At 72.6% G+C, this 57671-nt stretch carries 47 protein-coding genes (2 of these 47 running past the window's edge); 26 read left to right on the top strand and 21 right to left on the bottom strand.

Annotated features, from left to right (window positions below; all coding sequences use genetic code 11):
• Together ACLQ2R_RS33250 and ACLQ2R_RS33245 are read left to right on the top strand one after the other, a co-directional pair.
• A protein-coding gene (locus ACLQ2R_RS33250; protein ID WP_425965363.1) for a thioesterase II family protein crosses the window boundary here: on the top strand, positions 1-284 show its end. The gene continues 511 nt to the left of window position 1, outside the view; only the last 284 of its 795 coding nucleotides appear in the window; its start codon lies off the left edge, out of view; the stop codon is at positions 282-284.
• 29 nt (positions 285-313) lie between these two features.
• The gene (locus tag ACLQ2R_RS33245) at positions 314-1006 is read left to right on the top strand and encodes a 4'-phosphopantetheinyl transferase family protein (protein WP_425965361.1); all 693 of its coding nucleotides are present in this window, start codon (positions 314-316) and stop codon (positions 1004-1006) included.
• 108 nt (positions 1007-1114) lie between these two features.
• Here the strand turns inward: ACLQ2R_RS33245 and ACLQ2R_RS33240 are convergent, their stop codons facing one another.
• From ACLQ2R_RS33240 to ACLQ2R_RS33220, 5 genes are all read right to left on the bottom strand, one after another.
• A complete protein-coding gene (locus ACLQ2R_RS33240; protein WP_425965359.1) occupies positions 1115-2275 on the bottom strand; it encodes an acyl-CoA dehydrogenase family protein in 1161 nt (386 codons plus the stop codon).
• Between the two features lie 7 nt (positions 2276-2282).
• The gene (locus ACLQ2R_RS33235; protein WP_425965357.1) at positions 2283-6173 is read right to left on the bottom strand and encodes an SDR family NAD(P)-dependent oxidoreductase; all 3891 of its coding nucleotides are present in this window, start codon (positions 6171-6173) and stop codon (positions 2283-2285) included.
• Positions 6170-10897 carry an SDR family NAD(P)-dependent oxidoreductase gene (locus ACLQ2R_RS33230; protein WP_425965355.1) on the bottom strand — a complete coding sequence of 1576 codons (4728 nt, stop codon included), beginning with the start codon at positions 10895-10897 and terminating at the stop codon, positions 6170-6172. The genes ACLQ2R_RS33235 and ACLQ2R_RS33230 overlap by 4 nt, the downstream gene beginning before the upstream one ends.
• 145 nt (positions 10898-11042) lie before the next feature.
• Entirely contained in the window at positions 11043-11828 is a 786-nt protein-coding gene (locus ACLQ2R_RS33225; protein ID WP_425965353.1) for an ABC transporter permease, read from the bottom strand.
• Positions 11818-12654, bottom strand: a complete 837-nt coding sequence (locus tag ACLQ2R_RS33220) for an ABC transporter ATP-binding protein (RefSeq protein ID WP_425965351.1) — start codon at positions 12652-12654, stop codon at positions 11818-11820. Before ACLQ2R_RS33220 ends, ACLQ2R_RS33225 begins: the two co-directional genes overlap by 11 nt.
• Before the next feature lie 170 nt (positions 12655-12824).
• On the opposite strand from ACLQ2R_RS33220, the gene ACLQ2R_RS33215 reads away from it, so the two are divergent.
• The 5 genes from ACLQ2R_RS33215 to ACLQ2R_RS33195 all read left to right on the top strand — a co-directional run bounded on the left by ACLQ2R_RS33215 (position 12825) and on the right by ACLQ2R_RS33195 (position 16972).
• The gene (locus ACLQ2R_RS33215) at positions 12825-13502 is read left to right on the top strand and encodes a phosphotransferase (RefSeq protein WP_425965350.1); all 678 of its coding nucleotides are present in this window, start codon (positions 12825-12827) and stop codon (positions 13500-13502) included.
• A gap of 19 nt (positions 13503-13521) precedes the next feature.
• A complete protein-coding gene (locus tag ACLQ2R_RS33210; protein WP_425965349.1) occupies positions 13522-13944 on the top strand; it encodes a DUF1707 SHOCT-like domain-containing protein in 423 nt (140 codons plus the stop codon).
• Between the two features lie 164 nt (positions 13945-14108).
• A complete protein-coding gene (locus tag ACLQ2R_RS33205) occupies positions 14109-15473 on the top strand; it encodes an acyltransferase family protein (protein WP_425965347.1) in 1365 nt (454 codons plus the stop codon).
• Positions 15474-15951: 478 nt separating this feature from the next.
• Entirely contained in the window at positions 15952-16497 is a 546-nt protein-coding gene (gene mug / locus ACLQ2R_RS33200) for a G/U mismatch-specific DNA glycosylase (protein WP_425965379.1), read from the top strand.
• Positions 16498-16543: 46 nt separating this feature from the next.
• Entirely contained in the window at positions 16544-16972 is a 429-nt protein-coding gene (locus ACLQ2R_RS33195) for an SRPBCC family protein (RefSeq protein ID WP_425965345.1), read from the top strand.
• Here ACLQ2R_RS33195 and ACLQ2R_RS33190 read toward each other — a convergent pair.
• The 3 genes from ACLQ2R_RS33190 to ACLQ2R_RS33180 form a co-directional block, all read right to left on the bottom strand.
• Entirely contained in the window at positions 16950-17549 is a 600-nt protein-coding gene (locus ACLQ2R_RS33190) for a DUF1707 SHOCT-like domain-containing protein (RefSeq protein ID WP_425965343.1), read from the bottom strand. The genes ACLQ2R_RS33195 and ACLQ2R_RS33190 overlap by 23 nt on opposite strands.
• A 6-nt stretch (positions 17550-17555) precedes the next feature.
• Positions 17556-18326 (bottom strand): PadR family transcriptional regulator, encoded by a 771-nt coding sequence (locus ACLQ2R_RS33185; protein ID WP_425965341.1) that lies wholly within the window; start codon positions 18324-18326, stop codon positions 17556-17558.
• A gap of 383 nt (positions 18327-18709) precedes the next feature.
• Positions 18710-19408 (bottom strand): SDR family NAD(P)-dependent oxidoreductase, encoded by a 699-nt coding sequence (locus ACLQ2R_RS33180; RefSeq protein ID WP_425965339.1) that lies wholly within the window; start codon positions 19406-19408, stop codon positions 18710-18712.
• Positions 19409-19521: 113 nt separating this feature from the next.
• On the opposite strand from ACLQ2R_RS33180, the gene ACLQ2R_RS33175 reads away from it, so the two are divergent.
• The 4 genes from ACLQ2R_RS33175 (at position 19522) to acnA (ending at position 26291) form a co-directional block, all read left to right on the top strand.
• Positions 19522-20430 carry a helix-turn-helix transcriptional regulator gene (locus tag ACLQ2R_RS33175; protein ID WP_425965337.1) on the top strand — a complete coding sequence of 303 codons (909 nt, stop codon included), beginning with the start codon at positions 19522-19524 and terminating at the stop codon, positions 20428-20430.
• 218 nt (positions 20431-20648) lie between these two features.
• Positions 20649-22022, top strand: a complete 1374-nt coding sequence (locus ACLQ2R_RS33170) for an MFS transporter (RefSeq protein WP_425965335.1) — start codon at positions 20649-20651, stop codon at positions 22020-22022.
• Positions 22023-22577: 555 nt separating this feature from the next.
• The gene (locus ACLQ2R_RS33165; RefSeq protein ID WP_425965334.1) at positions 22578-23306 is read left to right on the top strand and encodes a metal-dependent hydrolase; all 729 of its coding nucleotides are present in this window, start codon (positions 22578-22580) and stop codon (positions 23304-23306) included.
• A gap of 174 nt (positions 23307-23480) precedes the next feature.
• The gene (gene acnA, locus ACLQ2R_RS33160) at positions 23481-26291 is read left to right on the top strand and encodes an aconitate hydratase AcnA (protein WP_425965332.1); all 2811 of its coding nucleotides are present in this window, start codon (positions 23481-23483) and stop codon (positions 26289-26291) included.
• A gap of 193 nt (positions 26292-26484) precedes the next feature.
• Here the strand turns inward: acnA and ACLQ2R_RS33155 are convergent, their stop codons facing one another.
• The gene (locus ACLQ2R_RS33155; RefSeq protein ID WP_425965330.1) at positions 26485-27288 is read right to left on the bottom strand and encodes a hypothetical protein; all 804 of its coding nucleotides are present in this window, start codon (positions 27286-27288) and stop codon (positions 26485-26487) included.
• Between the two features lie 219 nt (positions 27289-27507).
• Between ACLQ2R_RS33155 and ACLQ2R_RS33150 the strand changes: the two genes are divergently transcribed.
• Positions 27508-28719 carry a histidine kinase gene (locus tag ACLQ2R_RS33150; RefSeq protein WP_425965328.1) on the top strand — a complete coding sequence of 404 codons (1212 nt, stop codon included), beginning with the start codon at positions 27508-27510 and terminating at the stop codon, positions 28717-28719.
• Complete coding sequence (locus ACLQ2R_RS33145; protein ID WP_425965326.1) at positions 28716-29441, top strand: response regulator; 726 nt, start codon at positions 28716-28718, stop codon at positions 29439-29441. The genes ACLQ2R_RS33150 and ACLQ2R_RS33145 overlap by 4 nt, the downstream gene beginning before the upstream one ends.
• Here ACLQ2R_RS33145 and ACLQ2R_RS33140 read toward each other — a convergent pair.
• Complete coding sequence (locus tag ACLQ2R_RS33140) at positions 29405-30331, bottom strand: LysR substrate-binding domain-containing protein (protein ID WP_425965324.1); 927 nt, start codon at positions 30329-30331, stop codon at positions 29405-29407. The two genes, ACLQ2R_RS33145 and ACLQ2R_RS33140, sit on opposite strands and share 37 nt — an antisense overlap.
• 72 nt (positions 30332-30403) lie before the next feature.
• On the opposite strand from ACLQ2R_RS33140, the gene ACLQ2R_RS33135 reads away from it, so the two are divergent.
• From ACLQ2R_RS33135 to ACLQ2R_RS33115, 5 genes are all read left to right on the top strand, one after another.
• Positions 30404-31318: a dihydrodipicolinate synthase family protein gene (locus ACLQ2R_RS33135; protein ID WP_425965322.1), complete on the top strand. Its 915-nt coding sequence runs from the start codon at positions 30404-30406 to the stop codon at positions 31316-31318.
• Positions 31319-31513: 195 nt separating this feature from the next.
• The gene (locus ACLQ2R_RS33130) at positions 31514-32632 is read left to right on the top strand and encodes a sugar ABC transporter substrate-binding protein (RefSeq protein ID WP_425965318.1); all 1119 of its coding nucleotides are present in this window, start codon (positions 31514-31516) and stop codon (positions 32630-32632) included.
• A gap of 190 nt (positions 32633-32822) precedes the next feature.
• Entirely contained in the window at positions 32823-33587 is a 765-nt protein-coding gene (locus ACLQ2R_RS33125; RefSeq protein ID WP_399195294.1) for an ATP-binding cassette domain-containing protein, read from the top strand.
• Positions 33584-34831, top strand: a complete 1248-nt coding sequence (locus ACLQ2R_RS33120; protein ID WP_425965316.1) for a sugar ABC transporter permease — start codon at positions 33584-33586, stop codon at positions 34829-34831. Before ACLQ2R_RS33125 ends, ACLQ2R_RS33120 begins: the two co-directional genes overlap by 4 nt.
• Before the next feature lie 35 nt (positions 34832-34866).
• The gene (locus tag ACLQ2R_RS33115; RefSeq protein WP_425965315.1) at positions 34867-36075 is read left to right on the top strand and encodes an ROK family transcriptional regulator; all 1209 of its coding nucleotides are present in this window, start codon (positions 34867-34869) and stop codon (positions 36073-36075) included.
• Between the two features lie 125 nt (positions 36076-36200).
• On the opposite strand, the gene ACLQ2R_RS33110 is transcribed toward ACLQ2R_RS33115, so the two are convergent.
• Positions 36201-36788: a hypothetical protein gene (locus ACLQ2R_RS33110; protein ID WP_425965313.1), complete on the bottom strand. Its 588-nt coding sequence runs from the start codon at positions 36786-36788 to the stop codon at positions 36201-36203.
• Positions 36789-37153: 365 nt separating this feature from the next.
• Positions 37154-37990 carry a neutral zinc metallopeptidase gene (locus ACLQ2R_RS33105; RefSeq protein ID WP_425965311.1) on the bottom strand — a complete coding sequence of 279 codons (837 nt, stop codon included), beginning with the start codon at positions 37988-37990 and terminating at the stop codon, positions 37154-37156.
• A 167-nt stretch (positions 37991-38157) separates the two neighbouring features.
• On the opposite strand from ACLQ2R_RS33105, the gene dxs reads away from it, so the two are divergent.
• Together dxs and ACLQ2R_RS33095 are read left to right on the top strand one after the other, a co-directional pair.
• On the top strand, positions 38158-40077 hold the full coding sequence (dxs, locus tag ACLQ2R_RS33100) for a 1-deoxy-D-xylulose-5-phosphate synthase (RefSeq protein WP_425965310.1): 1920 nt from the start codon (positions 38158-38160) through the stop codon (positions 40075-40077).
• A 275-nt stretch (positions 40078-40352) separates the two neighbouring features.
• Positions 40353-41819: an amino acid permease gene (locus ACLQ2R_RS33095; protein ID WP_425965309.1), complete on the top strand. Its 1467-nt coding sequence runs from the start codon at positions 40353-40355 to the stop codon at positions 41817-41819.
• A gap of 56 nt (positions 41820-41875) precedes the next feature.
• On the opposite strand, the gene ACLQ2R_RS33090 is transcribed toward ACLQ2R_RS33095, so the two are convergent.
• Entirely contained in the window at positions 41876-43954 is a 2079-nt protein-coding gene (locus ACLQ2R_RS33090; RefSeq protein ID WP_425965307.1) for a 3-hydroxyacyl-CoA dehydrogenase NAD-binding domain-containing protein, read from the bottom strand.
• Positions 43951-45150 carry a thiolase family protein gene (locus ACLQ2R_RS33085; RefSeq protein ID WP_425965305.1) on the bottom strand — a complete coding sequence of 400 codons (1200 nt, stop codon included), beginning with the start codon at positions 45148-45150 and terminating at the stop codon, positions 43951-43953. Before ACLQ2R_RS33085 ends, ACLQ2R_RS33090 begins: the two co-directional genes overlap by 4 nt.
• Positions 45151-45353: 203 nt before the next feature.
• On the opposite strand from ACLQ2R_RS33085, the gene ACLQ2R_RS33080 reads away from it, so the two are divergent.
• Entirely contained in the window at positions 45354-46346 is a 993-nt protein-coding gene (locus ACLQ2R_RS33080) for a LacI family DNA-binding transcriptional regulator (RefSeq protein WP_425965303.1), read from the top strand.
• Between the two features lie 210 nt (positions 46347-46556).
• Here the strand turns inward: ACLQ2R_RS33080 and ACLQ2R_RS33075 are convergent, their stop codons facing one another.
• From ACLQ2R_RS33075 to ACLQ2R_RS33060, 4 genes are all read right to left on the bottom strand, one after another.
• Positions 46557-47300 carry a hypothetical protein gene (locus ACLQ2R_RS33075; protein WP_425965301.1) on the bottom strand — a complete coding sequence of 248 codons (744 nt, stop codon included), beginning with the start codon at positions 47298-47300 and terminating at the stop codon, positions 46557-46559.
• Between the two features lie 159 nt (positions 47301-47459).
• Entirely contained in the window at positions 47460-48293 is an 834-nt protein-coding gene (locus ACLQ2R_RS33070; RefSeq protein WP_425965299.1) for a sugar phosphate isomerase/epimerase family protein, read from the bottom strand.
• A gap of 64 nt (positions 48294-48357) precedes the next feature.
• Entirely contained in the window at positions 48358-49497 is a 1140-nt protein-coding gene (locus ACLQ2R_RS33065; protein ID WP_425965297.1) for a dihydrodipicolinate synthase family protein, read from the bottom strand.
• Positions 49497-50639: a Gfo/Idh/MocA family protein gene (locus tag ACLQ2R_RS33060; RefSeq protein WP_425965295.1), complete on the bottom strand. Its 1143-nt coding sequence runs from the start codon at positions 50637-50639 to the stop codon at positions 49497-49499. The genes ACLQ2R_RS33065 and ACLQ2R_RS33060 overlap by 1 nt, the downstream gene beginning before the upstream one ends.
• A 468-nt stretch (positions 50640-51107) precedes the next feature.
• Here ACLQ2R_RS33060 and ACLQ2R_RS33055 point away from each other — a divergent pair, with 468 nt between their 5' ends.
• Positions 51108-51740, top strand: coding sequence for an HNH endonuclease family protein (locus ACLQ2R_RS33055; protein ID WP_386244913.1), 633 nt, complete (start codon positions 51108-51110; stop codon positions 51738-51740).
• Between the two features lie 306 nt (positions 51741-52046).
• On the top strand, positions 52047-52523 hold the full coding sequence (locus ACLQ2R_RS33050; protein WP_425965293.1) for an ATP-binding protein: 477 nt from the start codon (positions 52047-52049) through the stop codon (positions 52521-52523).
• 107 nt (positions 52524-52630) lie between these two features.
• Here ACLQ2R_RS33050 and ACLQ2R_RS33045 read toward each other — a convergent pair whose 3' ends face one another.
• Together ACLQ2R_RS33045 and ACLQ2R_RS33040 are read right to left on the bottom strand one after the other, a co-directional pair.
• Positions 52631-53857 (bottom strand): HRDC domain-containing protein, encoded by a 1227-nt coding sequence (locus ACLQ2R_RS33045; protein WP_425965291.1) that lies wholly within the window; start codon positions 53855-53857, stop codon positions 52631-52633.
• Positions 53854-54450, bottom strand: coding sequence for a DUF3000 domain-containing protein (locus tag ACLQ2R_RS33040; RefSeq protein ID WP_425965289.1), 597 nt, complete (start codon positions 54448-54450; stop codon positions 53854-53856). The genes ACLQ2R_RS33045 and ACLQ2R_RS33040 overlap by 4 nt, the downstream gene beginning before the upstream one ends.
• A 186-nt stretch (positions 54451-54636) precedes the next feature.
• On the opposite strand from ACLQ2R_RS33040, the gene ACLQ2R_RS33035 reads away from it, so the two are divergent.
• Positions 54637-54774, top strand: coding sequence for a hypothetical protein (locus ACLQ2R_RS33035; protein WP_425965287.1), 138 nt, complete (start codon positions 54637-54639; stop codon positions 54772-54774).
• 418 nt (positions 54775-55192) lie between these two features.
• Positions 55193-56230 carry a uroporphyrinogen decarboxylase gene (gene hemE, locus ACLQ2R_RS33030; RefSeq protein WP_425965285.1) on the top strand — a complete coding sequence of 346 codons (1038 nt, stop codon included), beginning with the start codon at positions 55193-55195 and terminating at the stop codon, positions 56228-56230.
• Positions 56231-56259: 29 nt separating this feature from the next.
• Here hemE and ACLQ2R_RS33025 read toward each other — a convergent pair whose 3' ends face one another.
• On the bottom strand, positions 56260-57447 hold the full coding sequence (locus ACLQ2R_RS33025; protein WP_425965283.1) for a DUF4349 domain-containing protein: 1188 nt from the start codon (positions 57445-57447) through the stop codon (positions 56260-56262).
• A gap of 128 nt (positions 57448-57575) precedes the next feature.
• On the opposite strand from ACLQ2R_RS33025, the gene hemG reads away from it, so the two are divergent.
• Positions 57576-57671, top strand: partial view of a protoporphyrinogen oxidase gene (gene hemG / locus ACLQ2R_RS33020; RefSeq protein ID WP_425965281.1) — the beginning only. Its footprint extends 1347 nt past the window's final position; the window shows 96 of its 1443 coding nt (coding positions 1-96); it begins with the start codon at positions 57576-57578; the stop codon falls past the right edge of the window.

The raw sequence follows: 57671 nt of genomic DNA, 5'->3' as shown, positions 1-57671 counted from the left end.
TGGCCGACCCGGAGGCGCTGCAGATGATCCTGCCGGCCGTGCAGGCCGACTTCATCGTCAAGGAGACCTACCGCTACGAGCAGGAGGCGCCGCTGGACGTGCCGATCTCCGCGCTCCCGAGCGACTCGGACCCGCGCGTCGCGTCGGCGAAGGTGGCGCGCTGGCGCGACCAGACCGCGTCCGTGTTCGCGCTGCACCCGTTCGACGGCGGGCACTTCGCCGTGTTCGAGCAGGCGGAGCGGACCCACCGGCTGGTCGCCCAGGCGCTCGCGCCGTGGGTGTGAGGAGCCGGAGGACGCCGTACGGGGGGCGGGTGACCCCCGTACGGCCCTACCCTGCGCACCCCGGCGACACCCGCCGCGCCGTGTACGCCGGGGGCGTGCGGGTGTGGCGGGTGAGGCTGGACGGGGCGGGCGCCCCCCGCGGGTGGCGCCTGCTGTCCGGCGCCGAGCGCGAGCGGGCGCTGGCCCTCGCCGACCCGGCCGAACGGCGCCGGTACGTGGTGGCGCACGCCGCCCTGCGCACGGTGCTGGCCGGGGCGTGCGGCGTGCCCGCCGGGCGGCTCGGCTTCGGCCGCGACGACTCGGGCCGCCCGTGCCTGCTGCCCCCGGACGGGCGGCCGGTGCCCGACTTCAACCTCTCGCACTCCGACTCCTGGGCCCTGGTGGCGGTCGCGCCGCCGGGTGCCCGCGTGGGCGTGGACGTCGAGCGGGTCCGCGGCGGCTTCGACCACCTGGAGATGGCCCGGCGCTTCTACCAGCCGGAGGAGGTGGACCGGCTGCCGGACGCCGGGCCGGAGGGGTTCTTCCGGCTGTGGACCGCCAAGGAGGCCTACATCAAGGCCTCCGGCGCCGGCCTGGCCGGCATGAGCGACGTCCTGGTACGCGAACGGAGCGCGACGCACGCCACCGTGCTGTCGCGCTCCGCGCGTTTCCCCGAGTGCCGGGTCCGCTGGCTGGACGTCGCCCCCGGCTACACCGCCGCCCTGGTCACGCCGCCGGCGTGACGGCCGCCTTTCACGCGCTCCGGTCACCGCTCCTCACGCCAGGCCTCCTCGGCAAACGGCCGCCCCGGTCACGATCACCGGGGCGGCCGTCCTGTCACGAGGGTCCCGTCACGACCTCTTCGAGGTCGGCACCACGTACCGGCTGAACACCAGTTCGCGCAGCACGTCGTCACCGCCCTCCACGATCGAGACGTAGCGCATGTCGCGCAGCAGCTTGCCGATGACGGACTCGTGGGTGTAGCCGAGCCCGCCGAACATCTCCGAGGCCGTCGAGGCGATCCGCCACCCCGCCTGGCCGCAGAACATCTTGGCCGTCAGCGCCTGCTTGAGCGTGCCGACGCGCAGGAACTCCTCGCCCGCGTCCGGCCGGGCCGCGATCGCGTCGTAGGCGCGCGCCGCGGCCAGGCACTGCCCGGCCATGACGTCGATCTCCATCTCGAACTGGCCCAGCCGGCCGGCGAACACCGCGTTGCCGGTCAGCGGGGCGCCCTTCACCGTCTTGGACGCGCCGTACTCCATGCACACGTCCCGGACGCGGCGGGCGACGCCGAGCGCCGTGGCGGCGATCAGGATGCGGCTGGCGTTCAGCCCCACCTCCAGCAGCCGCAATCCGTTGCCGCGCAGCACGTTGCCCGCGGGGACGCGCACGCCCGACAGCGACACCTGGTACGTCGCCGACGAGCGCAGCCCGATCACGTCCCACCGCTTGTCCACGGTGACGCCCGGCGTGTCGCGCGGCACCAGCACGGCCAGGTACCCCGACGGGTCGTCCTGGGCGCGCGCCACCACCACCATGAACCGGGCGAAGTCGGTGTTGGTGGAGAACGCCTTGCGCCCGTCGAGGACGATCGTGTCGCCCTCGGCGCGCGCGGTCGTCGTGATCCTGGCCAGCTCGCTGCCGGCCTCGTGCTCGCTGCCCAGCGTGGCGCAGAAGCCGTTGCCGGCCACGAGGTCGCCCAGGTGGCGTTCCTTGAGCTCCTCGCTGCCGTACCACGTCACCATGCTCGTGGTCAGCACCGGGATGAACAGGGTGAACGCCACCCCGGCGTCGGCGTAGGCCAGCTCGGCGGCGATGCGCACGCTCTCCTCGAGACCGAGGCCGAGGCCGCCGATCTCCTTGGGCAGCCACCAGTTGGCCAGGCCGGTGCCGGCGAAGCGCTCGTAGAGGGGGAGCGGCGCGTCGGCGAGCGAGTCCAGGTAGGAGTCCTTGCCCGCCAGCTCGCGGCGGGCGAACCCCTGCACGGACCTGAGGTACGCGGGCTGCTTCATCGGAGGTTCACCCCTCCTCGTCGTCGCGCACGTCGAGGAGCTCGGCGAGCTGGCGCACCGTCGGGCACTCCAGCAGGCCGGTCACCGGGATCGACGCGTTCAGCGACTTTCTGATCCGGGTGGTGAGCTCGATGGCGAGCAGCGAGTGGCCGCCGAGCTCGAAGAAGTTGTCCAGGGCGCCGATCGGCTCGATGCCCAGAACCCGCGACCAGATCGAGGCCAGGGTGGCCTCGGTGCCCTCGCGCGGCTCCACGTAGGCGTTGTTCAGCTCGGGACGGGGGTGCCGCTCCCGGTCGTCGTCGTCGTCGCCGGTCTCGTGGATGTCGCCGGTGACCCACTGCGCGATCCGGGCGTCCAGCGAGCCCGTCGAGATGACGAGGTGACCGGCGCGGTCGGCGGCCGACAGCGCCCGCTCCAGGACGTCCACGCCCTCGGCAGGGGTCATCGCGAAGTCGACGACGGCGCCGCTGTGACCGGCGACCCGGTCGGGGTCGATGTTCCAGGTGTCCCAGTCCACCGTGACCCACCGCCCGGCGCCCCGGGTGCGCGCGACGCGGACGTAGGCGTCCAGGGCGGCGTTGGCGGCCGCGTACGGACCCAGCGTCATGCCGCCGAGCACGGCCGCGATGGACGACAGCGTGACGCGCCGGTCCGGGCAGTGGTCCCCGAGGACCTTCTGCAGGACGTGGAAGCCGCCGACCTTGGCGGCCAGGTGGGCGTCGCACTGCTGGCGGTCCATCAGGTGGGCGAAGTTGAAGTACGCGCCGTCCTGCACGCCCGCGCCGTGCACCACCGCGTCGATGCCGCCGAACCGGGCGACCGCCTCCGCCACGACGGCGGCCATCGCCTCCTCGTCGGCCACGTCGGCCGACAGGGCGAGCACGGTGGCGCCACGGCCCTCCAGGTCGCGGATGTTGCGGATGTGCCGGGCGGTCCGCTCGCCGCCGGGCGGCACGTCCGCCAGGTGGGCGTCCCACTCCTGCCGGGGCGGGAGGGGGGAGCGGCCGGTCAGCACCAGGCGGCAGCCGTAGGTGTCGGCCAGGTGGCGCGCCAGGACCAGACCGACGTCGCCGAGCCCGCCGGTGATGAGGACCGTGTCGCCGTCGCGGAACGGCCGCTGCTCGGGGGTGAGGTCGGCGATCGGGTAGGGCTCGTAGTGGCGCAGCCACGTCTCGCCCGCGCGGACGGCCGTCGGGCCCTCGTGCGCGCAGACCGACGCGGCCAGCACCGCCTCCGCCAGCGCCTCCAGGCCGGCGCCGCCGGCGCCTTCGGGTGCGGCGGTGTCGAGGTCGACGTGGCGGCAGCGCAGCCGCGGGTTCTCCTGCTGGAAGCTGGGGGCGAGCGCCGCCAGCGTGGAGTGCTCGGGGTGGCGCAGCTCGGCCCCGGCGACGTTCACCGCCTGGGAGGTGAGCAGGACCAGTTCGGCCCGGGGCGCCGAGCCGGTGTTGTCGACCAGCTCGCGGGCCAGCTCCAGCGCCGAGTAGAAGCCGCGGTTCTGCTCCGCGGCGAAGTGCGCCAGCGGGTCGCCGCCCGGCTCGGCCTCGGCGGAGGCGAGGCTGAGACCGTGCACGATCGCGCGGGGGCTCACCACCAGCGAGTAGAGCAGCTCGGCGATGTCGCCCGCCTTGCCCGAGCGGATCGTGAAGGAGCCGTCGTCGTGCTGCGCGAACCGGTCGCCGTCGCGTACCGGCGTCACCTCGGCGCCGGCCCGCTCCAGGCGCGCGACCAGTGCCTCGCCGCGCTCGTCGGCGGTGAGCACCAGCCAGGGGCCGGCCTCGCGCAGCCGCTCGTCGAGGTCGGCGACGGGCAGCGGGTGCTGCTTCCAGGACGGCAGGTGCGTCCACTGCGACCGGTCGAAGTTCTTGCCCTCGACGGCCTGCGGGCGCGCGGTGTCGGCGGGGGGATCGACCCAGAACCTGCGCCGCTGGAACGGGTAGGTCGGCAGTTCCACGCGGTGCCCGGCGCCGCCGTGCAGCTTCGCCCAGTCCAGGACGCTGCCCGCCAGCCAGAGCCGCGCCAGCGTCGACAGCAGCCACGTGGCGGCGTCGGCGCCCTCCTCGGGGGCGATCGCCACCTCCTCGGCCTGCGTGTCGTCGTCGCCCACCAGGTGGACGCCGAGCCCGGTCAGGCCGTCGGACAGCGCGGCCAGCGCCTCCTTGCGGCCTGCCGTGCCCGGTGCCGCCCCGGCCGGTGCCGCGCCGGGGCGCAGCACCGCGTTGACGGCCGCGTGCAGCTCCGCCCACCAGGAGTCCGGCACCGTGCCGGTCCCGCCGGCGGTCCCACCGGCGTCCGAGGACGCGACGTCCGCCGGTACGGCCAGCCGCAGCCGCGGGTTGCGCCGCTGGGTCTTGCCGCCGATCCAGCGCGACGGGTCGGCCAGCGCGGCCACCGCGTCGTCGCGGTCGGTACAGACGACCGCGCGGCGCAGCGCGAAGGCACCCCGCGACACCTGAAGGGTGAACGCCACGTCCGCCAGGTCGGCGGAGCGCTCCTCGCCCAGGTGACGGCGCAGCCGCCCGGTCAGGTCGGTCAGGGCCTGCTCGTCGGCCGCGGAGAACACCAGCAGGTGCGGGCCGGGCCGGGCGGGCCGCGCCGGCCGGACCGGCGCCTGCTCCATCACCACGTGCGCGTTGGTTCCGCCGAGCCCGAAGGAGCTCACCCCGGCCCGCCGGGGGTGCGGGCCCGCCGTCCACGGCCGGTGCTCGTTCAGCACGGTGAACCGGTCGCGCGCCGTCGCCAGCGCCGGGTTGGGCGTCTCGTAGCCGGGCGTGCCCGGCAGCAGCTCGTGCTTGAGGACGAGCGCGGCGCGCATCAGCCCGGTGACGCCGGAGGCGCGGTCGAGGTGGCCGAGACTCGGCTTGACCGACCCCAGCACGCACGGCGTCTCCGTGGCCTGCGTGAACACCCGGCTCATGGCCGCCAGCTCGATCGAGTCGCCCAGCATGGTGCCGGTCGCGTGGCACTCGACGTAGCCGACGGTCTCGGGCTTGACCCCGGCCACGCCCAGCGCCGACTCGATCACCTCGGCCTGGCCGTCCACGCCCGGCGCCGTGTAGCCGGCGCGCAGGCGGCCGTCGTTGTTGGACGCCGAGCCCAGGATGACCGCGTGGATGACGTCCCCGTCGGCGATCGCGTCGGACATGCGCTTGAGCGCCACCACCCCGGCGCCGCTGCCCATCACCGTGCCGCCGGCCTCGGCGTCGAAGCTGCGCACCCGGCCGTCGGGCGACATGATGCCGCCCTGCTCGTACAGGTAGCCCGACCCCTGGGGGAGCGGGGTGAAGGCGCCGCCGGCCACGGCCATGTCGCACTCGTAGGTCAGCAGGCTCTGGCAGGCCAGGTGGACCGAGACCAGCGAGGTCGAGCAGAACGTCTGCACCGACACCGAGGGCCCGCGCAGCCCCAGCTTGTAGGAGACCAGCGAGGCCAGGGAGTCGCGCTCGTTGCCGATGGCCATCAGCATGGCGCCCCCCGGCTGGGAGGTGAGGTGCTGGATGTTCTGCACGATGTAGTCGGGGAAGCCGCAGCCGCCGAACACGGCGACCTGTCCCGGCACGTCCGTGGGGCAGTAGCCGGCGCTCTCCAGCGCCTCCCACGAGCACTCCAGGAACAGCCGGTGCTGCGGGTCCATCATCTCGGCCTCGCGCGGGTTGATGCCGAACACGCCGGCGTCGAACCTGTCGATGCCCTCCAGCGGGCCGCTGACGCGGACGTAGCGGGGGTCGGCCAGAGTGCCGGGGTTCACCCCGGCCTCGCGCAGCTCGTCCTCGGTCATCGTGCGCAGGCCCTTGACGCCCGCCAGCAGGTTGTCCCACAGCTCGGCGACACCGGTGGCGCCCGGGAAGCGCCCGGACATGCCGATCAGCGCGACCGCGGACTCGTAGTCGGTTCCGGTCATGACGTCCTTCCGCTCCTGAGCATGTTGCGCCGCTGCGCGATCCTGGACCGCTGCTGCTCCTTGGCCTCGGCGGGCTGCCCGCCGGACTCCTGGTCGGCCGTGGCGGCCTCGGCCAGCGAGGCGATCGTCGGGGCCTGGTAGAGGATGTGCGGCGGCAGGTAGGACAGCTCCAGCGCCTTCCTGACCTCGGCGATGATCTCCATGCCGAGCAGCGAGTTGCCGCCGAGTTCGAAGAAGTTGTCGTGCACGCCGACCTGTTCCAGGCCGAGCGCCTCGGTCCACACCCCGGCGATGGTCTCCTCGGTGGGCGACTGCGGCTCGACGTAGGCGGTCGACAGGTCGGGCCTGGGATGCCGGCCGAACGCGTCGCGGATCTTCTTCACCACCGCCTGGTGGCTCTCGATGGACGAGCGGCGGCTCATCGCCACCATCGGCGCGAAGTCCTGGGTGGAGGCCACCACGTGCGGCTCGCCGCTGGCCAGCACCCGCAGCAGCGTCTCCCAGCCCTGGTCGAAGGTGAGGCCGAAGTTCTCCCGGTACCACTCGAAGTACTGCCGGGAGCCCTCGTCGTAGTTGTCGAGCCCGTCGGTCCAGCCGTTCCACGTCCACTCGCACCAGTCGATCGAGGTGACGGTCACGCCGGGCAGCGGGTCGCTGAGCGCGAACGAGTCGAGGAAGGCGTTGGCCGCGCAGTAGTCGACCTGTCCCGCGCCGCCGCCCGTCGCCGACGTCGTGGAGGAGAACAGGGCCAGGAAGTCGACGGGCACCTCGCGCAGCACCTCGGCCAGCGCCAGCGTGCCGGCCACCTTCGGCGCCAGCACGCGGTCCATGTCGGCGACGGTCTTGAACTGCATCAGGCCCACCGCCGGCACGCCCGCGCAGTGCAGCACGCCGTTGAGCTCGCCGAAGGTCTCGACCGCGGCGTCCACGGCGCGGCGCACGTCCTCGACGCTGGAGACGTCCCCGGCGACGGTGATCACGCCGGAGCCGGCCGCCTCCAGGCGGCGCAGTCCCTCCAGGCGCCGCAGGACCTCGCCGGCGGCGTTCCCGCCGGCCAGGATCGACGCCCACTCCTCGCGGGGCGGGACCGGCGTGCGGCCGAGCAGGACCAGCCGCGCCCGGTACCGTTCGGCCAGCCTCTCGGCCATCGCCAGCCCGATGCCGCCGAGACCGCCGGTCACCAGGTAGACGCCGCCCTCGCGGACCTGCGCCGCGGGCGGGGCCTGCTCGATGACGCCCGCGTCGAGCGTCTCGTAGTCGGGGATCCAGCGCCGGCCGCCGCGCAGCGCGACGACCTGGTCGGCGGGCTCGGCGCGCAGCTCGGCCAGCAGCGCCCCGGCCCCCGCTCCCGTCCCGGTCCCGGGACCGAGGTCGATCAGCCGGGTACGCGTCCTGGGGTACTCGACGGGGATGAGCCGGGTGGGGCCCACCAGGGTGCCGGCGGCGGCGTTCACACGGTCGCCCGGGTGCACGCGGTGGGCGCCGCCGGTGACGATGTCGAGGGTCCAGCCGTGCAGTCCCAGGTCGCCGCAGGCGCGGGCGAACGCGACCAGCGTGTGCAGGCCGCGCCGCAGGGACTCGTCCATGGGCTCGTCGCCCGCGGCGTTCCACAGGTGCACGATCCGCTCGGGCACCCAGTCGCGGCCGGTCAGCTCGCGCAGCACCGCGCCGGCGTCCTCGGGCGATCCCGGCCGTACCCGCATGCCGTCGGCGTCGCTGGAGAACGCCTCACCCGGCCGTACCAGCACCGCCTGGCGGCCGGTGGCCTCCAGGTGCGCCAGCAGCGGCGCGGCGAGCTCGTCGGCGAGGCCGGTGTCGGTGTAGACCAGCCAGCGGTCCGCCTCCTGCGGCAGCGGCGCCCGCGGGGTGGTCTCGCGCCAGAGCGGCGCGTGGATCCAGCGGGTGTCGGGCAGCCGGGGGTAGGCCTTGGCGATGCTCTTGGGATCGCTCTCGTCGAACGCGGGAGTGCCGCCGCCGCCCAGCGCGGACTCGTCGATCTCCAGCCAGTACTCCTGGTGCTCGAACGGGTAGGAGGGCAGCGGGACGCGGCCGGGCCTCCAGCCGTCGCCGTCGTCGTGCAGCGCGTCCCAGTCCACCGGCACGCCGGTCAGCCAGAGCTTGGCCACGGCCGTCGCCAGCGCGGCGCCCGCGTCCTGCGTGTCCCCGGCGGCGGGCAGCGTCGTCACGATGAGCGGCCAGCGCCCGCGCTCGCAGGCCTGGTGGCCGCGGGTCAGGGCGCCCAGCGACTGGCCGGGGCCGATCTCGGCGAGGGCCAGCTCGGGGATGCCGAGCACGTGGTCGAGGCCGGCGCCGAACTCGACGGTCTCGCACATGTGCCGCGCCCAGTACCCGGGGTCGGTGACGAGCTCGGCGGTGGCGAGCGCGCCGGTCACGTTGCTCAGGTACGGCAGGGACGGCGGGTTCAGGGTGACGTTGTCGGTGATCCACGCGGTCAGCTCGCCCGCGACGGGCGCGAGCATCCGCGAGTGGAAGGCGTGCGTGGTCTCCAGCCGCCGGTGGCCGATCCTGGCCTCCAGCAGCCGGGCCGCCGCCGCCTCGACGGCGGCCTCCGGCCCGGCGAGCACCACCTGGGCGCCCGCGCGGACGGCCACGTCCAGGTCGCGGGTGCCCTCCTCGCCGAGCACCGCGGTCAGGCGCCGCTCGTTGGCCGAGACGGCGAGCATCGCGCCCTCGGGCTGGGAGGTGATGAGCTTGGCCCGGTAGGCGACCAGCCGCAGCGCGTCGGGCAGCGACAGCACGCCCGCCAGGCAGGCCGCGACGTACTCGCCCAGGCTGTAGCCGATCATGACCTCGGGGCGCAGGCCCCACCGCATGAGGCGGCGCGCCAGCGCGTACTCGGCGACGAAGACGGCGGGCTGCACCAGGTGGGCCTCGGTCGCGGAGAGCGGGGCACCCCCGCCGCCGGCCCGGCCCAGCAGCCTGGCCAGGTCGCCCGCGTCGCCGGCGCCGTTCGAGGCGCTGTCGGCGGCGGGCGTGAACACGTCGGAGAGCTGCCCGGGCTCGGTGAGCCCGAGAACGGTCAGGCACTCGTCGACGTCCGCCCGGAAGCCCGGGTCCTCGGCGTAGAGCGCGGCCACCATGCCCGGGTACTGCTCGCCGACCCCGGCGAGCAGGAAGCCGACCTGGCGTCCCACGGTGGCGTCGTTGCGGCCCAGCGGTCCCGCCGGGTCGGCGAGCAGGGCGGCGGCCCGGCCGGTCGCGTCGGCCACGACGACCTTGCGGTGGTTGAACACCTTGCGCCCGGCCTGCAGCGTGTAGGCCACGTCCCCCAGGTCCTCGGAGGTGCCCTCCAGGTGCTCGGCGAGCCGCGCGCAGGAGCGCTCGGCGGCCGCCGCCGAGCGCGCCGACACGGGCAGGATCTGCCAGCGTCGCGAGCGGGCCGGGCGCTCGGCGGGCAGCGGGGCCTCGGTGACGATCGCGTGCGCGTTCGTGCCGCCCATGCCCAGGGAGCTGATGCCCGCGATGCGGGGCCGGTCACCGGTACGCGGCCACGGCGTCGGCTCGGCGGTGACGCGGAACGGGCTCGTCTCGAAGTCGATCTCCGGGTTGGGGGAGCGGTAGTGCAGCGTGCCCGGGATCAGCTCGTGGCGCAGCGACTGCACCACCTTGATCAGCCCGGTGACGCCGGAGGCCCGGTCGAGGTGACCGACGTTCGGCTTGATCGAGCCGAGCAGGCAGTACTGCTTGCGCTCGGTCGCCCCGAAGGCGCGGGTCAGCGCGGCCACCTCCATCGGGTCGCCGACCTCGGTGGCGGTGCCGTGCGCCTCGACGTAGGAGACGTCGGCGGGATCGACGCCCGCGCGGGCGAGGGCCGACGACACGCAGCGGCGCTGCCCGTCGATGCTGGGCGCCAGGTAGCTGAACTTCATCGCGCCGTCGTTGTTGATCGCCGAGGCGCGGATGACGGCGAACACGGTGTCGCGGTCGGCGACCGCGTCCGACAGGCGCTTGAGCGTGACCACGGCGGCGCCGTCGCCGAACATGCTGCCCCGGCCCTCGGCGTCGAAGGTGCGCACGTGCCCGTCGGGCGACTCCTGGCCGCCCTCCTCCCACAGGTAGCCGATCCGGTCGGGGATGCGCACCGACACGCCGCCGGCCAGGGCCATGTCGCACTCGCCCCGGCGCAGGCTCTCGCTCGCCAGGTGCACCGCGACCAGCGACGTGGAGCAGAACGTCTGCACCGACAGGCTGGGCCCGTTCAGGTCGAGCCGGAAGGAGACGTTGGTGGCCAGCGAGTCCTTGTCGTTGCCGATCATCAGGGCGGAGGTGTCGATGCCCATCTGGAACGCCATGAGCCGGGTCAGCAGGTAGCCGCTGATGTTCATCCCGGCGAACACGCCCACGCTGCCCCGGCCCTGGGGGGCCGCGTAGCCGGCGGTCTCCAGGGCCTCCCACACGCACTCCAGGAAGATGCGCTGCTGCGGGTCGGCGAGCGTGGCCTCGCGCGGGTTGTAGCCGAAGAACCCGGCGTCGAACCCGCGGATGTCCTCCAGGATCGGCCGCGACCTGACGTAGTTCGGCTTCTGGAACGTGTCCGGGTCGACGCCCGCGGCGATCAGCTCCTCGTCGGAGAAGCGCGTGAACGACTCGACGCCGGTACTGATGTTGCGCCAGAACGTCCCGATGTCGGTCGCGCCGGGGAATCGACCGGCCATGCCGATGATCGCGATGTCGGTGTCGCCCGGTGGATGTCCGTGTTCCATCAACCTGCCTCAATTCACTGGAGTTGGCTTGCGGTGCTCACCGCGGCGCGCACGAGGCGCTCGGGACGTCAGCGTCGGTGCTCACATCGGGTGTTCACGTCGGTGCTCACGTCGGGTGCTCACGTCAGGGGGTCACGTCAGGGGTTCACATCAGCCCGCCGCGGCCCCAGCCGCGTGCGAGCCTGCGGGCGGCGAACGTGCCCGCCAGGAGGCCGATCACCAGCAGTACGGCCGCCGGGCGCAACGTGCCCGCCAGGTTCCCGGAGACCGCGGACTGCATCAGGTTCAGGGCCCAGTAACCGGGTGACGCGGGCGCGACCGCCTGCGCCCACGCGGGCATGAGGCTCAGCGGCACCAGCGCCCCGCCCAGCGAGCTGAGCGTGAGCGCGCCCACGTCGGTGATGACGCTGAGCTCGCCGTGGCTGCGCACGAGCGTGGCGAGCGCCGCCCCGATCGCCAGCAGCGCGAACGCCCAGATCAGGATCGCCCCGAACACCAGGAACGGGTTGGGCGGGACGGGCAGCCCGATGGCCAGGCAGCCGTACACGAGCAGGATCGACTGCTGGGTGACCATCACCCCGAACAGCGGGAGGGTCTTGCCGACGAGCAGCTCGGCCGCCGGGGCGCGGCTCACCCGCAGCCGGTCCCAGGTGCGCCAGGTGCGTTCGGACAGGATCGCGTTCCCCGCCAGGGAGATCGCGAAGACGGAGAACATGACCATCAGGCCGGTGGCCACCTGGGTGGCGCCGGCGTCCAGCGCCCTGACGTACAGGGGCCGCAGCACCAGCATGAGCACCATCGGCATGGCCACGTAGCTGATCATCTGGCCGGGGTCGCGCAGCCGGAGGATCAGGTTGTGCCGGGCCAGCGCGCCGATCCGGTTCACGGTGCCGAGTACGTCGATGCCGGGCCGCGGGGCGTCAAGGAGCATCGTGGACCGCCAGGGATCGGTAGAGGTCGTCCAGGGACGGGTTGCGCACGTCCACCGAGCTGATCGGGCGCTTGGTGCTGTGCAGGAGGTCGATGAGCGTCGCCGCCGGGTCCGGGGTGGAGATCTTGATCTCCTCCTCGCCCTCCAGCGTGACCCGCACCTCGCCCGGCAGGTCCCTGGCCAGTTCCTCGTAGGAGCCCCGGGCGATGACCCGGCCGCCGCGCGCCACCGCGATCGTGGCCTGCAACTCGGTGAGCTCGGGCAGGTAGTGGGTGGTGTAGACGACGGCGGCGCCCTCGCCGGCGCGCTGCTTGACGACGTCGAGCATCGCCTGCCGGGTCTCCAGGTCCGCGCCCGCGGTGGGCTCGTCGAGGAGCAGCAGTCCCGGCCGGTGCACGAGCGCGGTGGCGGCCTGGGCGCGGCGCTGCTGGCCGCCCGAGAGCTTGCCGGCCCGCCTGTGCATGAGCTCGGTGAGCCGCAGCACGACCGCCAGGTCCTCGATCTCCGAGCGCAGCGCCGCCCCGCGCAGCCCCGAGAGCCTGCCGTACAGTTCCAGATGCTCGCGTACGGTCGCCGACGGGTACAGGGCGATGTGCTGGGGGGCCACGCCGATCCGGCCGCGTACGGCGGCCGGCGGCTTGCCGTCGATGGTCACCTTGCCGCCGTCCGGGCGGACCAGGTTCGACACGATCTCGACGAAGGTCGTCTTGCCCGCGCCGTTGTGCCCCAGGAGGCCGACGATCTCTCCGGCCGCCACGCTCAGAGTGAATCCGTCGAGTGCCTGGATGTCGCCATAACGTTTGACGAGATCGGTTGCTACCAGCAACGTGTCACCTCCCCATAATTAATGGAATAAACAGGTGAGCGGGGAATGAATCCATGTTCGACTCACGTTAGCGATAAATACCGCCTCTCTCGCTGGCAGGTAGTTACCGTAAGAAACGGTCACCGCATCGGCGTATTGACGGGCCGGTTTTACCGCCTAACCTGACAGGCATGCAGGTTGGATCGTTGATCGTCGCCGGCTACGACTGTGAGATCTTCGAGGCGGGGCCCGGCAGGGTCGTCCGCCGTTCGCGTGACGGCCGCAGCCTCGAACGCGAGGCCGCGGTGATGCGGCACGTGCGGCGGCACGGCTTCCCCGCCCCGGAGATCTTCGACGCGGACGGGCCCGACATCCTCATGGAGCACGTGGACGGGCCGAGCCTCATCGAGGAGGCGGTCCGCGCCCCCAGCCGGGCGGCCGAGTACGGCGTGCTCCTGGCCGGCCTGCTGCGGAAGCTGTCGGCCGTGCGGTCGCCCGGCTGGCTGCAGGCCGCCGTCGGCCGTCCGGGGAACCGGCTGCTCCACCTGGACCTGCATCCGGGCAACGTGCTCCTCACCGCCGACGGCCCGAGGGTCATCGACTGGGCCAACGCCGCCCGGGGCACGCCCGCCGTGGACGTCGCGTGCACCTGGCTCATCCTGGCCACCGCCACCATCGTGGACCCGCCGCTGGCGGCAGAGCGGGCCGACCTGCTCGCCGCCTTCCTCGACGGCGTCGACCCGGCGGCGGCCCGTCCCCACCTGGGCGCGGCGGCGGAGCGGCGGCGCGCGGAACGCGACCTCCCGGCCGGGGAACTCGCCGAGATCGACCGTTTCCTGGCCCGCGAGGCCGCGGAGACGGCCCTGTAGCCCCCACAGGAGGTAAGAGATGGCCGAGCACGGCGACGTACGGGCGTCGGACGACGACCGGGAGACCGCCACCCGGCGGCTGCGGCTGGCCGTCGAGGAGGGCTGTCTCGACATGCCGGAGTTCGACGACCGGGTGGGCCGGGCGCTGTCCGCCACCACCCGCGGCGAACTGGCCGTGCTGCTCGCCGACCTGCCCGCCGAACGACGGCAGAGCCCGCCACCGGTCCGCCGGGACGTGTCCCGGTGGCTGAGGATCCTGTGGATCGTGTGGGGGGCGATCCTGGCGGTCAACGTCGTGGCCTGGGGCGTGGCCAGCGTGGTGGAGGCGTGCCCGCTGGAGTTCTGGCCCAAGGACATGCTCGGCCCCGCCGCGGTGCTGGCCGTGGTCACGGCGGTCCACACGGCCCGCAGACGCTCGCTCCCGCCGGAGGGCCGGCCATGACCTTACCCCCGACCGGGCCCGCGACCGGTCCTGCTACCGGGCCCGCGACTGGTCCTGTTACCGGGTCTGAGGGCGGGACCGCGGCAGGGCCCGCGACCGATTCTCCGGCCGGAGGAACCGGGGCCGTTCCTCCGGCCGGGGCCGCTACCGGGCGCCGGGGGGAGATGGACCTTCTGCGCGTCGTGGTGGTGGCCGGCCTGGTGCTCTTCCACACGGCGCTGGTGTTCGACGCCCGCGACGACTTCTACGTCAAGAACGCCGAGACCACCGGCCTCACCATGGTCATCAGCGTGCTGGGCGTGCTGTGGGCGATGCCGCTGCTGTTCTACCTCGCCGGCCTGGCCGCGCGCCACTCGCTGGGCCGCCGCGGCCCGGCCGGCTACGCCGCAGAGCGCCTGCGCAGGATCGCCGTGCCGCTGGTGTTCGCCACGGTGGCCATCGTCCCGGTGCCGCAGTGGCTGCGCCTGCGTGCCGACCCCACCCACCGGGAGTCGTACCTGGAGTTCCTGCCCAGGTTCTTCCGGATCGAGTTCGACCCCGCCCAGTTCCCGTTCGTCCTGCAGGGGGAGTACTTCGAGACGGGGCACCTGTGGTTCCTCGTCCTGTTGCTGACGTTCTCGCTGCTTCTGGCGCTCGCGGTGCGGTGGCTGCCGTCGCCGTCACCGGGACTCGGCGCGCGGATCGCCGGGCTCACCCGCGTGCGCGGCGCGGTGCTGCTGCCCGCCCTGCCGCTGGCCCTGATCAGCATGCTCCTCGGGCTGGAGGAGGAGTACGCCGGGTGGAGCCGGTGGGCGTACCTGCTCTTCTTCTGCTACGGGTTCGCTTTCGCCGCCGACGAGCGCTTCCGCCGGGCGGTGCGCCGCGACCTGCGCGTGGTCGCCGCGTGCGGGCTGGCGCTGTTCGCGGCCGGGGTGCCGGTGCTCCTGTCCGCCGGGGACGACGCCTTCACGACCTCGGCGCCGCTCGCCGTCCTCGGGCGTGCACTGTACGGCGCCGCCGGATGGTGCTGGATGCTGACGATCGTCGGCCTCCTGGACCGGGTCCCCTCCGGTGCCCGCGCCCCGGACGCTCACCCCGGCGCCGACCCGGCCGCCCGCGCTTCGGACGCTCATCCCGGTGCCGAACCGGAAGCCCGTTCCACCGAGGCCCGTCCCTCCGGCGTTCGCCCCGATGCCGATGCCGATGCCGATGCCGGTTCAGGTGTCCGTCCGGACGTTCCTCCGGCACCCCGTTCCCCGCGCGGGGGCGGCCTGCGCGGCTACCTGGCCGAGGCCGTACTGCCCCTGTACGTGCTGCACCAGCCCATCGTGGTCGCGGTCGCCTACCAGGTGGTGCGCTGGCAGGCGCCGATCGCGGTCAAGTACGTCGTCATCGCGACCTGCTCGTCCCTCCTGATGGTCCTGGCCTACGACCTCCTGGTGCGACGGGCCGGGCTCACCCGCTTCCTGTTCGGGATGCGGTCCCGGGAGCCCGGCACGGCGCATCGCACGCCGCCCGCGGGAACACTCCCCTCACGGGGCACGGAATGATTCACCGCCGTCACCGGCGGGCCGTGCGCTCCGTGGTGGAAATGAAATGACCGGCATCGCCATTGACGACCGATGACGAGCGTCAATTCCGGCCCGCAGTCATTAATGGCGGTGAATGGACGAATGCGACGTACCGCCTCCGTCGTTCGCCCGTCCTTTTCCGTGACGCCCGTGCCCGGGAGGCGAAGGGACGTGAGGACATAAGCCCGGGAAGAGGGGGTAGCTCCGGCGCGTGCCGCCTCACGAGATTTCCGACTCCTCTCACGAGACCTCCGGCTCCTCCCGCGGGAGTTCCGGCCCGCCCACCGGGACCCCGCTTCACGGGAGCTCGTCTCATCAGAGCCCGTCTCACGACGGTCCGTCTCGCGAGAGCCCGTCTCACGACGGTCCGTCTCGTGAGAGCCGGCCTCGTGAGAGTCCCGGCCCGCGAGCCCGGCGGCCGAGCCGTGCCGAGCTGGAGACCGCCGCCGACCGGACGATCGACGACGTGCTCGGCCCCCGGCTGGACGTGCTCTTCTGCGGCATCAACCCCGGCCTGTACTCCGCCGCCACCGGCCACCACTTCGCCCGTCCGGGCAACCGCTTCTGGCCCGCGCTGCATCGCTCCGGCTTCACGCCCCGCCTGCTCTCCCCGGCCGAACAGGACCTGCTCCCCTCGTACGGGCTGGGCATCACCAACGTGGTGCGGCGTGCCACGGCGCAGGCGGCGGAGCTGTCCGCCGAGGAGTTCCGCGAGGGCGGCGAGAGGCTGGCGGCGCTGGTCGCCGAGGTCGGGCCGCGGGTGCTGGCGGTGGCGGGCGTGACCGCCTACCGGCAGGCGTTCGGCGTGCCCAAGGCGGTGATCGGGCCGCAGCCGTCCCGGATCGGGGGCGCCGCGGTCTGGGTCCTGCCCAACCCGAGCGGCCTGAACGCGCACTGGACGCTGGACGGCATCGCGGGGGAGATGCGGCGCATCCGCGACGTCCTCTCCGGCGGACCGTGGCCCGGCCATTGCCCCGGCGCCCAACCGGAGGCACTCTGGTGACGGATGATCAAGACGTGAGTGATCGGAAGGGGCGAGGATGCCACAGGTGACGGTCAGTACGGTGATCGGCGCGTCCGCCGACGAGGCGTGGGCGCTGCTGAGGGACTTCGGGCGCATGGACGCCTGGTTCGAGGGCATGCCCCCGGCCGTCATCGAGGACGGTCTCGATCCGGCCCAGGTCGGCTGCGTACGCAGGATCGAGGTCGACGGCCAGGTGATGGCCCGCGAGCGGCTCGTCGCCCTGGACGACGCCGCCCGCAGGCAGGTGTACGCGATCGTGGAGTCCGTCTTCGGCCTGAGCGGCTACACCGGGACGATCACCGTCACCCCCGTCACCGACGGAGACCGGGCCTTCGTCGAGTGGACGGGGGTCTTCGAGGCCGACGCCGCCGACGCGGAGGCGACCGCCGCGATGATCCGCGACTCCATCTACCTGCCCGGTCTGGAGTCGCTCAGAAAGCTCCTGGAGGACTGAGACGGGCACGCCGGTGTTCCCGGTGCCCCCGCCTCCGGCGGACGAGGCCCACCACGGTCGCCACCAGCGCGATCGCCAGGAGGACCTTCAGCACCCCGAACCCGGTGAACACGACCCCGGCCACCAGCAGCAGGATCAGCGGCGGCGGGATCGGGGGCCCGCCCCGCCCCTTGCGGCGGCGGTACTCGGCGGCCGCGCGGTGATGCTTCCAGGCGTCGCCGTGGTGGCCGCCCCAGGGGTGCCGGCCCTCCCGTCGCCGGGAGCCGTGCCCGCCCGGCCCCCGGCCGTGTCCCCACGGTCCGGCGGCCCACGCCCACGGCCCCTCGGGATCCCATGGAGCCCCGGCCCCGCCGGTGCGCCCGGCGTCCTCCGCGCTCCCGATTCCGGAGGTGTGCGGGCCGGGTAGATCGGCGCCCACCAGGGCCAGATCACCGCTCGTCCGCGCGGACAGGGCCACTTCGAGCCGCTCGTCGAGCTCCTCGCGGGTCAGGCGGCCCTGGGCGTAGTTCTCGCGCAGGAACTCCATCGCCGCCTCACGCTCGGCGTCTCCGATGCGCAGTCCTTCTCGGGGCGTCATGGCGGGTCACTCCTCGCCGGTGTCGCCGTCGGCCAGGATCTGGTAGAGCTTGCGGCGCGTCTCGACCAGCGCCTGCTTCGCCTCCCGGATCTGGGCGTCACTGCCGGTCTGCAGGATCTGGAGCATGGCGAACCCCGACTGGCGGGTGATGTCCATCAGCTCCCAGGTGCTGTCGTCGACGTCGGGGGTCATCTCCTCCCACGGCGCGCGCACCTCCTCGGGGTGCTCGGCGACGTAGGCGCGCCCGGCGTCGGTGAGGCTGAAGGTCTTGCGTCCCTCGTTCTCCTCGGCCAGCACCAGGCCCTCGTCGGTGAGCTGCTGGAGCGCCGGGTAGACCGCGCCAGGACTGGGCTTCCAGCCGCCCTCGCTGCGCCGCTCGATCTCCTGGATGATCTGGTAGCCGTTGCAGGAGGCCTCGGTCAGCAGGGCGAGGATCGCCGCGCGGACGTCGCCGCGCTTCGCCTTGCGGCCGCGGCCGAACGGCGGGCCGCCCCCGCCGAACGGGCCCCGGCGCCCCCACCCGCCCCGGGGGAGGTCCCACGGGAACGCGCCGCCGGGGAAGGGGCCGCGGTGGCCGCGCCGCCGGTGCTCGCGCGGCCCGTCCTCGGCGTGCTCGTGCGAGTGGTGCGAGTGGTGGCGGTGCGCGTCGTGGCGCGACCCGCCCTCCCAGCCGGAGGCCGCCTGTCGCCAGGCCTCCTTGGCGGCGCGCTTCAGCTCGCGCTTGATCTCGTCGGGGCCGAGGCCCGCCCACGGGCCGCCCGATGCCGCTGATGTCATGTCTACCCCCATGTCGCGATCGTCTTTCGATCGTTCTCGATGCTTCAAAGATATATCGAGAACATTCTGAAGGCAACCCTATGTCCTGAAATGGGGTGAGAGGCGTCCGAACGAGGGGGAGGTGATGGATCGGCCGGAGTCGGCATGCCCGGCGTGCCGCTCGGTCCTTCACATGACGCGGCCGGCCGGAGGTGACATGCCCGGTGTACCGCTTGGTCCGTCACGTGACGCGGCCGGCCGGAGTCGGCATGCCCGGCCCGCCGCCCGATCCGCCACCGTGACGCGATCGGCCGGGCGCGACGGTGCTCGCGGAGTGTCCGGCCTCCGAAAGGCGGGCCAGACGGGGGCGGCGACCGGCGGCACCGGTGGCGCCGGTGGTGGGGTCAGGACCAGGCGATCTCCCCGGTCCGGTCGACGAAGCGCCCGGAGCGCGCGCCGGGCTTCTCGGTCGCCAGGCCGACGATCGCGTCCGTGCCCTCGGTGACGGTCTGGGGACCGCTGTTGCCGTTGAGGTCGGTCGCGGTGTAGCCGGGATCGACGGCGTTGACGCGGACGTCCGGCAGCGCCTTGGCGTACTGGGTGGTCAGCATCGTGAGCGCCGCCTTCGAGGCGGTGTAGAGCGGCGCGATCACCGAGGACTCGATCCGCGACGGGTCGTGGGTGATGGCGAGCGAGCCCAGCCCGCTGCCGACGTTGACGATCACCGGATCGGCCGACCGGCGCAGCAGCGGCAGGAAGGCGGTGGTCGTCCGCACCACGCCGACGAGGTTGACGTCGAGGACCCCGAGGGCGTCGGCGCCGGTCAGGGTGGCGGGATCGGCGTGAGGGCCGGCGATACCGGCGTTGTTGATCAGGACGTCGACCGAGCCCTCGTGATCGGCGACGTCGGCGGCAGCGGCGTCGACGGACGCGTCGTCGGTCACGTCGATGTGGACGAACCGCGCGCCGAGCTCGGCGGCGGCCCGCGCGCCCCGCTCGGGGTCGCGGGCCCCGACGAGCACGGTGTGGCCGAGCTCGACGAGACGGCGGGCGGTCTCGTAGCCGAGACCCTTGTTCGCTCCGGTGATGAAGGTGACTGTCATGCTCTCAGTCTCGCCCCACCTGCGGAAACGTGACAGGGAGGGCTCGACGGTAGGAACGCCGGTACCACCGTCGGCCTCGTCCGCGAGGACCGGGATGGCGCAGGATGGATGCCATGACCACGACACCGGGAGCCGGGCTGGGCGCGATGATCCGCACCTGGCGGGATCGGCTGCCCCCGTCGGCGGCGGCGCTGCCGGTGGGCCGGGCGCGCCGCGCGACCGGGCTGCGCCGGGAGGAGCTCGCCGAGCTCGCCGGCGTGTCGGTCGACTACGTCGTACGCCTGGAGCAGGGGCGGGCCACGACGCCCTCGGCGCAGGTGATCGCCTCTCTCGCCCGTGCCCTGCAGCTGACCGTCGCCGAACGGGACCACCTGTACCGGCTGGCCCGTCTGGTACCGCCGGCGGACGGCGCGATCTCCGACCACGTCTCACCCGGCGTCCACCGCGTGCTCACCCGCCTCGGGGACGTCGCGGTCGCCGTGTTCGCGGCGGACTGGCAGCTGATCTGGTGGAACCGCAGCTGGGCCGCGCTGCTGGGCGATCCCTCGTCGTCGCCGCCGAGGCTGCGCAACTTCGCCCGTGACAGGTTCCCGGTGGACGCGGGCCCCGTCCACCTCGCGCGCTGGCCCGTGAGCGAGCTGGACAGCGAGGCCACCGACGTCGCCGTCGTGTCCGACCTGCGCCGCGCCACCGGCCGGTTCCCCCGGGACGCGCGTCTGGCGCGGCTGATCCGCGAGCTGAGCGCGGGCAACCGGCGGTTCGCCGAACTGTGGGCGAACGGCACGGTGGCCGCCCACCGCGAGGACCACAAGACGATCGAGCACCCCTCGGTGGGACCGATCGCGGTGGACTGCGACGTGCTGGGCGACGGCGACTCCGAGTGCAAGATCGTGGTCATGACCACCGTGCCCGGCAGCGCGGACGAGTCCAAGCTGCGGCTCGCCGGGATCACCGGGATCACCGGGGCCACCGGGGCCACCGGCACGCCGGTCACCGCGAACGGCCCGCCCACCCGCCGGTAGGCGGGTCCCGCTCCGCCCGGCGGCGCTCGGTCCCGCCCCACCCCCGCTCCAGCCCCGCCCCAGCCCCTGCCTTGCCGCGCCCCTTCCGCCCCGCCCCTGCCTCGCTCCCGCCTCTCGTGCCCGCCCCTGACGCCTCGCGTACGGCCGGGTGAGAACGATCGACGGCGCACCCCCGCATGCGTAGGATGCAACCATCAAAAGACGATAGGTGGTGTTGCATGCGGCGTAACGAGGTCGTGCTCGTGGGGTTCACGGCGGCCACCAACCTGGCCGACGGAGTGGCGAAGATCACGCTCCCCCTGCTGGCCGTCGGCCTGACCGCCTCGCCGGGCCTGGTCGCCGGGGTCGGCTTCACCCTGACGCTCCCGTGGCTCCTGGCCTCGCTCCACGTCGGGGTGCTCGTCGACCGGGGGGACCGCAGGAGACTGGCCGCGTGGGCCAACCTGGTCAGGCTCGGCGCCGCACTGGTCCTGCTGGCGGCCTACGGCGCGGACGTGCTGTCGCTGCCCCTGATCTACCTCGCGGGCCTGACCATCGGGATCGCCGAGGTGGTGGCCAACTCCTCGGTCGGCGCGATGATCCCCGCCGCCGTGCCACGCGACCGGCTGGGGCGCGTCAACGCGTGGATCGCCGGGAGCGAGACCGTCGCCAACGAGTTCGCCGGCCCGGCCGTCGGAGGTCTGCTCGTCGGGGTGGGAACGGCCCTGGCGCTGGGTTCGTCGGCCGTGGCCTTCGCCTTCGGAGCGGTGCTGCTGGCCCTGCTGGCCGGACGCTTCCGCGCGTCCGTCCCCCCGGACGTCACGGACACCGGGAGCCGGGACGTCCCGGGGACCGGCGGCGGGAACGCCCTGGCCGCCGTGGGTGCCACGGGTGCCGGGGACGCCGGGGACGCCGGGGACACGGGCGGTGGGGCGCCCGCGCGTGAGCCGGGACGGGTCCGGGCGGAGATGGCCGAGGGGCTGGTCTTCCTCTGGAGCCACCGCCTGCTCCGCACGATGACGCTGACCATCGCCGTGCTGTCGGCCTGCTGGAGCGCCTGGCTGGCGCTGCTGCCCTCGTACGCGACGCAGGTGCTCCGGCTCGACGCGTCCGGGTACGGGCTGCTGATCAGTTCGATCGGCCTGGGCGGCCTGCTCGGCGCGGTGGCCGTGGGCCTGGTCAACCGCCTGCTGGGAATCCGCTGGGCGCTCTTCACCGACATCGTCTTCACCGTCGTCATGATGATCGTCCCGGCGGTGTTCCCCGCCGCGTGGGCGGTCGGCGCGGCCGCGTTCCTCGGAGGCCTGGGCGGGACGCTCTGGACGGTGAACAGCCGTACCCTGGGCCAGACGGTCGTCCCGGACCGGCTGCTGGGACGCTACGGCGCCGCGAGCCGCCTGCTGAGCTGGGGAACGCTGCCCGTGGGCGCCGCGCTGGCCGGGGTGATCGCCGAGTTGACCAGCCTGACCTGGGCTTTCGGTGTCTTCGCGGCCCTTGCCGTGCTGCCGCTCGTCCCGTTCCTGCGCGTCGTCACCGACGGTGAGATCGCCGATGCCCAGCGTATAAGTGAGGCAGATCACGGAATTCTTGCCGGATTCCGGAACAAGCACTGAGATGGGCACGTTACAAAGGACGTAGACGGGATCCGTTCCGTGCCGGAAGGGCTGGGGGGTGCTTTCGGTGCGGAACGGTCCCGTCTGTTGTTTTCCCAGGTGAGACCCGTGTCGGCCCGGGTCCTGCCCGCCGGTGACCTCCTCCCGGCCCTTGAGAACCCCACCTTCACGATCCCGCTTTGATGATCTCTTCCGGGGTCCCGCGCGCCCGCGTCCCACCCCGGGCTCCGACGGCCCTTCCCCGCCTTTTCGTGGCCTTTTCGCGGCCGGAACGGCGTTCCCGCCGAGGTTTCCGGCACCAACGGCGCGTTCCATCCGTTCTCCGTTCGTAGGAAGATGCCAGGGCAGGCACATCTCGTGAAGGGACGGGGAGATCGAAGCGGACGATCGTCGCCCTCGGGCGGCAGGGGAATCGGACGGAAACGATCGGCACCCGCGTGTCCGGGCGGTCCCGCCCGCGCGACACGCCGGGGACGCTGCACACCACGGTCCTCCACCGGGGGGAGAACCCGACGTACGGTCACTCGGGATGATCACCATGGTGGTGTCCGGGCGATGATGGGGCACACGCACGCCCTGACGGGGGCGATCGTCTGGCTGGGCGTGGCGCCCGCGCTGGCCGCGTTCCCGCTGCTGACCGAGACCTCCCGGTTCATCGAGACCGGGGTCATGGTCAACGCGCTCGATCCGGCCGAGCTGGTCGCCGGGACCATCATCTGCGCCGGTGCCGCGATGCTGCCCGACCTCGACCATCCGAGCGCGACGATCGCGCAGACGTTCGGGCCGGTCACCTGGGCGCTGAGCAAGGCGGTGTCCTGGCTGGCCGGGGGGCACCGCAACATCACCCACTCGCTGGCGTTCGCGGTCGCCGCGGGCTTCGGCACGCACTACCTGGCCAACACCTACCCGCTCGGCCGCGACATCATGGTGATCCTGCTCATCGGCCTGTCGCTGCGGGCCGTGGGGATCGCCATCCCGGGCAAGAAGTTCGCCTCGGCGATGCTCAACATCGGCATGACGGGCGGGTTGTTCATCGTCTTCCGCAGCGACAACGTGGGATACGCCTGGCTGGGGCTGGCGGTGGCGATCGGGTGCCTGACCCATGTCGCGGGCGACTGCTGCACGGAGCGGGGCTGCCCGGTGCTCTGGCCGATCCGCAGGAAATGGCTGCTGCCCTGGAAGATCGGGATCAAGACGGGCCGCGCCTTCGAGCAGAAGTTCCTCGGCCCGGCGCTCTCGGTCGTCGTCCTCGGGTTGCTGTACCTCCGCCTCGCCCCGCTCTGACCGTACCGGGTAGTAACTTGATGTCGAGATACTTCGGGGATATCTTGATATCGAGACATCCGCTGCGACCAGTCGGTGACCAGGAAGTTAGGCGTACCTAACCGTTATGGGCACTCAGGCGGTGCGGCAGGATTCAATTGCGCCTTATGTGCCGGCGCGCCAGACATCAGGGTGATGAGGAGGCGAACGGTGTCCGCGAACAGCTTCGGCAGCCGTGACACGCTCCGCGTCGGTGACGCGGGATACGAGATCTACCGGCTGGACGCCGTGGAGGGGTCGGGCCGTCTCCCGTACAGTCTGAAGATCCTTCTGGAGAATCTGCTCCGCACGGAGGACGGTGCGAACATCACCGCGGACCACATCCGGGCGATCGCCGGATGGGACCCGGCCGCCGCGCCGAACGTGGAGATCCAGTTCACGCCGGCCCGCGTGATCATGCAGGACTTCACCGGCGTCCCGTGCGTCGTCGACCTGGCGACCATGCGCGAGGCCGTCCGCGACCTCGGCGGCGACCCCGCCAGGATCAACCCGCTCGCCCCGGCCGAGATGGTCATCGACCACTCGGTCATCGTCGACTTCTTCGGCGGCGCCGACTCCTTCCGCCGCAACGTCGAGCGGGAGTACGAGCGCAACCGCGAGCGCTACCAGTTCCTGCGCTGGGGCCAGACGGCCTTCGACGAGTTCAAGGTCGTCCCCCCGGGCACCGGCATCGTGCACCAGGTCAACATCGAGCACCTGGCCCGCGTGGTCATGACGCGCGACGTCGAGCGGGACGGCGAGACCGTCCTGACCGCCTACCCCGACACCTGCGTGGGCACCGACTCCCACACCACCATGGAGAACGGCATCGGCGTCCTGGGCTGGGGCGTCGGCGGCATCGAGGCCGAGGCCGCGATGCTCGGCCAGCCGATCTCCATGCTGATCCCGCGCGTGGTCGGCTTCAAGCTGACCGGCAAGCTTCCGGCCGGCGCCACCGCGACCGACCTGGTGCTCACGATCACCGAGATGCTGCGCAAGCACGGCGTCGTCGGCAAGTTCGTGGAGTTCTACGGCGAGGGCGTCTCCAGCGTGCCGCTGGCCAACCGCGCCACGATCGGCAACATGAGCCCCGAGTTCGGCTCGACCTGCGCGATCTTCCCGATCGACGGCCAGACGACCGACTACCTCACGCTGACCGGCCGCCCCGCCGAGCAGGTCGCGCTCGTCGAGGCCTACGCCAAGGCCCAGGGCATGTGGCTGGACCCCTCGGCCGAGGAGCCGGTCTTCTCCGAGTACATCGAGCTGGACCTGGCCACGGTCGTCCCCTCGATCGCCGGCCCCAAGCGCCCCCAGGACCGCATCGCGCTCGCCGACGCCAAGCGCGCCTGGCGCGCGGCCGTCAAGGACTACGTCTCCAGCGTGCAGGGCCCGCTGGACGAGGCCTCCGGCGAGTCGTTCCCCGCCTCCGACCCGCCGGCCGTCTCCCGCCAGACCAACGGGGACAAGCCCAACGCGGCCGACCTCGACGGCGACCGGCCGCACAAGGTCGTGCCGGTGACGCTGGCCGACGGCACCACCTTCGAGATCGACCACGGCGTGGTGACCATCGCCGCGATCACGAGCTGCACCAACACCTCCAACCCGTACGTCATGATGGGCGCCGCGCTCCTGGCCAGGAACGCGGTCGAGAAGGGCCTGACCCGCAAGCCGTGGGTCAAGACCTCCCTGGCCCCGGGCTCGCAGGTCGTCACCGGCTACTTCGACCGCTCGGGCCTGCAGCCGTACCTGGACAAGATCGGTTTCAACCTGGTCGGCTACGGCTGCACCACCTGCATCGGCAACTCCGGCCCGCTGCAGGAGGAGATCTCCGCCGCCATCCAGGAGAACGACCTCGCGGTCACCGCGGTGCTGTCGGGCAACCGCAACTTCGAGGGCCGGATCAACCCCGACGTCAAGATGAACTACCTGGCCTCGCCGCCGCTGGTCGTCGCCTACGCCCTCGCGGGCACCATGGACATCGACCTGAACAACGAGCCGCTGGGCACCGGCTCGGACGGCGAGCCGGTGTTCCTGGCCGACATCTGGCCGGCCCCCGAGGAGATCGCGCAGGTCGTGGCCTCCTCGATCGACCAGGAGATGTTCCTGCACGACTACGCCGACGTGTTCAAGGGCGACGAGACCTGGCGCTCGCTGCCGATCCCGACCGGCAACACCTTCGAGTGGGACCCGGACTCGACCTACGTCCGCAAGGCCCCCTACTTCGACGGCATGCCGCCGGAGCCGGAGCCGGTGACCGACATCTCCGGGGCCCGGGTCCTCGCCAAGCTGGGCGACTCGGTCACCACCGACCACATCTCCCCGGCGGGCGCCATCAAGGTCGGCACCCCGGCCGCCGACTACCTCAAGGAGAACGGCGTCGAGGTCAAGGACTTCAACTCCTACGGCTCGCGCCGGGGCAACCACGAGGTCATGATCCGCGGCACCTTCGCCAACATCCGGCTGAGGAACCTGCTGCTCGACGGCGTGGAGGGCGGCTACACCCGCGACTTCACCGCCGAGGGCGGGCCGCAGTCCTTCATCTACGAGGCCTCGGCCAACTACCAGGCCGCCGGGATCCCGCTGGTCGTCCTGGCGGGCAAGGAGTACGGTTCCGGCTCCTCGCGCGACTGGGCCGCCAAGGGCACCGCACTGCTCGGCGTCCGGGCCGTCATCGCCGAGTCCTACGAGCGCATCCACCGCTCCAACCTGATCGGCATGGGCGTGCTGCCGCTGCAGTACCCCGAGGGGGAGACCGCGGCGTCGCTGGGCCTGACCGGTGAGGAGACCTTCGACATCACCGGCGTCGTGGCCCTCAACGAGGGCGGCGTCCCGTCCACCGTGACGGTGAAGGCGGGCGAGAAGGAGTTCCAGGCCGTCGTGCGCATCGACACCCCCGGGGAGGCCGACTACTACCGGCACGGGGGCATCATGCAGTACGTGCTGCGCTCGCTGCTCGCCAAGGGCTGAGCGGGGCGGCGGGGCCGGACGGCCCCGCCCGCTCCCGGGCGAGCGGCCCCTGACGAGAGCCGCCCGGTGGGACACCGTCCCGCCGGGCGGCTTCTCGCCGTCCGGGGGCCGGCGCCCCGGGCGACCTCGTGCCGTCCCGGGCCGGGGTTCCAGGCGACCTGGTGCCGTCCGGGGCCGCACGGCACGGGAGCCGTCACCCCCTGGGGCCGTAGAGGTTGCCGAGGATGTGCCCGGCGACGAGGACCACGACCCACACCATGGCACGCCTGCTCGGGAGAGGGCCGTCGCGCAGCAGGGAGACGCCCAGCGGGACGAGCGCGACGCACAGGCCGCCCACGGCGACGAAGGACTGCGGCTCGGTGCCCTTGAGCGTCCCCAGCGCCAGCGCCGACATCAGGCCGAGCGCGATCGAACGCCCCGGTCCCAGGGCGCCGGAGCGGTAGGCGCCGACGGCCAGCACGACCCAGCCGAGGAAGGCCGGCCCGGACAGGGCCCGGAACGGGTGCCAGCGCGTGTCCCGCCAGGCCAGGTAGTAGTCGTCGATCGCGCCGAGCATGACCGGCAGTCCGAGGCTGTCGGTCATGTGGAAGGCCAGGTGGTCGGTGCCGAACTGGAAGGTCCGGGTGAACAGGCCCAGGATCACCAGGCAGCCGCCCCACATCCCCCACAGCGGGCTGGTGGCGGCGATCCGCTGCGCCAGCGTCACGATCGCCGGGAACAGCAGGATGAACCCGCAGGCGAAGCAGACGTAGGCGGCGGTGACGAGTTCGGGATGACGGGCGTAGGCGGCGAGCTGCTGAGGGACGAAGTAGTGGAACGGGGAGCGCAGGACGGTCCCGGTCATGATCAGGAGGGGGCCGCCGATGAGCCCGGCGGCGCTCACCCACCGTCCCGGGAACGGAGGCCGCCGCTCCCGGCCGGCCGCGGCGTTGGCGGCCCGCCGGTCGGCGCCGGCCCGCCGCCATCGGGTGATCCGCCCGCGAAGCCCAGTGCTCATGTCGTTCCGCCCGTCTCATCGATTTCCGGCGCTTTTCCGGCGCGTCCCGGCTCGGTCCGCCGGGTGCCTCGTCATCGTGACGGGCGGTGTGGCGGGGGCGCGTCCGGCTCCGGTCGGATTCTGCGGTGACGCGCGAGCCGCGGGTACGACCCAGGGCAGAGGCCGATGTCCGACCCTGGGCAGACGCGGGACGCCCCTTCGGGGCGATAGCTTTCCGGCATGAACCGGACATGGAGGCGGCTCGCCGGCAGGCACGTCGCCGACGTGGCGACGGCGGCCGTCGTGGCGCTGCTCGTCGGGTACGCCATCGTCGACCCGCCGGGCCCGTCGCCGTCGTGGCCCGCCTGGTCGGCGTGGCCGGTGGCGGCCGTGCTGGGCCTCCCGGTCGCGCTGCGGCGGCACCGGCCACGCGTCATGCTCGCGTGGGCGTGCGCCGCGGGCGTGCTGTTCACCGTGACCGGTGCCGTCGCGGCGGGCGCGATCTGGCTGTCGTTCACACCGGCCGTGCTCGTGCTGTACGTGGTGGCCACGACCGCCTCGGCCGTGTGGTCGGCGGCGGGCCTGGCGGCGTGCGCGCTCGTCGCGACGTCCGCGATCCTGGTCTTCTACGACCGGGTCCTCCCCGGCCTGGCGCCCGCGGTCACACCCAGCGAGATGCCGCCGTACTGGCCGATCGAGATCGGCGTGACCGGTGTGCTGCTGGCCGTCGCGTGGGCCGCCGGGACGGTCGTGCGCTGGAAGCGGGACACGACCGCCCGCCTCGTCCACCACCTCGCCGAGGCCGCGGTGACCGACGAGCGCAGGCGCATCGCCCGGGAACTGCACGACGTCATCGGCCACAGCATGAGCCTGATCGCCGTCAAGGCCACCGTGGCCAACCACGTCGCCGACGACCGCCCGGAGGAGGTGCGCGCCGCGCTGGCCGTCATCGAGCGGACCAGCCGGAGCACGCTCGCCGAGATCCACCGGGTGCTGGGCCTGCTGCGCTCCGAGGGCGACCCGCGGGAGGCCCCCGCGCCCGTTCCCGGCATGGCGGACCTGCCCGAGCTGGCCGCGCACGCCCGCTCGGCCGGGGTCGAGGTGGAGCTGTCCGTCCGCGAGGAGGGCGCGCCACCCGCCGGGGTCGCGCTGTCGGTGTACCGGATCGTGCAGCAGGCCCTGACCAACGTCGTCACCCACGCCGGGCCCACCCGTTGCGCGGTCACCGTGGAGATCGACGGGCGGGCGGCCGTGATCGAGGTCGTCGACGACGGTTCCCGCCACGGCGTGCCGCCACGCGCGGACCACGGCCGGTCCGGAGGACACGGTCTGATCGGCATGCGCGAACGGGCCAGGATGTACGGGGGCACGTTCGGCGCGGGCCCCCGGCCCGAAGGAGGTTTCCGCGTGGCGGCCCGACTGCCCTACGACCCGAACGGCACCCCGGAATGACCACCGGCGCCACCCCTCGGGATCCCTCCCCGCGTGATCCGCTCCCGCGCGAGCCGGAGCCCGTCCGGGTCCTGCTCGCAGAGGACGAGGTCCTGTTGCGCGACAGCCTCAAGGTCCTCATCGACACCGCGCCGGGAATGGTCACCGTGGGGGAGGCGGGCACCGGCTCCGAGGCCGTGTTCCTGGCCCGCCTGCGACGGCCCCACGTCGTCCTGATGGACGTGCGGATGCCGGACATGGACGGCATCGAGGCGACCAGGCGCATCTGCGCCGACCCGGCCGCCGCCGGCGCCCGGGTGCTGATCCTCACCACGTTCGACCAGGACGAGTACGTGTACGCCTCGCTCAGGGCCGGTGCGAGCGGGTTCCTCGTCAAGAGCGCGACCGCGACCGAGCTGCTGGCCGCCGTCCGGGTCGTCGCCTCGGGTGAGGCGCTGCTCTCGCCCACCGTCACCCGGCGGCTCATCGCCGACGTCCTCCGACAGCCCCGGCCCGCCCCGGCCCGGGGGATCCTCGGCGACATCACCCAGCGCGAGCAGGACGTTCTCACCCTCGTCGGCACGGGGATGTCCAACTCCGAGATCGCGGATCACCTTCACCTGACCGTCGGCACGGTCAAGACCCACATCGGCCGCCTGCTGGCCAAACTGCGCGCCCGCGACCGGGCCCAGCTCGTCATCGCGGCCTACGAGAGCGGGCTTGTTTCGATCCCACCCCCGTGAGCTAGCTCCGCGGGGACCGCGGAGCGCAGTGCGGCGGTGACGGTGGCGACGGCGGGGTGCGCGTCGGCCCCGGCGCGGTGGGCTGTCATGGTCCGCCTGCGGATCGGCGTCCGGGTCAGCACCACGCCGGACGGCGGGTTCACCGCGCCGAGCCGCGGGACCAGCGCGACTCCCTGCCCGGCGGCGACCAGGGCCAGCACGGTGGCGAACTCCTCGACGTGGTGCCGGACGCGGGGGAGGAAGCCGGCGGCCTGGCAGGCCCGGACGGTCATCGCGTGGCAGGCCGTGCCCGGGATCGCCGTGATCCAGGGCAGGTCCGCGCAGCCGGCGATCGTCCGGCCGCCGGGGGTCCCCGACGGAGCGGCCGAGGCGAGATAGACCGGCTCCTCGAACAGGGGCCGGGTGGCCAGGCCCGGCTCGGCCGCCCGGGGGACGAAGTCGTAGTCGTGGATCAGCGCGAGATCCAGGTCGCCGGCCCGCAGCGCGTCGGCGACGCCGGCCGGATCGATCTCCGAGATCATCGGCTCCAGACCGGGGTGCTCGCGGGCGAGGGCGATCAGGGCTGCCGGGAGGATCGCCCGGGCCGCGGTCGGGAAGGTGCCGACGCGCACCGGGCCGGCCAGGCCGTGGCGGGCGTCGACCAGTTCGCCCGCGGCCTGTTCCAGGCGGTGCAGGATCACCTCGGCGTGACGGGCCAGGTTCCGCCCGGCGGGGGTCAGGCACACCCGTCGTCCCGTCCGCTCCAGCAGCGGCACGCCCGCCTCGCGTTCCAGGACGGCCAGTTGCTGGGAGACCGCCGAGGGGCTGAAGGAGAGCGCCTGGGCGACGGCGGCGATGGTGCCGCGCAGGGCGAGCTCGCGCAGCAGGCGCAGGCGGCGGACATCGAGCATCGGCTCAGCTTACGCTGGAACCGACAAACGTGAACTGGACCCGCACAGCGCGGCCGGGACACCCTGGTGGCCATGACCTCGAACACCGCCTTCCGCGGGATCCACGTGCCGCTGATCACGCCGTTGGACACCGGCGGCCGGATCGCGACGGACGCCCTGGAACGACTCGCCCGCGACGTCCTGGACGAGGGGGCCGCCGGGATCGTCGCGCTGGGGACGACCGCCGAGACCGCCACCCTCGACGAGACCGAGCGGCACGCGGTCGTCGACGTGTGCGCCCGCGTCTGCCGCGAGCGCGGGGCGACCCTGATCGTCGGCGCGGGCGGCAACGACACCCGCAGGAGCGCGGCCGACCTCGCGCGGCTCGCGGCGTGGCCGGCCGTGACGGCCGCGCTGGTCCCGGTGCCGTACTTCACCCGGCCGGCGCAGCCCGGCGTGCTGGCGCACTTCACCCACCTGGCGGCCGCCTGCCCCGTGCCGCTGATCGTCTACCACGTCCCGCTCCGCACCGGGCAGGACCTCGACGCGGACTGCCTGCGCGCCCTGGGCCGGCTGCCCGGGGTCGCCGGGATCAAGTACGCGGTCGGCGGCATCGACCCGCACGCGGTGGAACTGCTCGCCGACCCTCCGCCGGACTTCGCCGTCCTGGCCGGTGACGACACGTTCGTGTCACCGCTCCTCGCGCTCGGCGCCACCGGCGGCATCGTGGCCTCCGCCCACCTGGCCACCGGGCGGTACGCCGAGCTGGCCGGCGCCTGGGCCGGCGGGGACCTCCCGCGGGCCCGGGAGCTCGGGCACCGGCTGTCCGCCCTGTCGGCCGCCGCGTTCGCCGGACCCAACCCCACCGTGATCAAGGGTGTCCTGCACGCCCAGGGCCGCATCCCCACACCGGACGTGCGGCTGCCGCTGCTCCCCGCCGGTCGGGAGGCGATCGACCTGACGCTCCGGCGGCTCGCCGGTCTCCGGCCCCTTGCCCACGGTCGTTAAGCTGGCGTTTCTGGATTGTTACCGGCCACAACAAACTTTACCTCTGGAGGGTCTGGCGCTCTGGCCAACGGCGGAATACGTTGCCGCAAACAACATTCAACGGAACGGTGAGCCGAGATCCGGCGGACCCGTACCCGCGAATTCGGCATGCCGCACCTCCGTACCCCCCACTTTCGAAGAAAGGACCCGTGCACCATGCGCAAGGGGATCCTCAGCATGACCACCGCCGCCGCGGTGATGACCCTCGGTCTCGCCGCCTGCGGGAGCGAAGAGCCCACCACCGCCGCCCCGAGCAGCGCTCCCTCCGCGGAGAGCTCGGCCGCCGCCGCCGGCAAGGTCGGTGTCATCCTCCCCGACAGCAAGTCCTCCGCCCGCTGGGAGACCGCTGACCGCAAGTACCTGGAGGAGGCGTTCAAGACCGCGGGTGTCGCCTACGACATCCAGAACGCCCAGGGCGACAAGACGCAGTTCCAGACCATCGCCGACCAGATGATCACCAACGGCGCCACGGTCCTGATGATCGTCAACCTGGACAGCGGTACCGGCAAGGCCGTCCTCGACAAGGCCAAGGCCCAGGGCGTGGCGACCATCGACTACGACCGCCTCACCCTGAACGGCGGCGCCTCCTACTACGTCAGCTTCGACAACACCAAGGTCGGCACCCTGCAGGGTGAGGGCCTGGTGAAGTGCCTGACCGACAAGAAGGCCGAGAAGCCGATCGTCGCCGAGCTCAACGGCTCGCCGACCGACAACAACGCCACGCTGTTCAAGAACGGCTACGACGGCGTGCTCAAGGCCAAGTACGACGCGGGCGACTACGTCAAGGGCCCGGACCAGTCGGTCCCGGACTGGGACAACGCCCAGGCCGGCACCATCTTCGAGCAGATGCTCACCGAGCAGCCGAAGATCGCCGGAGTCCTGGCCGCCAACGACGGTCTCGGCAACGCCGCCATCACCGTGCTCAAGAAGAACAACCTGAACGGCAAGGTCCCGGTCACCGGCCAGGACGCCACCGTGCAGGGCCTGCAGAACATCCTCGCCGGCGACCAGTGCATGACGGTCTACAAGGCGATCAAGAAGGAGGCCGACGCGGCCGCCGAGCTCGCCATCGGCCTGGCCAAGGGCGAGAAGCCCGCTGCCTCCGGCACGGTCAAGGACACCGAGAGCAACGCCGACGTGCCCGCCGTCCTGCTCGACCCCCAGCCGATCTTCTTCGACAGCGTCAAGGACGTCGTCGCCGACGGCTTCGTGACCAAGGAGGAGCTGTGCACCGGTGACTTCGCCAAGAAGTGCACCGAGGCCGGAATCGAGTAACACGCGGGAGGGCGCGGCCGGCCACGGCGGCCGGCCGCGCCCCCACGCCCGATCGTGTGGCGCATCCGCACTGTGACACCGGGGTACGCGGCAGATGAGCGTCTCCCGTACGGCAGGGCAGGACACCGCCTGCAGGCGCCCCAACCGCGCGAGCCCCACCGCGCGAAATGAACACAGGGAGCACAACCCCATGACCCCCGCACTGGAACTTCGCGGGATCGACAAGAGTTTCGGTCCCGTACAGGTCCTGCACGACGTCTCCCTCTCCGCCTATCCCGGAGAGGTGACCGCGCTGGTCGGCGACAACGGCGCGGGCAAGTCCACCCTCGTCAAGTGCGTCGGCGGCATCCACTCCATCGACTCCGGCGAGTACTTCTTCGACGGCAAGCCCGTCCAGATCGGCAGCCCGCGCGACGCGGCCGACCTGGGCATCGAGATCGTCTACCAGGACCTCGCGCTCTGCGACAACCTCGACATCGTCCAGAACATGTTCCTCGGCCGCGAGCACAAGCGCGGCATCGTCCTGGACGAGGACACCATGGAGGAGATGGCGGCCAGGACCCTGGAGAGCCTCTCGGTCAGGACCGTCAAGTCCATCCGGCAGCTCGTCGCCAGCCTGTCCGGCGGCCAGCGCCAGACCGTGGCCATCGCCAAGGCCGTCCTGTGGAACAGCAAGGTCGTCATCCTCGACGAGCCGACCGCGGCGCTGGGCGTCGCCCAGACGGCGCAGGTGCTGGAACTGGTCCGCCGCCTCGCCGACCAGGGCCTGGCCGTCGTGCTGATCTCGCACAACATGAACGACGTGTTCGCCGTCTCGGACCGCATCGCCACCCTCTACCTCGGCCGGATGGCGGCCCAGGTCAAGACCTCGGACGTCACCCACGCGCAGGTCGTCGAACTCATCACCTCCGGCCGCAGCGGGGACCTCGGCCTCACCAACGGAGTCACCGTATGACCGCCACGATCACCCCGAAGACCGTGCAGGAGAACCCCTCCATCACGGCGAACGCCCGCGGCTACGTCGAGCGGGTCCGCGGCGGGGACATGGGCGCGTTGCCGGCGGTGTTCGGCCTCGTGGTGCTCTGCACGGTCTTCGCGATCCTGCGCCCCGCCTTCCTGTCCTCGGGCAACTTCGCCAACCTGCTCACCCAGGGCGCCGCGGTCACCGTGATCGCCATGGGCCTGGTCTTCGTCCTGCTCCTCGGCGAGATCGACCTGTCGGCGGGCTTCGCCAGCGGCGTCTGCGCCGCGATCCTCGCGATCATGCTCAGCAGCCAGGGCCTGCCCTGGTACGTCGCGGTCGGCGCGGCCGTCCTCGCCGGCGTGGTGATCGGCACCACGATCGGGTCCGTCGTCGCGAAACTCGGCATCCCGTCCTTCGTGGTGACGCTCGCGGCCTTCCTGGCCTTCCAGGGACTCGTGCTGCTGCTCGTCAAGGGCGGCACCATCATCGCCATCCGCGACGAGACGATCCTGTCGATCTCCAACAAGAACCTGCCCCCGACGCTGGGCTGGATCCTGCTGGCCGTCGGCGTCGCCGCCTACGCCGGCCTGCAGCTGACCCGCTCCCGCAAGCGCGCCTCCCGGGGCCTGGCCTCCGACCCGATCTCGCTGATCGCGGTCAGGGTGGGCGCCCTCGCGCTGCTCGGCGGGCTCGCCGTGTACTTCCTCAACATCGAGCGGAGCCGCAACGCCGCGCTGGTCTCCCTGGCCGGCGTGCCGCTCGTGGTGCCCATCATCGTGGTGCTGCTGCTGATCCTGACGTTCCTGCTCCGGCGCACGGCGTACGGACGTCACCTGTACGCGGTCGGCGGCAACGCCGAGGCCGCGCGCCGGGCGGGCATCAACGTCGACCGGATGAAGATCAGCGCGTTCGTGATCTGTTCCTCCATGGCCGCCGTCGGCGGCATCATCGCCGCCTCCCGCGCCAGCTCCGTCGACCCCAACACCGGCGGCAGCAACGTGCTGCTCTACGCGGTCGGCGCCGCCGTCATCGGCGGCACCAGCCTGTTCGGCGGCAAGGGCCGGGTGCTGGACGCCATCCTCGGCGGCGCGGTGGTCGCGGTCATCGAGAACGGCATGGGCCTGATGGGCTACAGCTCCGGCGTGAAGTACATGGTGACCGGATCGGTCCTGCTGCTGGCCGCCATGGTGGACGCCCTGTCCCGCAAGCGAGCGGCCGCCACCGGGCTAAGGTGATCATCGACTCCGATCCGCCGAAGGAAGCCAAGGCCATGCGGGCAGGTCCCTCCCAAGAGGAGATCAGGCGTCACAACCTCGGGGCCCTCCTGCGTCACGTGCACCTGAGCGGGCCCACCTCCCGCGCGGAGCTCACCAACCGGATGGGGCTCAACCGCAGCACCATCATGGCCCTCACCGCCGACCTGACCGCCGCCGGGCTGGTCAGGGAGGAGCTTCCCCGGGAGACGGGCCGGGCCGGGCGCCCGTCCCTGGTGGTCCGCCCGGAGTCGGCGCGGGTCTACGTGTTCGCCTTCGACGTGGGCGTCGACCGGATGGTCGCCGCCCGCGTCGGCCTGGGCGGCACCATCCTCGACCGGCGCGAGACGGTACGGCGGCGCGGGCCCTTCTCCCTGGAGGAGATCGTCGGCCCGCTCGCCGCCTTCGCCCGGCAGATGCACCGCAGGACCAGGCCCGACACGGTCTGCGTGGGGGTCGCGGCGGCGTTCCCCGGGGGAGTGGGCCGCAGCGACGGGATCATCAGGTTCGGGCCCAACATGGTCACCGTGGAGGACGTGCCGTTCGCCGACGAGATGACCCGGCGGCTGGCCTTCGGCCTGCCGGTCGCCGTCGGCAACGACGCCAACCTGGCCGCCCTGGCCGAGCAGACCCGGGGGGTCGGTGTCGGCTGCCGCGACCTGGTCTACCTGCACGGGGACGTCGGCATCGGCGGCGGCGTGATCGTCAACGGTCAGCTGCTCGGCGGCCACCTGGGCTTCGGCGGCGAGGTCGGTCACATGATCGTCAACCCCGTCCGGGGACGCCTGTGCTCGTGCGGGTCGCTGGGCTGCCTGGAGGCGGAGGTGGGGGAGCGCGCCCTGCTGGAGGCCGCCGGGCGCTTCGGACCCCGGGTCGGGGCCGACGCCGTCCGCGCCGTGGTCGACGCCGCCGACCGCGGGGACGTCGTCGCGCAGGCCGCCCTGAGCAGGGTCGGCGGCTGGCTCGGGCTGGGCGTCGCCAACCTCGTCAACCTCTTCAACCCGGAGATGATCGTGTTCGGGGGCATGCTCCGGGAGATCTACCTGGGCTCCGCCGCCCAGGTCCGCAGCCGTCTCGCCGTCGACGCCCTGCCGCCGTCCCGCGAGCACCTGCGCCTGCGCACCTCGGCCCTCGGCGATGACGCCACCCTCGTGGGCGCCGCCGAACTGGCCTTCTCCCAGGTCCTGGCCGACCCCCTGGAGGTCCTCGCCAGAACCGGCTCCTGACCGCACGGCCCGCGCGGGATGTTGCGATGCGCGGCGCTCACTCGGCGGCCGGGGGCACGACCGGTCGCCGGATGCGTTCGTCTGCCGACACCTGGGGCCGGGGGTGCCGACAGCGTCACGGGTGCCTATCTGACGAGACCGGCGACCACGTTGCGCAACTCCAGGTGGCCGGACTTCAGCTCGGCGACGTCACCCTCGATGCGCTTCGTCGAGAGCTCGAGGTTGCCGACGGAGCGCTTGACGACGGAGAGATCCTCGCGCATTTCGGCGTGACCGGTCCGCAGCCCGGCCATCTCGACCCGAAGCTGGTCCTGGCCGACCCGTAGCTGCCCCACCTCCGCGCGAAGCTCGCTCACGTCGGTCCGTAGACCGTTCACGTCGGTCCGCAGGTCGTTCACGTCGGTCCGTAGACCGTTCACGTCGGTCCGCAGGTCGTTCATGTCAGTCCGCAGGTCGTTCACATCGGACCGCAGGTCGTTCATGTCGGACCGCAGCTCGTTCATCTCGGTGCGGAACTTGTTCATCTCGGTGCGGAACTCGTTCATCCCTGCGCTGAGGGCGGCCACCTCGGTGTTCAGTTTCGAGGTGACCGTGCTCAGGTCGCGCAGGACCTCGAACATGCCCGAGACGAGCGCCCTGCTCTCGTCGCCCTGCGCGCGGAGCGCGAGGACGTCGGTCTCCAGCACCCGCAGGCGCATCTCTGTCGTGCTCACTCGTGCCCTTCTCCCTGTCTCGACCGGCGGGGGGCCGGCGGCGGCCGTTCCATGGCGTGAGAGACGCTCGCGTCCCGTCGCGCCCGGCCGACGCCGTCACACTACTCACCGTCACGAGATGATCGCCATTCGTGACCGGGGTCGGGAAGCGCGTCATGCCGCGTACGGGAGGAGGATTCTCATCCCGCGGCGGCGGCCGGTATGAGATTCCTCATACCGGGTGTACGAGAAAGACCACCCGTCGCGCGGCTGTGGGACGGCGACGGGTGGCCGGGTGGATCAGGTGGAACGGGTGGATCGGATCGATGGACGGATCGGTGGAACGCGGTCCGCGAAGGGCCCGCCGTGCTGGTCGGGCGAGGTGATCAGGCGAGGCGGCCGGTGGGGGCCGTCCAGGTGTTGCAGCCGGACGGGGAGCCCGCGTTGAAGCCGCGTTCCATCCAGTACGCCTGGCTGCGGCCCTTGCCGTGGTCGTTCTTGGGCCAGTTCTTGTGCCCGTTCTCGGCGACCCAGGAGACCATGGCGTCCCACTGCGCCTGGTCGACCGGCAGGGTGTCGGAGATCTGGCGCACGAAGGCCGAGCCCAGGCAGTCGGCCTGCAGCTCGAGGCGGCGGGAGTAGGCCAGCTTGGCGGCGGGCCTGGCACGCCAGACGCTGTTGGCGTAGTAGGTCAGGATGCCCGAGAGCTGCTGCACGTGGTGGCCGTACTCGTGGGCGATGAACTGGGCGTGGGTGGCCGGGTGGGCGTTCCTCAGCACCGCCCGGCTGATGCCGATGTAGATGGTGCGGTTGCTGGAGCAGTACATGCCGCCCGCGCTGGTGGGCCACCGGCCGCAGGGGGTGTTCACCTTCACCGTGGAGAAGCGGAGCCTGGGCTGGGAGAAGGCCATGTTGGTCTTCCTGAACTGGGTCTTCCAGCCCAGGTTGAGGCAGCGGACGACCTTGGTCACGTAGATGCGGTAGGAGGCCGCGCTCCCCGCGCGGATCCCACCGGCACGGCAGTTGACGCTCGGCAGCGCGCTGGTGCGGTAGAGGGGGTTGGACGTGGCGGCGGCGCGCCCGCGCGGGGGAGCCTGCGTGCCGGTGGCCGGGGCGCCCGCGGCGGGCGTGGCGGTGACCGGTACCGGCGAGTCGGCGGCGGGGGCGGCCGTGGGGGCGGACGCGTTGGCCGCGTCCAGGCCTGTTACCAGGGCAAACAGCAACGAGGCGGCAACGAGTGACGATAGTTGCCTAAAGGGGAGAGTTTTCATGGTGGGGCAAAGGTTATTGCAAGTGTGGATAAAACGTGCAGAGTCTCGGCTCTTGGGGGCGGCGTCCCGCATCCGAACTAGACTCGTCGTGACGTTGGCCAGACAGAGGAGATGATTCCGTGAGCGAGCGGACCGGGCGGCCTGGAAGTCTTCTGGAGTCGGTCAAGGGACCGCGGGACCTGAAACTGCTGGCACCGGACGAGCTGCCAGGGCTCGCCGCGGAGATCAGGGATCTGCTGATCGCCTCCACGGCCCGCATCGGCGGGCACCTCGGACCGAACCTGGGCGTGGTGGAGCTGACGATCGCGCTGCACCGCGTCTTCGACTCGCCGCACGACCGCGTCCTGTGGGACACCGGGCACCAGGCCTACGTCCACAAGATGCTCACCGGCCGGGCCGCGCGCTTCGACACCCTCCGCCAGGAGGGCGGCCTGTCGGGGTATCCGAGCCAGGCCGAGTCCGAGCACGACATCATCGAGAACTCGCACGCCTCCACCGCCCTCTCCTACGCCGACGGCCTGGCCAAGGCCTACCGGCTGCGCGGCGAGGCCGACCGCACGGTCGTCGCGGTCATCGGCGACGGCGCCCTCACCGGCGGCATGGCCTGGGAGGCGCTCAACAACATCGCCGGGCGCAAGGACCTGCCGCTGATCATCGTCGTCAACGACAACGGCCGCTCCTACTCGCCGACCATCGGCGGCCTCGCCTCCCACCTGGCCTCACTGCGCACCGACCAGCGCTACGAGGACGTGCTCGAGTTCGTCAAGGACGGCCTGCACCGGGTCCCGCTGGTCGGTGCCCCGGTCTACGACGCCCTGCACGGCGTCAAGAAGGGCATCAAGGACGTCCTGGCCCCGCAGGTCATGTTCGAGGACCTCGGCCTGAAGTACATCGGGCTGGTCGACGGCCACGACGAGCAGGCCGTCGAGGCCGCGCTGCGCAGGGCCCGCGGCTTCCGCCGCCCGGTCATCGTGCACGTGCTCACCAAGAAGGGCTTCGGCTACTCCCCGGCGGAGAACCACGACGAGGACTGCTTCCACTCGCCCGGCGTCTTCGACCCGCTGACCGGCGAGGAGAAGCCCAAGCCGCACGGCTGGACCAACGTCTTCGGCCAGGAGATGGTCCGCCTGGGCGCCGAACGCCAGGACATCGTCGCGATCACCGCCGCGATGCTCGGCCCGACCGGCCTGATCCCCTTCTCCCGGGCCTACCCCGACCGCCTCTACGACGTCGGCATCGCCGAGCAGCACGCGCTGACCAGCGCCGCCGGACTGGCACTGGGCGGCCTGCACCCGGTGGTGGCCCTCTACTCCACCTTCCTCAACCGGGCCTTCGACCAGCTCCTGATGGACGTCGCCCTGCACCGGCTGCCCGTCACGGTCGTGCTGGACCGCGCGGGCGTCACCGGCGACGACGGCGCCAGCCACAACGGCATGTGGGACCTGTCGATCCTGCAGGTCGTCCCCGGCCTGTCGATCGCGGTCCCCCGGGACGAGCCGCGCCTGCGGGAGCTGCTCGCCGAGGCCGTGAAGGTCGACGACGGCCCGACCGTGCTGCGCTACCCCAAGGGGGCCGTGACGGCCGAGATCGAGGCGGTCGGCCGGCTCGGCGGCATGGACGTGCTGCGCGCGGGCGACCCCGACGTGCTGCTCGTGTCCGTGGGCCCGATGGCCGAGATCTGCCTGGGGGCCGCCGACCTGCTCGACGCCCAGGGCATCTCCGCCACGGTGGTCGACCCGCGCTGGGTCAAGCCGCTCGACGAGGCCCTGGTGGCCTCGGCCCGCCTGCACAAGCTGGTCGTGGTGGTCGAGGACAGCGGGCGGGTGGGCGGGGTCGGCGACGCGGTCGCCCGCCTGCTGCGCGACGCCGACGTGGACGTCCCGGTCCGCACGTACGGGATCCCGCAGCGCTTCCTCGACCACGCCAAGCGGCCGAAGATCCTCGGCGAGATCGGCCTGACCTCCCAGGACATCGCCCGCCAGATCACCGAGGCGGTCGCCAAGCGCTCCCCGGTCCTGGAGAACGACCCGGCCCGCTGACCCCGGCGGCCCGGCCCGCCGAACTCGGCGGCCCGGCTCACCGAGCCCGGCGGCCCGGCCCTGTGAGCCCGGCTCGCCGGCTCCGGCCGTACGGCTCGCCGGCTCCGGCGGCACGGCCCGCGTCCCCTGGAAGGCACCGCCGGGGCGCGGACCGTCGCCGCGCCGGAACGGTGCCGGATTTTTCCCAAAGAACCCGGTGCCCGCCGTTCGGCCGGTGATCCGCTGGGCATGACCTGATGCGTCGGGGGATCATCACCGCCGATCGAGGAGGGTCCATGAGCGTCTTGCGCGTCAAGTCGGTGGAACAGTCGATCTCGGACACCGAAGCGCCCGAACATCGGCTGAGCAGGGATCTCAGCGCGCTCGACCTCACCGTCTTCGGTGTCGGCGTCATCGTGGGGACCGGCATCTTCGTGCTCACCGGCCGGGTCGCCAGGGAGATGGCCGGGCCCTCGGTGGCCCTGTCGTTCGTGATCGCCGGGATCGTCTGCGCGCTGGCGGCGCTCTGCTACGCCGAGTTCGCCTCCACCGTCCCCGCGGCCGGTTCCGCCTACACGTTCGCCTTCGCCACCCTCGGCGAGTTCCCCGCCTGGATCATCGGCTGGGACCTGATGCTGGAGATGATGCTCGGCGCCGCGGTCGTCGCGGTCGGCTGGTCGGGCTATCTCACCTCGCTGCTGGACTCGGTCGGGGTCACCCTGCCGACGGTCATCGCGGGGGAGGGGGCGGTGTTCAACCTGCCCGCCTCCCTGATCGTGCTGGTCCTCACCGCCATCCTGGTCATGGGAATCAAGCTGTCCTCCCGGTTCAACCTGATCATCGTCGCGATCAAGGTCACCGTGGTGATGCTGGTCATCGTGGCGGGACTGTTCTTCGTCAAGGCCGCCAACTACGCGCCGTTCATCCCGCCGTCCAAGGAGACCCCGGCGGTGGAGGGGCTCTCCGCCCCGCTCATCCAGGTGCTCTTCGGGATCACCCCGGTCGCGTTCGGGGTGATGGGCATCTTCGGCGCCGCGGCGATCGTGTTCTTCGCCTACATCGGCTTCGACGTCGTCGCCACCGCGGCCGAGGAGACGCGCAACCCGCAGCGGGACCTGCCCGTCGGCATCCTGTCCTCGCTCGCCGTGTGCACCGTGCTCTACGTCGCGGTCTCCCTGGTCGTGGTCGGCATGCAGCGCTACGACCAGCTGAGCGAGGCGGCGCCGCTGGCGGACGCGTTCAAGGCGGTCGGCCAGACCTGGGCGGCCTCGGTGATCAGCGTCGGCGCGCTGGCGGGCCTGACGACGGTCGTGATGATCCTCATGCTGGGCATGTCGCGGGTGATGTTCGCCATGTGCCGCGACAACCTGCTCCCCAGCGGGCTGGGCAAGGTCCACCCGAAGTACCGCACGCCGTACCTCATCACCATCCTGATGGGCGTCGTGGTGGCCGCGCTGGCCGGGCTGGTGCCGCTGTCCACGATCGCCGAGCTGGTCAACATCGGCACGCTCTTCGCGTTCGTGGTGGTGTCGATCGCGGTGGTCATCCTGCGCCGCACCCGCCCGGACCTGCCGAGGTCCTTCCGTACCCCGCTGGTGCCGCTGGTGCCGATCCTGTCGGTGCTCGCCTGCCTGTACCTGATGCTCAACCTGCCGGTGGAGACCTGGCTCAGGTTCCTGGCGTGGATGCTCATCGGGATCGTCATCTACTTCGGGTACGGCTACCGGCACAGCAGGCTCTCCGAGCATCACGTGAACCGCTAGGAGCCCGGACGACGGGACGGGGGCGAGCCGCCCCCGTCCCGGACCGTCCGGTCAGGTCACCGCCCGGCGGGGACCGAGGCCACGCCCGCGGGCAGGAAGCGGGGTTCGGCGATGCCCTCCCGGTCCAGGTAGGGGGTGACGCCGCCCAGGTGGAACGGCCAGCCCGCGCCCAGGATCATGCACAGGTCGATGTCCTGCGCGGCCGAGACCACGCCCTCGTCGAGCATCAGGCGGATCTCCTCGGCCAGGGCCCGCAGCGCCCGCAGCCGGACCTCCCCGGCGGTCGAGGGGGAGGTGCCGCCCGAGAAGAGCGCCACCGCCTCGGGGTCCAGTGAGAAGTCCGGCGCGTACACGCCGGGTCTGCCCGAGGCGACCAGCCGGGCGAGGTTCTCCGACACCCCGTAGCGGCCGGGGAAGGCCTCGTGCATGGTCTCGGCGACGTGCAGCGCCACGGCGGGGCCGACGAGCTGCAGCAGCGCGAACGGGGTCATCGGCAGGCCGAGCCCGTCCAGCGCGTGGTCGGCGACCTCCAGCGGGGTGCCCTCGTCGACGGCGCCGATGACCTCGCCCATGAAGCGGGTCAGCAGCCGGTTGACCACGAACGCGGGAGCGTCCTTGACCAGCACGGACGACTTCCTCAGCGAGCGGCCGACGGCGAAGGCGGTGGCGAGCGCCGCGTCGCCGGTCCCGGCGCCCCGGACGATCTCCAGCAGCGGCATCACCGCGACCGGGTTGAAGAAGTGGAAGCCCACGACCCGCTCGGGACGCCGCAGCCCGGACGCCATCTCGGTGAGCGAGAGCGAGGAGGTGTTGGTGGCCAGCACGCACTCGTCGGAGACGACCCGCTCCACCTCGGCGAAGACCTGCTTCTTGACCTTCATGTCCTCGAACACCGCCTCGATGACGAAGTCGGCGTCGGCGAACGCGTCCTTGGTCAGCGAGCCGGTCACCAGGGCCCTGAGCCGGTTGGCCTCGTCGGCGGAGACGCGGCCCCTGACGAGCAGTCTGCCGATCTCGGCGTGGACGTGGCCGACGCCCCGGTCCAGGCGCTCGCGGTCCAGGTCGGTGAGCACGACCGGCACCTGCAGGCGCCGGGCGAACAGCAGCGCCATCTGCGAGGCCATCAGGCCCGCGCCGACGACGCCGACCTTGGTCGCCGGGCGGGCCAGGGCCGCGTCCGGGGCTCCGGCGGGCTTCTTGGCCCGCCGCTGCACCAGGTCGAAGGAGTACAGGCCCGCGCGCAGCTCGTCGCCCATCAGGAGGTCGGCCAGCGCGCGGTCCTCGGCGGCGAAGCCCTCGTCGCGGGAGGCGGTGCGGGCCGCCTCGACGAGCTCCAGCGCCCGGTACGGGGCCGGGGAGGCGCCGTGCAGCCGGGCGTCGAGCAGGAAGCGGGCGTCGGCGACCGTCCGCGACCAGTCGGCCCCGGTGTGGTCGGCCCGGGAGACCGTCTCCTCGCCCCGCAGCACCCGGGCGGCCCAGCGCAGCGACTCCTCCAGGAAGTCGGCGGGCTCGAACATCGCGTCGGCCAGGCCGAGCGAGAACGCCTCCGCGCCCTTGACCGTGCGGTTCTGCGCGAGCGGGTTCTCCACGATGAGCCTGACGGCGGTGGCCGGGCCGGTCAGGCGGGGCAGCAGCCAGGTGCCGCCCCAGCCGGGGATCAGGCCGAGGAAGCACTCGGGCAGCGCCACGGCGGGCACCCCCGAGGAGATCGTCCGGTACGTGCAGTGCAGCGCGACCTCCAGGCCGCCGCCCATGGCCGCGCCGTTGACGAACGCGAACGAGGGCACGTCCAGCTCGCCGAGGCGGCGGAACACCTCGTGGCCCAGGCGGCCGATCGCCAGCGCCTGCTCCCGCTCGGAGATCAGCGCGGCGCCCTTGAGGTCGGCGCCGACGGCGAAGACGAACGGCTTGCCGACGACGCCCACGGCCGCGAGGTCGCCGCGCCCGGCGACCGCGTCCAGCGCCTCGCCCAGCGAGGCCAGCCCGGCAGGGCCGAACGTGGAGGGTTTGGTGTGGTCGAAGCCGTTGTCCAGCGTGATCAGCGCCATGGTGCCGGCGCCGTGCGGCAGCTCCACGTCGCGGACGGTCGCGCGGGTGACGACCTCGTCGGTGAACAGGTCCCTGATGTCGCTCACTTCTCGCCCTCCCAGCCGAGGTTCTCCCAGATGACCGTTCCGCCCATGCCGAGGCCGACGCACATCGTGGTCACGCCGTAGCGGACGTCGGGGCGCTCGCCGAACTCGCGGGCGAGCTGCGTCATCAGGCGCACGCCCGAGGAGGCCAGCGGGTGGCCGAAGGCGATGGCGCCGCCGCAGGGGTTCACGCGGGGGTCGTCGTCGGCGATGCCGAAGTGCTCCAGGAACGCCAGCACCTGCACGGCGAACGCCTCGTTGATCTCGAACAATCCGAGGTCGGAGACCGACAGGCCGGCCAGCCGCAGGGCCCGCTCGGTGGAGGGGATCGGCCCGACGCCCATGACCTCGGGGTCCACGCCGGCGAAGGCGTACGAGACCAGGCGCATCTTCGCGGTCAGGCCGAGCTCGGCCGCGACGTCGGCGGCGGCCACGATGCAGCCGGTGGCGCCGTCGTTGATGCCGGAGGCGTTGCCCGCCGTGACCCGGCCGTGCGAGCGGAACGGGGTCTTCAGGCCGGCCAGGCCCTCCAGCGTGGTGCCGGGGCGGGGGGCCTCGTCGGCCGTGGCCAGGCCCCAGCCCCTCTCGGCGGACCTGACCGCCATCGGGACCAGGTCCCGCTGGATCCTGCCGTCGGCGTAGGCCTTGGCGACCTTCTCCTGTGAGGCGAGCGCGAAGGCGTCCGCGCGTTCCCTGGTGATGGAGGGGTAGCGGTCGTGCAGGTTCTCGGCGGTCATGCCCATGACGAGCGCGGAGGTGTCCACCAGGCGCTCGGCCAGGAATCGGGGGTTGGGGTCGACGCCCTCGCCCATGGGGTGGCGTCCCATGTGCTCGACGCCGCCGGCGATGGCGACGTCGTAGGCGCCGAAGGCGATGCCCCCGGCGACCGACGTCACCGCGGTCATCGCGCCGGCGCACATGCGGTCGATCGAGTAGCCGGGCACGCTCTTGGGCAGCCCGGCCAGGATCGCGGCCGAACGGCCCAGGGTCAGGCCCTGGTCGCCGATCTGCGTGGTGGCCGCGATGGCGACCTCGTCGACGCGCTCGGGGGGCAGATCAGGGTTACGCCGGATCAGCTCGCGGATGACACGGATCACCAGGTCGTCGGCGCGCGTGTCGGCGTACAGGCCCTTGGGGCCCGACCTGCCGAAGGGCGTGCGCACACCGTCGACGAACACGACGTCACGAGACGAAGGCACGGGGTTCGCTCCTCGTTGCTGGATGGGTTCCCCCACATGCTACTGGTCAGTAACAACGCTCGGCGCGGCCAGGCCCGGGCCCGATGGGTAGGTTGTCCCCGAGGATGCGCGCCGCTCCTCGGGCGCCGTCTCACCGGCATGTCCGGGATGCGAGACGGCTGCAGCTCTGGCAGACTTGGAAAACGCTTTCCTGGAGGTCGTCGGTGGTCACGCTTGAGGATGTCGCCCGGCACGCGGGCGTTTCGCTCGCCACGGCGTCGCGGGTGCTCAACGGCAGCACCCGTCAGGTGGGTGCGTCCCTGCGGGCCAAGGTGGAGCTGTCCGCCTCCCAGCTCGGCTACCGCACCAACGTGGCCGCGCAGACCCTCGCCCGGGGGGCCAGCAACGTGATCGGCCTGGTCGTGCACGACCTCATCGACCCCTACTTCGCCGCCATCGCCGACGGGGCCATGCGGGTCGCCGAGGGCCAGGGGCTCATGGTCATGATCGGCACCACGCACCGCGACCCGGCCCGGGAGATCGCCTACGTCTCGACGCTGAACGCCCAGCGGGTCCGCGCGGTGCTGCTCGTCGGCTCCCGGGTCGCCGACCCCGAGCCGACCCGCAGGCTCCGCGAGGAGCTCGACCGCTACCGGGAGACCGGCGGGCGGGTGGCCTGCGTGGGACAGGACCTGCTCGGCACCGACACGGTGGTGCCGGACAACCGCGCGGGTGCCGCCGCGCTGGCCAGGGCCCTGGCCGGGCTGGGGCACCGCACCTTCGCCGTCCTGGCCGGACCCGACTGGCTGCTCGCGCCCCGCGACAGGGTGGCCGGCTTCGTCGGCGCGCTGAGGGAGCTCGGCCTGCCCGAGCCCGTCGTGCTGTACGGCTCCTTCGACCGGGAGGGCGGTTACGCCGCCGCCACCCAGGTGACCGGGGTCACCTGCGTCTTCGCGGTCACCGACGTGATGGCGGTGGGCGCGCTGGCCTCGTTCAGGGACCGCGGCGTGCGCGTGCCCGAGGACGTCTCGGTGGCCGGTTTCGACGACATCTTCACCCTGCGGGACCTGGTCCCGGCGCTGTCCACCGTGCGGCTGCCGCTGCCCGGCATGGGCGCCCGCGCGGTCGAGCTGGCCATGGACACCGCGGGGGACGGCCGGGCGGAGACCGTGGCCGGCGAGGTCATCCTCCGCGAGAGCACCCGCGGCCTGGGCTGAGGACCCCGCACCGGGGTGAGGCGCCGGGTTCACCGGGCAGGGCTCACCGTGCGGCGCCCACCGGGCAGGGCTCACCGGGCAGAACTCACCGTGCGGCGCCCACCGGGCCGGGCTCACCGGGCCGTTCCGCCGCTCCGGGGTCACGGTGATCGGCCCGGCTCCCTGGCGGGATGGTCCGGGCCGGTCGTGCCGTCGGGGGGTGGAAGGCGGTCAGCGCATGCCGGCGATCGGGTTTCCCTGCTCGTTGACCGGCGGGACGGTGATCTGCCCGCGCAGCCAGCGGATCGTCCGGATGACCCCGTCGCCGTAGCCGGGGGAGTGCTGGCGTCCCCGGCCGAGCTGCCGGGACACGTCCTCGGCCGCGGTCTCCTCCATGCCGAGGTTGAGCCCGGTCGGCCCGTGGATGGGACGGGGCGTGTTGCGGACCGGGGACTTGCGGCGCGTGCCCAGGACCCACTCGCACACGGCGACGGTCCCCGAGCACCACTCCTTCTCCCACTCGCCCGCCGCGCCGGGCATGCCCGTCCTGGCCAGTTCGGCGATCCGGCTGATCTCGGCCTCGGTGCGCAGGATGACCCCGCGCCCGCCGACCAGGTGCCCGTGCCCCTCCGAGGAACGGCGGCCGGGGATCGGCAGGCCGTCCTTGGCGCCGATCAGCCAGTTCAGGGTGCTGATGACCCCGTCGGCCGGAACGACCCGGCCCTCACGGGGCACCCGCTCGGCGGCGTCGATCTCAGCGCGGGCCTCGGCGAGGCTGGGCGGGCCGGAGCTGGGCCGTCCACTGATCGGCGCCTGCTCACGCTTGCCCAGGGCCCAGAGGATCGCCTCTCCCTGTCCTGAGGGGGCCGAGTCGGGATTGGCCGCCTCCCACTCCATGATGGCCTCCAACACGGCCAGTACGTGTTCCGGCGGCCGCTGTACGGCGGGGCTGGCTTCGCTCTCTGCGGTCGTCATACCCCTACCGTACGAGTACCGGCCTCGTCACTCCAACGTGAAGCCCCGATCCGGGCCCCGCGAACCCGTTTTCCCCCCTCCCTGGAACGGTCCCCGCGCGCGTCCGCCCCTGGGACCGCCGCCGGCCCCGCGCGGGGGACGGCGGCGGAAAAGACCCTGTCAGAGGCCGATGAGCTCGTCGAAGGCGGTCCTCACCCTGGCCAGGACCTCGTCGGGGTCGGCGGCCCACACGTCGGCGTTGAAGATCTCCACTTCGACGTCCCCGGTGTAGCCCGCCGCGGTCACCGCCGCGGTCAGCGGGGCGAAGTCGATCACCCCGTCGCCCATGACCCCCCGGCCGAGCAGCGCGTCGGCCGGGAGCGGCGACAGGAAGTCGCACACCTGGTAGCTCGCGATCCGGCCCGCGGCCCTGGCGATCTGGCCGAGGACCTGCGGGTCCCACCAGACGTGGAAGGTGTCGACGACCACGCCCACCTGCTCGGCCGGGTGCCGCCCGGCCAGGTCGAGGGCCTGGCCGAGGGTGGACAGCACGGCCCGGTCGGCGCAGTACATCGGGTGCAGCGGCTCCAGGGCCAGCCGCACCCCCCGCTCGCCCGCGTACGGCGCCAGCTCGGCCAGCGCCTCGGCGACCCGCTCGCGGGCGGCGGGCAGGTCGCGGGAGATCGTGCCCAGCGGCTCGCCCGGCACCACGCCGGGCAGGCCGCCGACCACCATGACCAGGCAGGCGGCACCCAGCTCCGCGGCCTCGTCGATCGCCCTGCGGTTGTCGTCCAGGGCCTCGGGGGAGCCGGTGGTCAGGAAACCGCCCCGGCACAGCGACGACACCCGCAGGCCCGCGTCCGCGACGAGCTTGACGCTTCTGGCCAGCCCCTGCGCGGCCACGTCCTGCCGCCACAGGCCGACGGCCTCGACGCCGTGCCGCGCGCACCCGTCGATCACCTCGGCCACCGACCACCGCTTCGTGGTCCACTGGTTGATCGAGAAACGGCTCATCGCCACGCTCCCGCTCCGGGCGCCGGGGTGGGCGTCTCAGGTACGGCGGGTGCCGCGGAGGTCCTCACAGGCCGTTCACCGCCAGCAGGGAGCGCATCCGGGCGACCGCCATCTCCGGATCGGCCAGCAGGCCGGCCCGGTCGGCCAGGCGGAACACCTCGGCCAGGTGGGACAGCGAGCGGGCGGCCTGGGCCCCGTTGACCATGCAGAAGGCGTCCTGGTGGCCGTTCAGCCACGCCAGGAAGACGATGCCGGTCTTGTAGTTGTACGTGGGGGTCTCGAAGATCTTCCGCGAGAGCGGGACCGTGGGCTCCATGATCTCGTCGTAGCGGCCCAGGTCACCGGCGTCGAGCGCCTCCAGGGCCGCCGCCGCGGCCGGGGCGATCGCGTCGAAGACGCCCAGCAGCGCGTGACTGCCGGACCTGATCAGCGAGGGGTAGTTGAAGTCGTCGCCGGTGTAGAGCCTGACGCCCTCGGGGAGCGCCGCGCGCAGCGCGATCTCGTGCTCGGCGTCCAGCAGCGAGACCTTGACCCCGTCCACCTTGCCGGCGTGCTCGCCGATCAGCGCGAGGAACGACGCGGTGGCCTCGGCCACGTCCTTCGAACCCCAGTAGCCCGCCAGGTTCGGGTCGAACATCTCGCCCAGCCAGTGCAGGATCACCGGCCGGTCGGCCCGGGAGAGCAGCTCGCCGTAGACCCGGTGGTAGTCGTCGGCGTCCCGGGCCACCGCGGCCAGCTGCCGGCTCGCCATGACGATGACCCCGGCGCCCGCCTCCCTGACGGTCTCGATCTGCTCGGTGTAGGCGGCGGTGATCTCCTCCAGGGTCCTGGCGTGCGGGGCCTGGTCGGTGCCGGCGCCGCAGGCGACCAGCGTCGCCGGGTCACCGAGATCGGCGAACGCCTTCGCCTCGACGGCGCTGCGCCGGATCAGCTCGCGGGTGGCGGGCCAGTCCAGGCCCATGTTGCGCTGCGCGGTGTCCATGGCGTCGGCCACCCGCAGGCCGTGCGACCACAGGTGGTGGCGGAAGCGCAGGGTGGCGTCCCAGTCGACGGCGGCCGGGGAGCCGGGGGTGTTGTCGCCGAGCGGGTCGGCGACCACGTGCGCGGCGGCGTAGACGACGCGGGAGACGGCCGGACCGGCGGGCCTGGCCCAGGTCACCGGCTCGCGCAGGACGTGCTCCCCGCCGGGGAGGGCGATCCTCATCAGGGCTCCACCGTCAGGCGGCGTCCCTCGGCCGAGGAGCGCAGGCCGAGCTCGGCGAGGCGGACGCCGCGCGCGCCCGAGGCGAAGTCGTAGGGGAAGGGCGCGTCCTCGACCACGTGGCGCACGAACCGCTCCCACTGGATCTTGAAGCCGTTGTCGAACTCCGCGTTGTCGGGCACCTCCTGCCAGTCGTCCCTGAAGCGGGCGGTGACCGGCAGGTCGGGGTTCCAGACCGGCTTGGGGGTCGTGGCGCGGTGCTGGATCCGGCAGTCGCGCAGGCCCGCGACGGCGCTGCCGTGCGTGCCGTCCACCTGGAACTCCACCAGCTCGTCGCGGTTCACCCGGACGCTCCAGGAGGAGTTGATCTGCGCGACGATGCCGCCCTCCAGCTCGAAGATCCCGTAGGCGGCGTCGTCGGCGGTGGCGCGGTAGGTCTCGCCGTCCTCGTCCACCCGCTCCGGGATGTGGGTGGAGGCCTGGGCGTAGACCGACGTGATGCGGCCGAACAGGTTCTCCAGCACGTACGCCCAGTGCGGGAACATGTCCAGGACGATCCCGCCGCCGTCGGCGGCGCGGTAGTTCCACGAGGGGCGCTGGGCGGACTGCCAGTCGCCCTCGAACACCCAGTAGCCGAACTCGCCGCGCACCGACAGGATGCGGCCGAAGAAGCCGCCGTCGATCAGGCGCCTGAGCTTGAGCAGGCCGGGCAGGAAGAGCTTGTCCTGCACGACGCCGTTCTTCACGCCCCTGGCGGTGGCCGCCTCGGCCAGGGCCAGGGCGTCCTCGGAGGTCTCGGCGGTCGGCTTCTCCGCGTAGACGTGCTTGCCCGCCTCGATCGCCGCGAGCACGGCCTTCACCCGGGCCTGGGTGACCTGGGCGTCGAAGTAGATCAGGTTGGAGTCGTCGGCGAGGGCGGCGTCGAGGTCGGTGGTCCACTCGGCGATGTCGTGGTCCTTGGAGAGCCGCTCGAGTTTCTCCGCGTTCCGGCCCACCAGCACCGGCCTGAGCAGGACCCGTCCGCCGTCCGACAGCGGCACGCCGCCCTGCTCGTTGATCGCCAGAACCGATCGCACCAGATGCTGCCGATAACCCATGCGACCGGTGACACCGTTCATCACGACGCCGATGCTTTGCGGGGACATCTTCTCCGGACCTCCTATGGAAAGCGCTTTCCGGAACACCGTACGGCAGTGCCGGGGCCGCTGCAAGCGTTCCGCGGGGGGAGCGGGGTGTGATGTTCCTAACCGTCGATCCACGTCATGACGTGGTGTTCCATATCCCGGGACACCCCGGACTCCGCCTCCCTGGGGCGTCCGGTGCTCACCGGAAGGGATTTTCGTCGACATTTTCCCGTTTACCTGATTTTCACGGCGCGTTCTCAGGAAAAAGGGCCCGCGCGGCGCCGGTCGCCACCACGAGAGATCGCGGTCTCCGCAGATCACGGCATCGCGCCGGGAAATGCGAGGCAGGATCCGACCAATCGCCTCCTGACTACTCGTCAAACCATGACATTTGCTCATTTGTCATGACTTGAGACGTTCCGTCTGTCCTCCTCTCGCCCTGCCCAGACCCCCCGACTGGCCGAGGTGGAGCGACAGAAGGGGCAACTCGTGAAACGAGTCGTCACCGCGGTCTCGGCCGCCCTGATCACCGTCGTCCTGGCCTTCTCCCTGACTCCCGGGACGGCGGGGGCGACCCCGCCCAACATCCCCTCGGCGGCCACCGCCGCCACCCGCCTGGCCACGCTCACCGTCGCACCGGAGAGCAACCAGTCCTCCTACGACCGGTCCCTGTTCCCCCACTGGATCACGGTCAGCGGCGCCTGCAACACCCGCGAGACCGTGCTCAAGCGGGACGGCACGGGAGTCGTGGTGAACGCGAGCTGCGCGGCCACCTCCGGCAGGTGGTACTCCCCGTTCGACGGCGCCACCTGGACCGCCGCGAGCGACGTCGACATCGACCACATGGTGCCGCTCTCCGAGGCCTGGCGCTCCGGCGCCCACGCCTGGACCACCGCGCAGCGGCAGTCCTTCGCCAACGACCTGGGCGGGCCGGAGCTGTGGGCGGTCACCGACAACGTCAACCAGGCCAAGGGCGACCAGGACCCCTCGACGTGGCAGCCGCCGCTGGGCACCTTCCGCTGCACCTACGCCAGGGCGTGGATCCAGGTGAAGTTCTACTGGAAGCTGACCCTGCAGAGCTCGGAGAAGACCGCCCTGCAGAACATGCTCGCGACCTGCTGACCCGCTGACGCGCGGGTCTGCGACCGGCCGTTCCGTCCCCTCGTGAGGCAGGGGGCGGGGCGGCCGTTCCCATGTGCCCTCACCGGCGGCCGGCGAGGGCCTGGATCGCGTCGCGCCCGGCGGGCGATCCTCCCGTTCGCCGGGGAGACCGCGCGGAAGTCGCGCGGAAGTCGCGCGGAAGTCATGCGGAAATGCCTCCGCTGCGTGTCGCGACGAACGCTCAGGGTAGTCGTCGCTGTGGGGATTCCCGGCGGGGAGGGCCACCGAGACGGCGATTCATGACATCCAGGGTGGGGGGCTTCGATCATGGAGACGAGAAGGCTCGCGGAGATATTTCTCGACAACACTCATGAATCGGTACGGCAGGCGCGCCGGGAGGCACGCGAGATCCTCGGCGCGGACCACTCCCTGCTGGCGGACGTCGTCCAGGTGGTCTCCGAACTGCTGGCCAACGCCGTCGAGCACTCCGACCGGGGGCCGGTGGACGACCTGATCGGGCTCACCCTCACCGACAGCGCCGACTCCGTCCAGGTGGAGGTCTCCGACGCCGGTTCCGCCACCCGGGTGCCGCACATCCCCCGCGACCGGCCCCCGGGAGCCGGTCGCGGGCGCGGCCTGCTCATCGTGGACCGGATCTCGGGCGGGCGGTGGGGGACACGCGAGCACGGCCGGGGCCTGGGCCGCACCGTGTGGTGCGCCGTTCCCTACGCGAGCCCGGCGCCCCCGGGCACGGAGGCCGCGGAGACGGGACACCGCCTGCCGCGAGCGCTCACGGCGAGCTGAGCGGCGGGGCGACTCCCCCGGGTCCGCGCGGCCTCTCAGGCACACCCCTCGGGCCCGCCCCTTTGACGGCCTTCCCTTTCACGCCCGCCCTCTCGCACCCGCCCCTTTCACGCCTGTCCCTTGGTCTCCAGGCGGAGCAGGGCCTTGGCGATCGGGTGGGCGGTCAGCGAGATCTGCCACTCGCGGGCCCCCAGCTCGCGCAACCGGGCGGCGACGGCCTGGTCGTCGACGACCTCGGGGGGCTCCCACGTCAGGCGGCGTACCGCGTCGGGCTGGATGAGGTTCTCCGCGGGCATGTGGTGCTCGTCGGCGAGGGCGGCGACCACGGTCCTGGCGGCGGCGAGCCTGCGGGCGGCGACCGGGTCGCGGTCCATCCACCGGTTGGCCGGGGGCGGCCCGTCACCCTGCGCGCTGGGCTGGGGAAGCTCCGCGTCGGGCAGCGCGCGGGCGGTGGAGACGGCGGCCAGCCAGTCGCGCAGGTGCCGCCGGGCACTGCGGCCGGTGAACGGGGCGATGTCGGTGAGCGCCTTGGTGGTGCGCGGCAGCTCCAGGGCGGCGGTGACGATCGCCGCGTCCGGCAGCACCCTGCCGGGGGCCACGTCCGACTCGCGGGCCAGCTCGTCGCGGAGCGTCCACAGCTCCCTGACCACCGCCAGGCCGCGCAGCGAGCGGACCCGGTGGATGCCGGAGGTGCGCCGCCACGGGTCGGAGCGCGGGGCCGGGGTCCGGTGCGCCAGCACCGCGGCGAACTCCTCGCGCGCCCAGGCCAGCTTGCCGGTGGACTCCAGCTCCCCGTACAGCACGTCGCGCAGCTCGATCAGGACCTCGACGTCGAGCGCGGCGTAGCGCAGCCAGTCCTCCGGCAGCGGGCGGGTGGACCAGTCCGCGGCGGAGTGGCCCTTCTCCAGCCGCAGGCCCAGGACGTTCTCCACCATCAGGCCGAGCCCGACCCGCTCGTAGCCGAGCAACCGCCCGGCCAGCTCGGTGTCGAACAGCTCGCGAGGACGGAAACCCACCTCGGCCAGGCACGGCAGGTCCTGGGAGGCCGCGTGCAGCACCACCTCCGCGCCGGCCAGTGCCGCGTCGAGCTCCGACAGGTCGGGGCAGTGGATGGGGTCGATCAGGGCGCTGCCCGCGCCGGCCCGGCGCAGCTGGACGAGGTACGCCCGGCCGCTGTAGCGGTAACCGGAGGCGCGCTCGGCGTCCACGGCGACGGGGCCGGTGCCCTCGGCGAAGGCGCGCACCACGCGGGCGAGGGCCGCCTGGTCCTCGATGACGGGCGGGATCCCCTCGCGGGGCTCCAGCAGCGGAACTACGGTCGTCTCGTCGGTCACGTTCTGAAGGGCTCCGGATCCTCGCGACGGCGCGACGGCAGTGCCGCCACGTCAGGTGGCAGGGGTGGTATGCCCGCGGCGAGGCACATGAGGTCGCACCAGGCGGCGACGTGGCCGGAGAGGTCGTCCTGCAGCGGGGACCAGGACGCGCGCAGCTCCAGCTCGGTGGTCACCGGGTCCTCGGCCTTGTTGCCGAAGCCCTCGGAGACCGCCTTGGTGACGGTGCCTCCCGCGGCGGCGTAGCCGGCGTCGTGAGCGTCGAGCGACTCGGTGAGCCAGCTCCACGCGACGGGGCCGAGCAGCGGGTCCTCGGTGATCTCGGGCTCCATGTCGGCCCGCACGTAGGCGACGAGGCGGAACTGGCCCTCCCAGCCGCGCTGGCCGTCCGGGTCGAAGAGCACGATGAGGCGCCCGATCGCGAGCTCGTCGTCATCGCGATAGACCGAGGCGCCGATCGCGGCCGAGTACGGGGCCAGGCGCTGCGGTGCCGGGATGTCCTCCAGCTCGATCTCGGGTCTGACCTCCGCGGGGCGCATGCTCGCCACCGCACGCCGGAAGGCGGCGGGAGCGGGCGGCGCGTCACCGACGGTCATATCGGAAGCGTAGGTCGAAACTGATCGCATGGGGACCACTGGGGTGTGTGTAGGAGCCATGGGGACCGATCAAGCCGCTGTCGGCGGCCTGTGCGGGACGGGGGCGACCCCGCCGCTGTGAACTCCCGGGAGGGACGCGCCGGCGCGCCCGGTGCCGCGTGCCCCGCCGCGTACACGATGCGCACGGTGCCCGTCGTGCCCGCCGCGCGACCGTCCGGGCCGTTCGGGGGGCCCGCCCGGATGCCGGCCGCCGGGGCGGGAGCGTTGTTCGAGGACCCGCCCGCGAGCGCGGGAGGCACGGTGCTCACCGCGACGTTCGGGTGAACTCCACATGGTGGACATCGCACGGGCCTTTCGTCGGGTCGTGGTCCGACGTTGGCACGTCGCGCCGACATTTCCGCGCAGCGTGCTCGGCGTGTCCCCAAAGTGGTGCGGGAATCGATGCCGCGCGGTGACTTGGCGAACATTTGGACCAGCCGGGGGCCGGGCCAGGATCACCGATGAGAGGAACTGTACCCGGAAACATGATCGCCCCGTCCCGCCCGTCTCGCGGGGGTCGCGATGACATCGGATGCAGAAGGACGAACACCCCAAAACCGGTAATACATGATTATTATCATCATTTAAAAATATCAAGGCATTCTCAGGTACAAACGAAGCGAATATCCGGTGATTTCCCGGCGGCCGCACCGGCCCGTGACCTGCGGAGCCGACCGGTCCCCCGTCGTGGGACCCTGGAACGGTGACTTCCGAGCCTGCCGACTCCACCTTCCTCCGCGCCTGCCACCGCCGGCCCGTTTCCCACACGCCGGTGTGGTTCATGCGCCAGGCCGGTCGCTCGCTGCCCGAGTACCGGGCGATCCGCGAGGGGGTGCCGATGCTCACCGCCTGCGCGACCCCCGACCTGGTCACCGAGATCACCATGCAGCCGGTACGCCGGTACGGGGTGGACGCGGCCATCCTCTTCAGCGACATCGTCGTCCCGCTGAGGGCGATCGGCGTCGACCTGGACATCAAGCCCGGCGTCGGCCCGGTGGTCGCCGAGCCGATCAGGGACGCCCGTGCGGCCGCCGCGCTGCGCCCGATCGAGCCCGACGACGTCTCCTACGTCACCGAGGCCGTCCAGGCGCTGACCAAGGAGCTGGGCGCGACCCCCCTCATCGGTTTCGCGGGCGCGCCGTTCACGCTGGCGTCGTACCTGATCGAGGGCGGCCCCTCCAAGAACCACGACCACACCAAGGCCATGATGTACGGCGAGCCGGAGCTCTGGCACGCGCTCATGGACCGGCTGACCGAGATCACGCTGGGCTTCCTGCGCATCCAGCTCTCCGCGGGCGTCTCCGCCGTCCAGCTCTTCGACTCCTGGGTCGGCGCCGTCTCGCCCGACGACTACCGCGAGTTCGTCCTGCCCTACACCCGCCGGATCTTCGACGGCCTGGCCGGGCTGGACGCCCCGCGCATCCACTTCGGGGTCGGCACCGGCGAGCTGCTCGGCCTGCTCGGCGAGGCCGGGGCCGACGTGGTCGGCGTCGACTGGCGGGTCCCGCTGGACGAGGCCGCCCGGCGGGTGGGGCCGGGCAAGGCGCTCCAGGGCAACCTGGACCCGGCCCTGCTGCTCGCGCCCTGGGAGGTCGTCGAGCGGAGGGCGGGCGAGATCCTCGCCCGCGCCGCCGGGCTGGAGGGCCACGTGTTCAACCTGGGCCACGGGGTGCTGCCCGGCACCGACCCCGACCAGCTCGCCCGCCTCACCGCGTTCGTGCAGGAGTCCTCGGCCCGCTGACCGCCCCCGGCCGGGCGCTCGTCGGCGGGTCAGGGGGAGGCCGGTCCCGCCGGCCTTTCCGGGGCCGTCCCTCCGGTGCCCGCGGGACGCGCCGCCTCCGGCGCGGCCGGTGCCGGTTCGGATGCCCCGGTCCCGTCGCGCCCCTCACCGGCGTCCTCCCTCACCGCGCGGCCGTCTTCCGCACGGTCGTCCTCCGTGCGGTCGTCCTCCGTGCGGTTCTCGTCCGCACGGTTCTCCTCCGGACCGGAGAAGGGCAGGAGGGGGGCCGAGGGCCGCCCGGCCGGGCCGTGCCCGGGGCCACCGCGCCTCCTGAGGCGGAGCAGGAAGGCCACGACCAGCCAGACCAGGGCGATCGCGATCAGCCAGGGGAGCAGCACGCCCAGCAGGGTCAGGCCGATCTTGACGGCGGTGACGAAGGAGCTCCAGCCCTCCTTCAGTCCCTCCAGGAAGCCGGAGGGCCCGTCGTCCTTCGGGGTGACCACCGCGGCCGGGCCGACCAGGTTCAGGGTCAGCGTCGCCGCGCTCGTCTGTGAGGCGAGCGACTTCTGCCGTGCCTGCAGGGACTCCAGCTCGCTCTCGCGGTTGGAGAGCTCCCGCTCCACCTTGAGCACCTCGCCGATCGTGTTGGCCCGCTTCAGCAGGGTGCGCAGCGAGTCCAGGGCCGCCTTGGCCGACGCCAGGCGGCTCTCCACGTCGGCCACCTCCTCGGTGACGTCCTCGGTGTTCTGCCGGAGCGACTCGCGGGTGCCCAGCTCCCTGCCGAGACGGTCGAGCGTGCCGGTGTAGTTCCCCGGCGGGATCTTGAAGACCAGCGTCGCGCTGCCCTCGCCCTCGGAGCGGGCGTCCGACCTCTCCATGGCCAGGTAGCCGCCCGCGGCGGTGACGATCCGGCGGGCGTCGTCCGCCGCGGCCGTCACGTCCTTGGCCCGCACGGTCATCTCGGCCGTGTAGACGATGGCCCTGTCCTGCGGGACCACCTCCACCCGGCCGGTCCCCGGGGAGCCCGCCTGCTCCTCGGGGGCCTTGGCGGGTGCCTCGCGCAGTGCCCGCGCGGACGCCGGCCCCGCCTCCGACCCCCCGTCGGCGTTGTAGCCGGAGGCGGGGGACGCGGCGTCGGAGGACGTGGCGGTCAGCTCGCCTCCACCGCAGGCCGTCGCCAGCAGTGTCAGGCCCGCCAGGGAGACGGCCAGGCGGGGACCGTACCGGAATCTGCTCATGACCATGATGACGAAGCGGTCGACCAGGAGGTTCGAGGCGAAGGGGTCACGATGGCGTCACGTTCCGCGTCGCGCGGGCGCGGGGCGGGAGAGGGGGCCGCCGGGCCGGAGCGATACGGTCAGGAGTCATGGAAGGCAACCGGAGGCACGTGGTGGTCGTCGGCGGCGGGATCGCCGGGCTGGCCGCCGCGTGGTACCTGCGACGGGGTGACGAGAACCTCAGG

The organism is Streptosporangium sp. DT93, from assembly GCF_049844535.1.
GTDB lineage: Bacteria > Actinomycetota > Actinomycetes > Streptosporangiales > Streptosporangiaceae > Streptosporangium.
This window is presented reverse-complemented; position numbering and strand designations above follow the sequence as displayed.

Coding starts and splice junctions, on each gene's coding strand:
- ACLQ2R_RS33240 (WP_425965359.1), bottom strand. CDS start 2,275: ATGAAGCAGCCCGCGTACCTCAGGTCCGTGCAGGGGTTCGCCCGCCGC.
- ACLQ2R_RS33235 (WP_425965357.1), bottom strand. CDS start 6,173: ATGACCGGAACCGACTACGAGTCCGCGGTCGCGCTGATCGGCATGTCC.
- ACLQ2R_RS33230 (WP_425965355.1), bottom strand. CDS start 10,897: ATGGAACACGGACATCCACCGGGCGACACCGACATCGCGATCATCGGC.
- ACLQ2R_RS33225 (WP_425965353.1), bottom strand. CDS start 11,828: ATGCTCCTTGACGCCCCGCGGCCCGGCATCGACGTACTCGGCACCGTG.
- ACLQ2R_RS33215 (WP_425965350.1), top strand. CDS start 12,825: ATGCAGGTTGGATCGTTGATCGTCGCCGGCTACGACTGTGAGATCTTC.
- ACLQ2R_RS33210 (WP_425965349.1), top strand. CDS start 13,522: ATGGCCGAGCACGGCGACGTACGGGCGTCGGACGACGACCGGGAGACC.
- ACLQ2R_RS33205 (WP_425965347.1), top strand. CDS start 14,109: ATGGACCTTCTGCGCGTCGTGGTGGTGGCCGGCCTGGTGCTCTTCCAC.
- ACLQ2R_RS33190 (WP_425965343.1), bottom strand. CDS start 17,549: ATGACGCCCCGAGAAGGACTGCGCATCGGAGACGCCGAGCGTGAGGCG.
- ACLQ2R_RS33185 (WP_425965341.1), bottom strand. CDS start 18,326: ATGACATCAGCGGCATCGGGCGGCCCGTGGGCGGGCCTCGGCCCCGAC.
- ACLQ2R_RS33180 (WP_425965339.1), bottom strand. CDS start 19,408: ATGACAGTCACCTTCATCACCGGAGCGAACAAGGGTCTCGGCTACGAG.
- ACLQ2R_RS33175 (WP_425965337.1), top strand. CDS start 19,522: ATGACCACGACACCGGGAGCCGGGCTGGGCGCGATGATCCGCACCTGG.
- ACLQ2R_RS33170 (WP_425965335.1), top strand. CDS start 20,649: ATGCGGCGTAACGAGGTCGTGCTCGTGGGGTTCACGGCGGCCACCAAC.
- ACLQ2R_RS33165 (WP_425965334.1), top strand. CDS start 22,578: ATGATGGGGCACACGCACGCCCTGACGGGGGCGATCGTCTGGCTGGGC.
- acnA (WP_425965332.1), top strand. CDS start 23,481: ATGAGGAGGCGAACGGTGTCCGCGAACAGCTTCGGCAGCCGTGACACG.
- ACLQ2R_RS33155 (WP_425965330.1), bottom strand. CDS start 27,288: ATGAGCACTGGGCTTCGCGGGCGGATCACCCGATGGCGGCGGGCCGGC.
- ACLQ2R_RS33150 (WP_425965328.1), top strand. CDS start 27,508: ATGAACCGGACATGGAGGCGGCTCGCCGGCAGGCACGTCGCCGACGTG.
- ACLQ2R_RS33145 (WP_425965326.1), top strand. CDS start 28,716: ATGACCACCGGCGCCACCCCTCGGGATCCCTCCCCGCGTGATCCGCTC.
- ACLQ2R_RS33140 (WP_425965324.1), bottom strand. CDS start 30,331: ATGCTCGATGTCCGCCGCCTGCGCCTGCTGCGCGAGCTCGCCCTGCGC.
- ACLQ2R_RS33135 (WP_425965322.1), top strand. CDS start 30,404: ATGACCTCGAACACCGCCTTCCGCGGGATCCACGTGCCGCTGATCACG.
- ACLQ2R_RS33130 (WP_425965318.1), top strand. CDS start 31,514: ATGCGCAAGGGGATCCTCAGCATGACCACCGCCGCCGCGGTGATGACC.
- ACLQ2R_RS33125 (WP_399195294.1), top strand. CDS start 32,823: ATGACCCCCGCACTGGAACTTCGCGGGATCGACAAGAGTTTCGGTCCC.
- ACLQ2R_RS33120 (WP_425965316.1), top strand. CDS start 33,584: ATGACCGCCACGATCACCCCGAAGACCGTGCAGGAGAACCCCTCCATC.
- ACLQ2R_RS33115 (WP_425965315.1), top strand. CDS start 34,867: ATGCGGGCAGGTCCCTCCCAAGAGGAGATCAGGCGTCACAACCTCGGG.
- ACLQ2R_RS33095 (WP_425965309.1), top strand. CDS start 40,353: ATGAGCGTCTTGCGCGTCAAGTCGGTGGAACAGTCGATCTCGGACACC.
- ACLQ2R_RS33075 (WP_425965301.1), bottom strand. CDS start 47,300: ATGACGACCGCAGAGAGCGAAGCCAGCCCCGCCGTACAGCGGCCGCCG.
- ACLQ2R_RS33070 (WP_425965299.1), bottom strand. CDS start 48,293: ATGAGCCGTTTCTCGATCAACCAGTGGACCACGAAGCGGTGGTCGGTG.
- ACLQ2R_RS33065 (WP_425965297.1), bottom strand. CDS start 49,497: ATGAGGATCGCCCTCCCCGGCGGGGAGCACGTCCTGCGCGAGCCGGTG.
- ACLQ2R_RS33060 (WP_425965295.1), bottom strand. CDS start 50,639: ATGTCCCCGCAAAGCATCGGCGTCGTGATGAACGGTGTCACCGGTCGC.
- ACLQ2R_RS33050 (WP_425965293.1), top strand. CDS start 52,047: ATGGAGACGAGAAGGCTCGCGGAGATATTTCTCGACAACACTCATGAA.
- ACLQ2R_RS33040 (WP_425965289.1), bottom strand. CDS start 54,450: ATGACCGTCGGTGACGCGCCGCCCGCTCCCGCCGCCTTCCGGCGTGCG.
- ACLQ2R_RS33025 (WP_425965283.1), bottom strand. CDS start 57,447: ATGAGCAGATTCCGGTACGGTCCCCGCCTGGCCGTCTCCCTGGCGGGC.